This is a genomic window from Paractinoplanes globisporus DSM 43857, assembly GCF_000379645.1.
Classification (GTDB): domain Bacteria; phylum Actinomycetota; class Actinomycetes; order Mycobacteriales; family Micromonosporaceae; genus Actinoplanes; species Actinoplanes globisporus.
The window spans coordinates 112,754-168,382 of record NZ_KB903298.1 but is presented as its reverse complement, the minus strand read 5'-3'; the positions used below and the strand labels follow the sequence as shown (position 1 = coordinate 168,382).

55 protein-coding genes and 1 pseudogene (2 of these 56 only partly in view) are annotated in these 55,629 nt (G+C 72.1%); 40 read left to right on the top strand and 16 right to left on the bottom strand.

Annotation, left to right across the window (positions count from 1 at the left end):
- From A3CQ_RS0112780 to A3CQ_RS0112745, 8 genes are all read left to right on the top strand, one after another.
- Positions 1-259, top strand: the 3' portion of a protein-coding gene (locus tag A3CQ_RS0112780; RefSeq protein WP_020511329.1) for a winged helix-turn-helix transcriptional regulator. 95 nt of this gene lie to the left of the window's left edge; only the last 259 of its 354 coding nucleotides appear in the window; its start codon lies off the left edge, out of view; its stop codon occupies positions 257-259.
- A 146-nt stretch (positions 260-405) separates the two neighbouring features.
- Positions 406-1,635 (top strand): ergothioneine biosynthesis glutamate--cysteine ligase EgtA, encoded by a 1,230-nt coding sequence (egtA, locus tag A3CQ_RS0112775; protein WP_020511328.1) that lies wholly within the window; start codon positions 406-408, stop codon positions 1,633-1,635.
- Between the two features lie 46 nt (positions 1,636-1,681).
- Complete coding sequence (gene egtB / locus A3CQ_RS0112770) at positions 1,682-2,980, top strand: ergothioneine biosynthesis protein EgtB (RefSeq protein WP_020511327.1); 1,299 nt, start codon at positions 1,682-1,684, stop codon at positions 2,978-2,980.
- The gene (gene egtC, locus A3CQ_RS0112765) at positions 2,980-3,729 is read left to right on the top strand and encodes an ergothioneine biosynthesis protein EgtC (protein WP_020511326.1); all 750 of its coding nucleotides are present in this window, start codon (positions 2,980-2,982) and stop codon (positions 3,727-3,729) included. The genes egtB and egtC overlap by 1 nt, the downstream gene beginning before the upstream one ends.
- Positions 3,726-4,697: an L-histidine N(alpha)-methyltransferase gene (gene egtD, locus A3CQ_RS0112760; RefSeq protein ID WP_020511325.1), complete on the top strand. Its 972-nt coding sequence runs from the start codon at positions 3,726-3,728 to the stop codon at positions 4,695-4,697. The genes egtC and egtD overlap by 4 nt, the downstream gene beginning before the upstream one ends.
- 109 nt (positions 4,698-4,806) lie before the next feature.
- Positions 4,807-5,415, top strand: coding sequence for an ECF RNA polymerase sigma factor SigK (gene sigK, locus A3CQ_RS0112755; protein ID WP_020511324.1), 609 nt, complete (start codon positions 4,807-4,809; stop codon positions 5,413-5,415).
- Complete coding sequence (locus A3CQ_RS0112750) at positions 5,412-6,167, top strand: anti-sigma factor (protein WP_040432259.1); 756 nt, start codon at positions 5,412-5,414, stop codon at positions 6,165-6,167. Before sigK ends, A3CQ_RS0112750 begins: the two co-directional genes overlap by 4 nt.
- Positions 6,168-6,268: 101 nt before the next feature.
- Positions 6,269-6,520, top strand: coding sequence for a type B 50S ribosomal protein L31 (locus A3CQ_RS0112745; protein WP_020511322.1), 252 nt, complete (start codon positions 6,269-6,271; stop codon positions 6,518-6,520).
- A 46-nt stretch (positions 6,521-6,566) separates the two neighbouring features.
- Here A3CQ_RS0112745 and A3CQ_RS0112740 read toward each other — a convergent pair whose 3' ends face one another.
- Positions 6,567-7,517 carry a D-2-hydroxyacid dehydrogenase family protein gene (locus A3CQ_RS0112740; protein WP_020511321.1) on the bottom strand — a complete coding sequence of 317 codons (951 nt, stop codon included), beginning with the start codon at positions 7,515-7,517 and terminating at the stop codon, positions 6,567-6,569.
- 46 nt (positions 7,518-7,563) lie between these two features.
- Entirely contained in the window at positions 7,564-8,109 is a 546-nt protein-coding gene (locus A3CQ_RS0112735) for an MmpS family transport accessory protein (RefSeq protein ID WP_040432257.1), read from the bottom strand.
- Between the two features lie 71 nt (positions 8,110-8,180).
- Between A3CQ_RS0112735 and A3CQ_RS0112730 the strand changes: the two genes are divergently transcribed.
- Entirely contained in the window at positions 8,181-8,747 is a 567-nt protein-coding gene (locus tag A3CQ_RS0112730; protein WP_020511319.1) for an ArsR/SmtB family transcription factor, read from the top strand.
- The gene (locus A3CQ_RS52595) at positions 8,744-10,327 is read left to right on the top strand and encodes an MFS transporter (protein ID WP_020511318.1); all 1,584 of its coding nucleotides are present in this window, start codon (positions 8,744-8,746) and stop codon (positions 10,325-10,327) included. Before A3CQ_RS0112730 ends, A3CQ_RS52595 begins: the two co-directional genes overlap by 4 nt.
- Here the strand turns inward: A3CQ_RS52595 and A3CQ_RS0112720 are convergent.
- Both A3CQ_RS0112720 and A3CQ_RS0112715 read right to left on the bottom strand, forming a co-directional pair.
- Positions 10,302-10,979: a pentapeptide repeat-containing protein gene (locus tag A3CQ_RS0112720; RefSeq protein WP_020511317.1), complete on the bottom strand. Its 678-nt coding sequence runs from the start codon at positions 10,977-10,979 to the stop codon at positions 10,302-10,304. The two genes, A3CQ_RS52595 and A3CQ_RS0112720, sit on opposite strands and share 26 nt — an antisense overlap.
- Positions 10,980-10,988: 9 nt before the next feature.
- Complete coding sequence (locus tag A3CQ_RS0112715; protein ID WP_020511316.1) at positions 10,989-12,020, bottom strand: aldo/keto reductase; 1,032 nt, start codon at positions 12,018-12,020, stop codon at positions 10,989-10,991.
- 97 nt (positions 12,021-12,117) lie between these two features.
- Between A3CQ_RS0112715 and A3CQ_RS58950 the strand changes: the two genes are divergently transcribed.
- Positions 12,118-12,294 (top strand): YegP family protein, encoded by a 177-nt coding sequence (locus A3CQ_RS58950; RefSeq protein WP_020511315.1) that lies wholly within the window; start codon positions 12,118-12,120, stop codon positions 12,292-12,294.
- Positions 12,295-12,343: 49 nt separating this feature from the next.
- Here A3CQ_RS58950 and A3CQ_RS0112705 read toward each other — a convergent pair whose 3' ends face one another.
- On the bottom strand, positions 12,344-13,009 hold the full coding sequence (locus A3CQ_RS0112705) for an SDR family NAD(P)-dependent oxidoreductase (protein WP_026205630.1): 666 nt from the start codon (positions 13,007-13,009) through the stop codon (positions 12,344-12,346).
- Between the two features lie 140 nt (positions 13,010-13,149).
- Here A3CQ_RS0112705 and A3CQ_RS60715 point away from each other — a divergent pair, with 140 nt between their 5' ends.
- Positions 13,150-13,377: a hypothetical protein gene (locus A3CQ_RS60715; RefSeq protein ID WP_020511313.1), complete on the top strand. Its 228-nt coding sequence runs from the start codon at positions 13,150-13,152 to the stop codon at positions 13,375-13,377.
- Positions 13,374-13,643: a hypothetical protein gene (locus A3CQ_RS60710; protein WP_020511312.1), complete on the top strand. Its 270-nt coding sequence runs from the start codon at positions 13,374-13,376 to the stop codon at positions 13,641-13,643. Before A3CQ_RS60715 ends, A3CQ_RS60710 begins: the two co-directional genes overlap by 4 nt.
- On the opposite strand, the gene A3CQ_RS0112690 is transcribed toward A3CQ_RS60710, so the two are convergent.
- Positions 13,625-15,226, bottom strand: coding sequence for an ABC-F family ATP-binding cassette domain-containing protein (locus tag A3CQ_RS0112690; RefSeq protein WP_020511311.1), 1,602 nt, complete (start codon positions 15,224-15,226; stop codon positions 13,625-13,627). The genes A3CQ_RS60710 and A3CQ_RS0112690 overlap by 19 nt on opposite strands.
- 156 nt (positions 15,227-15,382) lie before the next feature.
- Complete coding sequence (locus tag A3CQ_RS0112685; protein WP_020511310.1) at positions 15,383-16,159, bottom strand: IclR family transcriptional regulator; 777 nt, start codon at positions 16,157-16,159, stop codon at positions 15,383-15,385.
- Positions 16,160-16,287: 128 nt separating this feature from the next.
- Between A3CQ_RS0112685 and A3CQ_RS0112680 the strand changes: the two genes are divergently transcribed.
- The 7 genes from A3CQ_RS0112680 (at position 16,288) to A3CQ_RS0112650 (ending at position 22,685) form a co-directional block, all read left to right on the top strand.
- Positions 16,288-17,046, top strand: a complete 759-nt coding sequence (locus A3CQ_RS0112680) for an SDR family NAD(P)-dependent oxidoreductase (RefSeq protein WP_020511309.1) — start codon at positions 16,288-16,290, stop codon at positions 17,044-17,046.
- Between the two features lie 29 nt (positions 17,047-17,075).
- A complete protein-coding gene (locus tag A3CQ_RS0112675; protein WP_020511308.1) occupies positions 17,076-17,855 on the top strand; it encodes an SDR family NAD(P)-dependent oxidoreductase in 780 nt (259 codons plus the stop codon).
- On the top strand, positions 17,855-18,823 hold the full coding sequence (locus A3CQ_RS57305) for a GlcG/HbpS family heme-binding protein (RefSeq protein ID WP_020511307.1): 969 nt from the start codon (positions 17,855-17,857) through the stop codon (positions 18,821-18,823). Before A3CQ_RS0112675 ends, A3CQ_RS57305 begins: the two co-directional genes overlap by 1 nt.
- Positions 18,820-19,740: a ketopantoate reductase family protein gene (locus A3CQ_RS0112665; protein ID WP_020511306.1), complete on the top strand. Its 921-nt coding sequence runs from the start codon at positions 18,820-18,822 to the stop codon at positions 19,738-19,740. Before A3CQ_RS57305 ends, A3CQ_RS0112665 begins: the two co-directional genes overlap by 4 nt.
- Before the next feature lie 125 nt (positions 19,741-19,865).
- On the top strand, positions 19,866-20,837 hold the full coding sequence (locus A3CQ_RS0112660) for a sugar ABC transporter substrate-binding protein (protein ID WP_020511305.1): 972 nt from the start codon (positions 19,866-19,868) through the stop codon (positions 20,835-20,837).
- A gap of 28 nt (positions 20,838-20,865) precedes the next feature.
- A complete protein-coding gene (locus A3CQ_RS52585; RefSeq protein ID WP_157295772.1) occupies positions 20,866-21,906 on the top strand; it encodes an ABC transporter permease in 1,041 nt (346 codons plus the stop codon).
- A 5-nt stretch (positions 21,907-21,911) separates the two neighbouring features.
- Complete coding sequence (locus A3CQ_RS0112650) at positions 21,912-22,685, top strand: ATP-binding cassette domain-containing protein (RefSeq protein WP_157295769.1); 774 nt, start codon at positions 21,912-21,914, stop codon at positions 22,683-22,685.
- Here the strand turns inward: A3CQ_RS0112650 and A3CQ_RS0112645 are convergent.
- A complete protein-coding gene (locus A3CQ_RS0112645; protein ID WP_020511302.1) occupies positions 22,657-23,295 on the bottom strand; it encodes an MBL fold metallo-hydrolase in 639 nt (212 codons plus the stop codon). The two genes, A3CQ_RS0112650 and A3CQ_RS0112645, sit on opposite strands and share 29 nt — an antisense overlap.
- A gap of 52 nt (positions 23,296-23,347) precedes the next feature.
- Here A3CQ_RS0112645 and A3CQ_RS52580 point away from each other — a divergent pair, with 52 nt between their 5' ends.
- Genes A3CQ_RS52580 through A3CQ_RS63625 form a run of 5 tightly spaced genes read left to right on the top strand, consistent with a single transcriptional unit; the run spans position 23,348 to position 29,014 of the window.
- Entirely contained in the window at positions 23,348-24,952 is a 1,605-nt protein-coding gene (locus tag A3CQ_RS52580) for an FAD-binding oxidoreductase (RefSeq protein WP_211216569.1), read from the top strand.
- Entirely contained in the window at positions 24,945-25,358 is a 414-nt protein-coding gene (locus A3CQ_RS0112635; RefSeq protein WP_040432255.1) for a VOC family protein, read from the top strand. The genes A3CQ_RS52580 and A3CQ_RS0112635 overlap by 8 nt, the downstream gene beginning before the upstream one ends.
- Positions 25,355-26,233, top strand: coding sequence for a flavodoxin family protein (locus A3CQ_RS52575; RefSeq protein WP_020511299.1), 879 nt, complete (start codon positions 25,355-25,357; stop codon positions 26,231-26,233). Before A3CQ_RS0112635 ends, A3CQ_RS52575 begins: the two co-directional genes overlap by 4 nt.
- Positions 26,230-28,824 carry a glycoside hydrolase family 78 protein gene (locus tag A3CQ_RS0112625; RefSeq protein WP_020511298.1) on the top strand — a complete coding sequence of 865 codons (2,595 nt, stop codon included), beginning with the start codon at positions 26,230-26,232 and terminating at the stop codon, positions 28,822-28,824. Before A3CQ_RS52575 ends, A3CQ_RS0112625 begins: the two co-directional genes overlap by 4 nt.
- A 58-nt stretch (positions 28,825-28,882) precedes the next feature.
- On the top strand, positions 28,883-29,014 hold the full coding sequence (locus A3CQ_RS63625) for a hypothetical protein (RefSeq protein ID WP_020511297.1): 132 nt from the start codon (positions 28,883-28,885) through the stop codon (positions 29,012-29,014).
- Positions 29,015-29,172: 158 nt separating this feature from the next.
- On the opposite strand, the pseudogene A3CQ_RS58940 reads toward A3CQ_RS63625, so the two are convergent.
- Positions 29,173-29,559 (bottom strand): annotated as a pseudogene (locus A3CQ_RS58940) (sigma factor); the annotation flags it as partial.
- 99 nt (positions 29,560-29,658) lie between these two features.
- On the opposite strand from A3CQ_RS58940, the gene A3CQ_RS0112610 reads away from it, so the two are divergent.
- Both A3CQ_RS0112610 and A3CQ_RS0112605 read left to right on the top strand, forming a co-directional pair.
- Positions 29,659-30,081 (top strand): DUF6220 domain-containing protein, encoded by a 423-nt coding sequence (locus A3CQ_RS0112610; protein WP_020511295.1) that lies wholly within the window; start codon positions 29,659-29,661, stop codon positions 30,079-30,081.
- Positions 30,074-32,038 (top strand): acyl-CoA dehydrogenase family protein, encoded by a 1,965-nt coding sequence (locus tag A3CQ_RS0112605; RefSeq protein ID WP_040432254.1) that lies wholly within the window; start codon positions 30,074-30,076, stop codon positions 32,036-32,038. Before A3CQ_RS0112610 ends, A3CQ_RS0112605 begins: the two co-directional genes overlap by 8 nt.
- On the opposite strand, the gene A3CQ_RS0112600 is transcribed toward A3CQ_RS0112605, so the two are convergent.
- Both A3CQ_RS0112600 and ctaD read right to left on the bottom strand, forming a co-directional pair.
- On the bottom strand, positions 32,035-33,108 hold the full coding sequence (locus A3CQ_RS0112600) for a M48 family metallopeptidase (protein ID WP_020511293.1): 1,074 nt from the start codon (positions 33,106-33,108) through the stop codon (positions 32,035-32,037). The two genes, A3CQ_RS0112605 and A3CQ_RS0112600, sit on opposite strands and share 4 nt — an antisense overlap.
- A 110-nt stretch (positions 33,109-33,218) precedes the next feature.
- Positions 33,219-34,970 (bottom strand): aa3-type cytochrome oxidase subunit I, encoded by a 1,752-nt coding sequence (ctaD, locus tag A3CQ_RS0112595; RefSeq protein ID WP_020511292.1) that lies wholly within the window; start codon positions 34,968-34,970, stop codon positions 33,219-33,221.
- Positions 34,971-35,107: 137 nt separating this feature from the next.
- On the opposite strand from ctaD, the gene A3CQ_RS0112590 reads away from it, so the two are divergent.
- Together A3CQ_RS0112590 and A3CQ_RS0112585 are read left to right on the top strand one after the other, a co-directional pair.
- Positions 35,108-36,595 (top strand): GGDEF domain-containing protein, encoded by a 1,488-nt coding sequence (locus A3CQ_RS0112590; RefSeq protein WP_020511291.1) that lies wholly within the window; start codon positions 35,108-35,110, stop codon positions 36,593-36,595.
- A 58-nt stretch (positions 36,596-36,653) separates the two neighbouring features.
- Positions 36,654-37,595 (top strand): NAD(P)/FAD-dependent oxidoreductase, encoded by a 942-nt coding sequence (locus A3CQ_RS0112585; RefSeq protein WP_020511290.1) that lies wholly within the window; start codon positions 36,654-36,656, stop codon positions 37,593-37,595.
- Here the strand turns inward: A3CQ_RS0112585 and A3CQ_RS0112580 are convergent.
- The gene (locus A3CQ_RS0112580) at positions 37,592-40,084 is read right to left on the bottom strand and encodes an HAD-IC family P-type ATPase (RefSeq protein ID WP_026205629.1); all 2,493 of its coding nucleotides are present in this window, start codon (positions 40,082-40,084) and stop codon (positions 37,592-37,594) included. The two genes, A3CQ_RS0112585 and A3CQ_RS0112580, sit on opposite strands and share 4 nt — an antisense overlap.
- A gap of 137 nt (positions 40,085-40,221) precedes the next feature.
- On the opposite strand from A3CQ_RS0112580, the gene A3CQ_RS52570 reads away from it, so the two are divergent.
- The 3 genes from A3CQ_RS52570 (at position 40,222) to A3CQ_RS0112565 (ending at position 42,976) form a co-directional block, all read left to right on the top strand.
- Positions 40,222-40,734 (top strand): DUF4232 domain-containing protein, encoded by a 513-nt coding sequence (locus A3CQ_RS52570; RefSeq protein WP_020511288.1) that lies wholly within the window; start codon positions 40,222-40,224, stop codon positions 40,732-40,734.
- Positions 40,735-41,054: 320 nt separating this feature from the next.
- Positions 41,055-41,354 (top strand): hypothetical protein, encoded by a 300-nt coding sequence (locus A3CQ_RS0112570; protein ID WP_026205628.1) that lies wholly within the window; start codon positions 41,055-41,057, stop codon positions 41,352-41,354.
- Entirely contained in the window at positions 41,351-42,976 is a 1,626-nt protein-coding gene (locus A3CQ_RS0112565; RefSeq protein WP_040432312.1) for an amidase, read from the top strand. Before A3CQ_RS0112570 ends, A3CQ_RS0112565 begins: the two co-directional genes overlap by 4 nt.
- 253 nt (positions 42,977-43,229) lie before the next feature.
- Here A3CQ_RS0112565 and A3CQ_RS0112560 read toward each other — a convergent pair whose 3' ends face one another.
- Positions 43,230-43,430, bottom strand: a complete 201-nt coding sequence (locus A3CQ_RS0112560) for a hypothetical protein (protein WP_020511285.1) — start codon at positions 43,428-43,430, stop codon at positions 43,230-43,232.
- A 238-nt stretch (positions 43,431-43,668) separates the two neighbouring features.
- Between A3CQ_RS0112560 and A3CQ_RS0112555 the strand changes: the two genes are divergently transcribed.
- Positions 43,669-44,253, top strand: coding sequence for a GNAT family N-acetyltransferase (locus tag A3CQ_RS0112555; RefSeq protein WP_157295765.1), 585 nt, complete (start codon positions 43,669-43,671; stop codon positions 44,251-44,253).
- A gap of 429 nt (positions 44,254-44,682) precedes the next feature.
- Here A3CQ_RS0112555 and A3CQ_RS57300 read toward each other — a convergent pair whose 3' ends face one another.
- Positions 44,683-45,456, bottom strand: a complete 774-nt coding sequence (locus tag A3CQ_RS57300; protein ID WP_020511283.1) for a class I SAM-dependent methyltransferase — start codon at positions 45,454-45,456, stop codon at positions 44,683-44,685.
- Positions 45,457-45,522: 66 nt separating this feature from the next.
- Here A3CQ_RS57300 and A3CQ_RS0112545 point away from each other — a divergent pair, with 66 nt between their 5' ends.
- Positions 45,523-46,017, top strand: coding sequence for a macro domain-containing protein (locus A3CQ_RS0112545; RefSeq protein WP_020511282.1), 495 nt, complete (start codon positions 45,523-45,525; stop codon positions 46,015-46,017).
- 2 nt (positions 46,018-46,019) lie between these two features.
- On the opposite strand, the gene A3CQ_RS0112540 is transcribed toward A3CQ_RS0112545, so the two are convergent.
- Positions 46,020-46,874 (bottom strand): helix-turn-helix transcriptional regulator, encoded by an 855-nt coding sequence (locus A3CQ_RS0112540; protein ID WP_020511281.1) that lies wholly within the window; start codon positions 46,872-46,874, stop codon positions 46,020-46,022.
- A gap of 101 nt (positions 46,875-46,975) precedes the next feature.
- Between A3CQ_RS0112540 and A3CQ_RS0112535 the strand changes: the two genes are divergently transcribed.
- From A3CQ_RS0112535 to pflA, 3 genes are all read left to right on the top strand, one after another.
- The gene (locus A3CQ_RS0112535; RefSeq protein WP_020511280.1) at positions 46,976-47,905 is read left to right on the top strand and encodes an SDR family NAD(P)-dependent oxidoreductase; all 930 of its coding nucleotides are present in this window, start codon (positions 46,976-46,978) and stop codon (positions 47,903-47,905) included.
- Between the two features lie 66 nt (positions 47,906-47,971).
- Positions 47,972-50,212: a formate C-acetyltransferase gene (gene pflB / locus A3CQ_RS62710; RefSeq protein WP_020511279.1), complete on the top strand. Its 2,241-nt coding sequence runs from the start codon at positions 47,972-47,974 to the stop codon at positions 50,210-50,212.
- A complete protein-coding gene (gene pflA / locus A3CQ_RS62705) occupies positions 50,209-50,949 on the top strand; it encodes a pyruvate formate-lyase-activating protein (RefSeq protein ID WP_020511278.1) in 741 nt (246 codons plus the stop codon). The genes pflB and pflA overlap by 4 nt, the downstream gene beginning before the upstream one ends.
- 7 nt (positions 50,950-50,956) lie before the next feature.
- On the opposite strand, the gene A3CQ_RS0112520 is transcribed toward pflA, so the two are convergent.
- A complete protein-coding gene (locus A3CQ_RS0112520; RefSeq protein ID WP_020511277.1) occupies positions 50,957-51,823 on the bottom strand; it encodes an arylamine N-acetyltransferase family protein in 867 nt (288 codons plus the stop codon).
- Positions 51,824-51,902: 79 nt separating this feature from the next.
- On the opposite strand from A3CQ_RS0112520, the gene A3CQ_RS0112515 reads away from it, so the two are divergent.
- From A3CQ_RS0112515 to A3CQ_RS0112505, 3 genes are all read left to right on the top strand, one after another.
- Positions 51,903-52,355 (top strand): GyrI-like domain-containing protein, encoded by a 453-nt coding sequence (locus A3CQ_RS0112515; protein ID WP_020511276.1) that lies wholly within the window; start codon positions 51,903-51,905, stop codon positions 52,353-52,355.
- 29 nt (positions 52,356-52,384) lie between these two features.
- The gene (locus A3CQ_RS0112510) at positions 52,385-53,050 is read left to right on the top strand and encodes an NADPH-dependent F420 reductase (RefSeq protein WP_026205626.1); all 666 of its coding nucleotides are present in this window, start codon (positions 52,385-52,387) and stop codon (positions 53,048-53,050) included.
- 85 nt (positions 53,051-53,135) lie between these two features.
- A protein-coding gene (locus tag A3CQ_RS0112505) for a P-loop domain-containing protein (protein ID WP_026205625.1) crosses the window boundary here: on the top strand, positions 53,136-55,629 show its 5' portion. It continues 1,718 nt past the right edge of the window; 2,494 of the gene's 4,212 nt are visible here — the first part of the coding sequence; its start codon is at positions 53,136-53,138; the stop codon falls past the right edge of the window.

Sequence of the window (55,629 nt, the reverse complement as noted above, 5' to 3'; positions counted from 1 at the left end):
CAACGACGGGCGGCTGCGCTTCGTCGAGCTGCACCGGCGGATCGGCGGCGTCACCGCCAAGGTGCTCACCGACCGGCTGCGCCGGCTCGAGCGCGACGGCCTGGTCACCCGGACCTATTTCGCCGAGGTCCCGCCGCGCGCGGAGTACGAGATCACCGAGCTGGGCCGCAGTCTGAGCCCGGTCTTCGCGTCGCTCGCCGCCTGGCAGTCCGAGCATCTGGGCGAGGTGGAGGCCGCGCGGGGCCGGTTCGAGGCGTGACGCAGGTCACTATCGGGACGAATCCGCAGGAAGAGGCGCATACGCGTCCCGATCGGACGATCCCGCGGCCAAAAGTTGTCGGACCCCGCCCGTATCGTCCGTCGAGGTAACGGAGCCTACCGTTCGTGACGACGGGAGCACGTTCGATGACGACGCTCGACCACGACGCCGCCGCGGCCACCAGCCGCCGGTTGCGCACTCAGGAGGAAGTGGAGGCGCGCATCCGCGCCATCTGCTTCAAGACGGGCCCACCGGCGCTCATCGGCGCCGAGCTCGAATGGACCCTGCACCACACCGCGGCGCCCCGCGCGCCACTCGACCGCGAAACCCTGCGGCAAGCCCTCGGCCGGCACACGCCCGCCACCCTGCTACCCGGGCATTCGCCCGACCCGCTGCCCGCCGGTGGCCAGATCACCATCGAGCCCGGCGGCCAGCTGGAGATCTCCTCGGCACCGGCCCGCTCGACCGCCGCGCTGCACGCGGCCGTCACCGCCGATCTCGCCCATCTCACCGATCTGCTCGACGACGCCGGCCTGCGCCTCGGCGAGCACGGCATCGACCCGCACCGGCCGCCCCGGCGGTTGCTCGACACCCCGCGCTACGCGGCGATGGAGCGGTTCTTCGACGCCCGCGGGCGGCACGGCCGCATCATGATGAGCAGCACCGCCGGCCTGCAGGTCTGCCTCGACGCCGGCACGCCCGCCCAGCTGCCCACCCGGTGGGCGGCCGCGCTCGCGCTCGGCCCGCCGCTGCTCGCCCTGTTCGCCAACTCACCCCGGCACGCCGGCCGCGACACCGGGCTGGCCTCGGCCCGCATGGCGGCCTGGTGGGCGATGGAGCCGCGGGTCACCCATCCGCCGGTCGGCCCGCCGGGCGATCCCGCGGCCGGCTGGGTGCGGTACGCGCTGGCCGCTCCCCTGGTCTGCGTCCGCCGCGGCGACACCTGCTGGGACCCGCCGCCCGGCGTGACCCTGGCCGACTGGATCGCGGGCGCCCTGCCCGACCCGCCGACCATCGCCGACGTCGACTACCACCTGTCCACGCTGTTCCCGCCGGTGCGCCCGCGGGGCTACCTCGAGGTGCGGTACCTGGACAGCCAGCCCGGCGACGAGTGGATCGCGCCCGTCGCGGTGCTCGCCGCCCTGTTCGCCGACCCGGCGACCACCTCGGCCGCCCTCGAGCTCGCCTCGCCGGTGGCCGGGTCCTGGCATGCGGCGTACCGGTCCGGTCTCACGGACCGCGCGCTGCACCGCGCCGCCACCGCCGTCGCCGAGCTGGCTCTGGGCCGGCTCGACGCCGAGCTCCCGACATCCGTCCGCACCTTTGTCACCGAGACCGTCCACCGGCGCCTGGGCGCCGCCGAGGAGCAGTCATGACCCACCAGATCTTCCGGCCGCGCGCCGCCGTCGCCGGGGAGCGCCGATGACCATCGAGACCGACCGCCTGCGTGACCTCGTCGCCGCCGAGCTCGGGCGGGCCCGCGACCGCACCACCCTGCTGACCGAGTCGGTCGACGAGGGCGACCTGATCCGCCAGCACTCCCCGCTCATGTCCCCCCTGGTGTGGGACCTCGCCCACGTCGGCAACCAGGAGGAGCTCTGGCTCGTCCGCGACGTCGGCGGCCGCGAGCCGGTCCGCCGCGACATCGACGAGCTGTACGACGCGTTCAAGCACCCGCGCCGCGACCGGCCGCAGTTGCCGCTGCTCGGCCCGGGCGAGGCCCGGCGGTACGTGGCTACCGTCCGGGACAAGGCTCTCGACGTGCTCTCCCGCAGCCGGCTGGACGGCACGCCGCTGGTCGACCAGGGGTTCGCGTTCGGCATGATCGTGCAGCACGAGCAGCAGCACGACGAGACCATGCTCGCCACCCACCAGCTGCGCACCGGGGCGCCGGTGCTCGAGGCGCCGCCGCCGCCCGCGCCGGCCGTGCCGGTGACCGGCGAGGCGCTTATCCCGGCCGGGCCGTTCACCATGGGCACCAGCACCGAGCCATGGGCCCTCGACAACGAGCGGCCGGCACACCAGGTGATCGTCCCGGCCTTCCACATCGATCGCGCCCTGGTCACCAACGGGCAGTACGCGGCCTTCATCGACGACGGCGGCTACGACGACCCGCGGTGGTGGAGCGAGGCCGGCTGGGCCCACCGGCAGTCGGCCGGGCTCGTCGCCCCGCAGCACTGGTCGCGGGACGGCGACGGATGGGCGTCCACGTCGTTCGGCCGCACCCAGCGGATCGTGGCCGACGAGCCGGTGGTGCACGTCTGCTTCCACGAGGCCGCCGCCTACGCGGCGTGGGCCGGCAAGCGGCTGCCCACCGAGGCCGAGTGGGAGAAAGCGGCCCGCCTCGACCCCGCGACCGGTCGGTCCCGGCGCTTCCCGTGGGGCGACGACCCACCGGCCGCCGAGCACGCAAACCTGGGACAACGTCATCTCCGGCCCGCGCCCGCCGGGGCGTACCCGATGGGTGTCTCGCCCTGGGGGGTGCACCAGCTGATCGGGGACGTCTGGGAATGGACGTCGACCGATTTCCACGGTTATCCCGGTTTTGCGCCGTTCCCCTACCGGGAGTACTCGGAGGTCTTCTTCGGCCCGGAGTACAAGGTGCTGCGCGGTGGCTCGTTCGGCACCGACCGGTCGGCCTGCCGGGGCACGTTCCGCAACTGGGACTACCCGATCCGGCGGCAGATCTTCAGCGGGTTCCGCTGCGCGCGGGACGCCTGATGTGCCGGCATCTGGCCTATCTCGGGCCGCCCACGCCCCTGGCCGGCCTGCTCTTCGATCCGCCGCACTCGCTCAATCACCAGTCGTGGGCGCCGCGCGAGATGCGCGGCGGCGGCACGATCAACGCGGACGGGTTCGGCGTCGGGTGGCACACGCCCGGTGGTGCTGTCATTTACCGGCGGCACACGCCGATCTGGAGCGACACGACGCTGCCGGGGTTGGCCGCGGCGGTCTCGTCCGGGGCGATACTCGCGGCCGTCCGGAGCGCGACCACCGGCATGCCGGTCACCGAGACCGCGGCCGCGCCGTTCGGGGAGGGACCGTGGCTGTTCAGCCACAACGGGGTCGTCGCCGGGTGGCCGACGTCGGTGGCCAAGCTGGCCGGAACACTGCCGGTCAACGATCTGTTGACGATGCCGGCGCCGACGGACGCGGCGCTGCTGTGGGTCCTGGTCCGCGATCGGCTGCGGGCCGGCGCCCCGCTCGCCGCGGCGGTCACCGGCGTGGTCGCCGAGGTGCTGCGGGGCGCCCCGGGCTCCCGGCTCAACCTGCTGCTCACCGACGGGGTGTCGCTGGCCGCCACGGCCGTCGGCCACTCCTTGTCGTACATATTTGATTTTTCGATCAATACGGTCGTCGTGGCCTCGGAGCCGCTGGACGACCGCCCCGCCTGGCGGCCGGTCCCGGACGGGACCCTGCTGACCGCCTCGCCGACCAACCTGACCCTCACTCCGCTGGGAGAAGCATGAACGCCCCCGCGCTCGAAGTTCATCTGGACGCCGACGATCTGGCCCGCACGCTGCGGGCCGATGTGATCGCCGGCCTCACCGCCGACCGGAAATGGCTGCCGCCCAAGTGGTTCTACGACGCCCGGGGCAGCGAGCTGTTCGAGAAGATCACCGAGCTCCGCGAGTACTACCCGACCCGCGCCGAGCGCCAGATCCTCGCCGACCACGCGCCTGAGATCGCCCGGCGCACCCGGGCCCGGGCGCTGCTCGAGCTGGGCGCCGGCTACTCGACCAAGACCCGGCTGCTGCTCGACGCGCTGACCGGGCAGGGCACGCTCGAGAAATTCGTCCCGATGGACGTGTCGCCCACGGCGCTGGAGGCGGCCGCCGTCCGGATCGCCGCCGACTACCCCGGCCTGCGCATCCACAACATCGTCGGCGACATGACCCGCCACCTGAAACACCTGCCGGACGGCGGTGACCGGCTGGTCGCGTTCCTCGGCGGGACGATCGGCAACCTGATCCCGGCCGAGCGGGCCGAGTTCCTCGCCGATATTCGCTCGGTGCTCGAGCCGGGCGAGCACCTGCTGCTCGGCACCGACCTGGTGAAGAGCCCGCGCGTGGTCGTCCCGGCCTACGACGACGAGGACGGGGTGACCGCCGAGTTCAACCGCAACGTGCTGCGGGTGCTCAACTCCAGCCTCGGCGCCGACTTCGACCTGGACGGTTTCGCCCACGTTGCCCTGTGGGACGCCGACCAGGAGTGGATCGAGATGCGGCTGCGCGCCCGCTGGCCGATGCGGGTGTCGATCCCGGGCGTCGGCCTGACCGTCGACTTCGCGGCCGGCGAGGAGGTCCGCACCGAGGTCTCCGCGAAGTTCCGCCGGGACGGGGTCGAGCGGGAACTGGCCGAGGCCGGTTTCGCCCTCGACCACTGGTGGACCGACCGCGACGGGCTCTTCGCGGTCTCCCTGGCCCGAGCGGTCTGACCTTCGGCGGGCGGCGCGACAACAATTTCCGTCGCGCCGCCCATCCGGCCGCACTCCTGCTCCGAATGCCGGGTGGTATGACGTAGGCCACGGCGAAAGGGCGGACCAGATGGCGGAGCGCGGCACGAGCCGCCGGCCCGAGCACCTGTCGGCGGTGCCGGACCCCGATCCGGACCCCGGCGATCTGCTGCGCGCGGTGGCCGGCGGCGACGAGAAGGCGTTCGCTCGCCTCTACGACCTGGTCGCGCCCCGCGTCTACGGGCTGATCCGGCGGGTGCTGCGCGATCCGGCCCAGTCCGAGGAGGTCGCCCAGGAGGTGCTGGTCGAGGTGTGGCGCTCGGCCGCCCGGTTCGACCCGGCCCGCGGCTCGGCCACGTCGTGGATCTGCACGATCGCCCACCGCCGGGCGGTCGACCGGGTCCGTTCCGAGCAGGCCGCCAGCGAACGCCTCACCTACGTCGGCCGCGCCCAGGTCGACGTCCCCTACGACGCCGTCGCCGACGAGGTCTCCGGCCGCCTCGAGCGCCAGCAGGTGCGCCGCTGCCTGCACGACCTGACCGACCTGCAGCGCGAGGCCGTGACCCTCGCGTACTACCAGGGACACACCTATCCCCAGGTGGCCGAGCTCCTCGGCGCCCCTCTCCCGACGGTGAAGACGAGAATGCGCGACGGACTGATCCGACTGCGGGACTGCCTCGGAGCGGGGGCAGTCGCATGAACACCGCTGACGTGCACACCCTGCTCGGGCCGTACGTGCTCGACGCGGTCGACGACATCGAGCGCGCCGCCTTCGACCGGCATCTGCGCGAGTGCGACGCCTGCCGTGCCGACGTGAGCGAGCTGCGCGAGGCCTCGGCCCGGCTCGCCGACGGCGCCTGGTCGGTGCCGCCGCCCGGGCTGCGCGACAACGTCCTCGCCGCGATCGGCTCGGTCCGCCAGATCGCCCCGATCTCCCCGGCCCCGGCTCCGGCGCCGGCCACCGCTCCGGCCCGCTCCTCGCGCCGCCTGCGCCTGGTGAGTGCCGCGGCCGCCGTCGTGGTCGCCGCCGCCGGCGCGGCAACGGCCGCCTACACCCTTCAAGATCATCGTGTACGCGTGGAGCAGGCGCGCGCCGAAGCGGCCCAGGCCGCCGAGTCGCGCGTACGGGCGCTGCTGGCCTCCCCCGATCTCGTGGTCAAGGAGGAGCCGGTGACCGGCGGTGGACGTGTCACGGTCGCGACCTCGAAACTGCACGACGCCGGGGTCATCATGCTCGCCGCCGACGCCGCCCCCTCGGACGGCCGCGTCTTCCAGCTGTGGACGATCCGCTCGGCGGTCCCGATCCCCGAGGGCACGCTCGCGCCCGGCCAGACCGCCGCCGTGCAGATCGTCGAGGGCATGGGACAGGCCTCTGACGTGGGCGTTTCCGTCGAGCCGCCCGGCGGGTCGAAGACACCGACCACTCCCCTGGCCGCCGACGTGAAGCTCTGACCGGGTGTCTCGCGGGACACACTCCGGACCGAAATATCGAGTCCCGCGGATCGGTTGTGGTGGTCGATCTCGCCGCAGGGATCGCACTGGAGGACAGAGCCATGAAGAGCGGAATCCACCCCGACTACCACGACGTCGTGTACCGCGACCGCAATGCGGACTACGCGTTCCTCACCCGCTCCACGGAGACGAGCACCAAGACCGTCGAGTGGACCGATGGGAAGACGTACCCGGTGGTCGACGTGCAGATCTCGGCGGCCAGCCACCCGTTCTGGACGGGCCGCACGCGGGTCCTCGACGCCGCGGGCCGCATCGAGAAGTTCCGGGCCAAGTACGCGAAGTTCGCGAAGTAACGGTCTTTTGAGAAAGCCGCCCCCGACTCCCCCGGGGGCGGCTTTTCTATGCCGTCAGCACTCTCAGCGGTGATCCGGCGCGCCAGGCCGCGATGTCCTCGACTATCTGGCCGTACATCGTGCGGTAGCCGCCCTCGGTGACGTAGCCCAGGTGCGGCAGCAGGACCGTGTTCGGCGCGCCGCGCAGCGGGTTCCCGGCCGGGAGCGGCTCGACGTCGTACACATCGAGGCCGGCGCCGGCGATCGTGCCGGCGGTCAGCGCGGTGACCAGCGCGCTCTCGTCCACAATCGGGCCGCGCGACGTGTTGACCAGGATCGCGGAGGGCTTCATCGCGGCGAGCTCGGCCGCCCCGATCAGGCCGATCGTGCGCTCGCTGAGCTTGAGGTGAACGGTCAGCACATCGCTGGCCGCGAACAGCTCCGCCCGGCTCACCGGTTCCGCCCCGACCTCGGCCGCCCGCTCGCCGGTGAGGTTCCGGCTCCACGCGATCACCCGCATGTCGAAGGCCCGTCCGATCCGCGCCACCTGACCGCCGAGCCGGCCCAGCCCGAGCACGCCGAGGGTGCTGCCGGCCAGCTCGGTGCCGACCGTGGTCTGCCAGCGGCCCTCGCGCAGCGCCCGGTCCTCGGCCACCACGTGCCGGCGGCAGGCCAGGATCAGCGCCCAGGTCAGCTCGGCCGTGTTCGAGCTTTTCGCGGAGCCCGACGCGGTGGTGCCGCAGACCGTGACGCCGTGCGCCGCGGCGGCGGCCAGGTCGATGGCCGCGTTCGCCATCCCGGTGGTCACCAGCAGCCTCAGGGCGGGCAGCTCGGCGAAGGTCTCGGCGCGGAAGGGCGTGCGCTCGCGCATCGCCACGACGACCTCGGCGCCGTGCAAGGCTTCCGTCGGGTCGTCGAGGTGCTCGTGCAGCACCTCGACCTCGGCGTCGGCCAGCGTGTCGAACGGGCCGAAGGAGCGGGCCACCCGCTGGTAGTCGTCCAGTACGACGATCTTCATGGCGCCACGGTACGCGGGACTCCACCCCGGGTGAGACGGCTCGTTCTCAGGCCGCGCACTCGGGGGCGGCGTACCGGCCCGTCTCGGTGGCGCTGCTGAGCACCTCGCCGCCGACCGTGATAGAGCAGGTCACCGGGCCGGTGCCGCCCTTCTTGCGCTGGGCGATCAGCACGAACGGGTGCTGATCGCCGGTGACGTGGAAGGTGACCCGCCACGGCAGCGGGACGCCGCCGCGGCTGATGATGTCGCCGTCCTGGTCGGTGTACTGGACGCTGCCGATGTCGCCGGAGCCGGCCGTCACGGCGTAGAGGACGGTCCGGGCCGCGGCCGGGCTCGCCGACGTCGCCTGCTTCGCGGGCGGTGGGGCGACGGGCGTCCGGGCCGGCTCGGGTGATCGCACGGGTCGCAGGGCCACGCCGAAGGCCACCGCGACCACGACCACCGCCACGAGGATCAACAACCACCAGCGGGTACGCGGCCGCGGCTGGGGGTCGTCGGGCACGGGCGGGGGCCAGACCGGGTCCGGCGGCGGGGCGGCCTCGTGCCAGGGATCGGACGGCGGGATCAGGCCGTCCTGATCGAGCTTCGTCACGGTCTTCACCCTAGGCCGTCACGGCAAGTGTCAGGGTTGAGAAGAAGTCTTTGCATAGATATCTTCTCACTGTGGTCGAGAATCAGCCCCGGCACCTGACCGACGTCGACGCGCTCAAGGCGCTGGCCCATCCGCTGCGGCAGCAGTTGCTCACCCGACTGCAGCGGCACGGGCCGGCGACCTCCGCCGATCTGGCCGTCGAGTTCCGGGCCGATCGCGGGGCGACCAGCTACCACCTGCGGCAGCTGGAGCGTTTCGGGTTCATCGAGGAGGACACGGCCCGGTCGTCGGGCCGGCGCCGCTACTGGCGGGCGATACCCCAGGACCTCCGGCTGCCGCGCCGATCCGACGACCCCGAGATCGCCGCGGCGGCCGATGCGGTGGGGCGGCAGTGGTTCGAGCGATCCGGGCACGAGCTGGTCGCGTACCTGGAGAATCGCGACTCCTACGGTGACTTCTCCGACGCCGCCCAGCACTCCTACGGCGGGACGACGCTGACGGCGGAGGAGCTGGCCCGGTTCGCGGAGGAGTACATCGCGCTGCTGTCGCGGTGGCATCGCGAGCCCGGGGAGTCGTCGCCCGGCGCCCGGCACATCTCCGTGGTCTTCCACGCCTTCCCCACACCGGACCAGCCGTGACCAGGCCTCCGCGGCACGACCGCGACGTCGCCGACGTTGGAGCGGCCGTGACCGCGCCGCTGCGGCGGAACCGCGACTTCACCGCGCTCTGGAGCGGTCAGGTCGTGTCGCAGCTCGGTGCGCAGATCAGCGGCACGGCGATGCCCCTGCTGGTACTGGCGACGACCGGCTCACCCGCCGACGCGGGCCTGGTCGCCGCCGCGGGCTCGCTGCCGTTCCTGGTCGCCGGGCTGCCGGCCGGGCCGCTCGTCGACCGGTGGAACCGCCGCACGATTCTGCTGGTCAGCGAGCTGGCGGCGGCGGTCGCCGCGGCCGGCGTGCCGGTCGCGCTGTGGTGCGGCGTCCTGACCGTCACGCAGCTGGCCGTGGTCGCGTTCGCGCAGGGCCTCTGCTCGGTCTTCTTCGGCGTGGCCGAGCGGGCCGCCCTGCCGCTGATCGTCCCGGCCGTGCAACTGCCCACCGCGGTGGCCCGGAACGAGGCACGCGCCCGCGGCGCCGGACTGGCCGGCCCTCCCCTGGGCGGCCTGCTGTTCGCCGCGGGCCGGGCGGTGCCGTTCCTGGTCGACGCGGTCTCCTATCTGGCGTCGGCCGCTTTCCTGCTGCTGGTGCGCAAGGATCTGCGCGGTACACCGTCGTCACCGGCCGAGCCGCTGTGGCGCTCGGCGGTCGAGGGCCTGCGATGGATCGGGCGGCACCCGTTCATCCGCGCGGCGATCGCCCTGCTGGCCGTGAGCAACCTGGTCTTCCAGGCCCTGGTGCTGATCCTCGTGGTGCTGGCCCACGAGCGCGGCGCCGCATCGGTCGGCTTGATGCTCGGCATCTACAGCGCCGGCGGCCTGGCCGGTGCGCTCGCGGCCGCGCGGCTGCACCGCCATCTCACGGCCCGGCGGGTCATCGTCGGCGTCAACTGGGTGTGGGCCGCGCTGCTACCGCTGTTCGCCGTGGCCGCGAACCCGCTGCAACTCGGCCTGATCGGCGCGGCCTGCGCCTTCGTCGGCCCGCTGTGGAATGTCGTGCTCATGACGTACGCGGGGGTGCTCGTCCCCAACGCGCTGATGGGCCGCGTGATGAGCGCCGCCATGACCGTCACCTGGGGCGTGATGCCGCTGGCCTCGCTGATCGCCGCCGGCCTCCTGACCGCCTTCACCGCCCGCGGCGCCGTCCTGGCCCTGGCCGCGCTGATGCTCGCCACCGCGATCGCCGCCACCGCCGCGCCCGCCGTCCGCAATGCCCCTCCGCTCCCCAGCGACCCGCCGCAGCCGGGCACCCCACCGCCGCCCAGCGCCTCGGCGCCCGCCGTTCCCGCGCCGCCGCCGGGCGTTCCGGCCTCGCCCGCCGTTCCGGCCCCGCCCGGCGATCCGCCCCGGCCCGCCGTTCAGGCGCCGCCCGGCGATCCGGCCCGGCCCGGCGATCCGGCCCGGCCCAGCGATCCGGCCCCGCCCGGCGATCCGGGCCGGCCCAGCGATCCGGCCCGGCCCGCCGTTCAGGCCCCGCCCGCCGTTCAGGCCCCGCCCGGCGTTCGCGCGCCCGGCGAGAGGACCGCCCGGCAGCCCCTCAGCGATCCGGTTCGGCGACCGTGATTCCCAGGGCGCCCGCGAGCGCGTACGAGAGGCCGAGCAGGTCGTCGGGGTGGACAATCGCGCCCGCCCAGCTGGTCAGGCCGCCGATGCCCTCGAGCTCGCAGGCGCGGAACCGGGTCCCGGTCATCGTCGCGTTGTGGAACTGCGCGCGAGTCAGGTCGCAGCGCGTGAAGCTCGCGCCGCGCAGGTCGGCGTCGGTGAAGTCGGCGCCGGCCAGGTTGCAGTCGGTGAACGTCACGACGTCGAAGCGGGCGAACCGGAAGTTCGTCAGGTCGACCTTGCAGTCCGCGAAGGTGGCGTCGGCGAGCAGCCCGTCGTTCCAGGCCAGCCCAGTCATCCGCGATCCGGTCACCGCGACCCGCTCCAGCACCCCCTTTTCGCCCCGCATATTCGACATGTCCGAAATTTCGATGTAACAGTCGATGAAGCGTACTTTGGCCAGATGGGACCCGGCCAGCGAGGCCTTCCGGAAGCGGCACTGCCCGAACTCGACCGCCCCGGCCTCGCTGCCCGACAGATCCACATCGTCGTACGCCGCGGACTCCACCGCCTGCTCGTACTCGAGCTCGAGCTGGACCCCGACCGCCGCCGGAAGCGAATCGGGCAGCGAAGGCGGGCGCGGCGGTCCCTGGCGAATGCGGCGGCTCGGCACCCCGCCACCCTACGGAACGCGGCGGCGGGCGCTCTTGTCGGCCAGCGACGGCGGCAGGTACCCGGCGTCGACCGGGTTCAGGTTCGTGCCGGGCGGGACGATCTCGTCGATCCGGTCGAGCACGTCCTCGGTGAGCGTCACGTCGGCCGCGCCCAGTTGCGACTCGAGATGGTCCATCGTCCGCGGCCCGATGATCGCCGAGGTGACCGCCGGGTGCGCGAGCACGAACGCCAGCGCCAGATGGATCAGCGAGAGCCCCGACTCCGCCGCGAGCTTCGTCAGCGCGTCGACCGCGGCCAGCTTCGACGCGTTCACGGGCAGCGTCGCGTCGTACCTCTCGGGGAAGCGCGACACGCGCGCGGAGACCGGCGACGTCAGGCCCGAGTGATAGCGCCCGGAGAGATAGCCGCCCGCGAGCGGGCTCCACGGCAGAACAGCGAGGCCGTAGCGGGAGGCCACCGGGAGCATTTCGCGCTCAATTCCCCGGACCAAGATGGAGTACGGGGGTTGCTCGCTGACCACGCGTTCGCGGCCACGCCGCTCGGCGATCCACTGCCCCTCCACGATGGCCGACGGCTCGAACGTCGACGTGCCGACGTACCGCACCTTGCCCTGGCGGACCAGGTCGCTCAGCGCACCCAGCGTCTCATCGAAATCCGTCTCCGGCTCGGGCCGGTGCACCTGATAAAGGTCAATCCAATCCGTTCGCAACCGACGCAGACTGTTCTCCACTTCGGCGACGATCCATCGCCGCGAGTTGCCCCGCGTGTTGAGCCCGTCCCCGATCTGCCCGTGGAACTTCGTCGCGAGGAACACGTCCTCCCGGCGCCCCTTGAGCGCCTTCCCGACGACCTCCTCGCTCTCCCCCTGCGAGTAGACGTCCGCGGTGTCGATCGCGTTGATCCCCGCGTCCAGGGCCCGATGGATGATGCGCACCCCGTCCCCGTGATCGGGGTTCCCCGTCGCGCCGAAGTTCATGGCGCCGAGCGTGAGGTTGCTGATCTGGACTCCGGTGCGTCCGAAGGGGCGGTACTCGACCATGACGACCCAGCCTTCCCAAGAGCGACTTCCCACCATCTTGCCCCGGGAGAGTTTGCGCATGCCCACACGCGGGGAAGTCCGGCATGGAGGTGACGTGATGAAATTCGTGGTCAAGAAGACCAGCAACGGCGAGTTCCGGTTCAACATGGTGGCCACCAACGGTCAAGTGGTGGCGACCAGCGAGTCGTACAAGCAGAAGGCTTCGGCTCTGAGCACGATCTCGTCGATCCAGAAGAACGCCGGCGGCGCGACCGTCGACGACGAGACCGCCTGACTCCCGCCGACTCCGGCCCTGGGCCTCGGGGGGCGTCCAGGGCCGGGCATCAGCCCTGGCTCGCGGTGCCGCCGTAGAGGAACTCCGGCTGCCACTCGTCCCGCGGCTGGGTGTGCAGTCGCCAGTAGTGCCCGGCGATGTCGTCCGGATCGAAGGCGCTCCCCGGCGCCACGGTCCCGGCCACCGTCACCGTCGCGACGTGCACCCCCGCCGGCCCGTACTCCTCGTGGAGAAGCGCGGCCAGCGCCCGGACCCCGGCCTTGCCCAGCGAGAGCGACACGTACCGGGGCTTCGCCTCGGGCATGCCGCCGGTGATCAGAAACGTGCCACGTCCCCGAGCGGCCATCCCCGGCAGCACATGCGCCGCCGCAGTGACCGCACCGACCACATTGACCGCCCAGTTCTCCTGATGAGCCCGCACCGAGAGCTCGCCGATCCGGTCGGACCGGATGACGGCGGCGTTGTACACCACGACCTCCGGCGGCCCGAACGCCTCCGCCGCGGCATCGAGCGCCCCGCGCAGCGCCGCCTCGTCAGCGCTGTCCGCCGTCAGAGCCAGCGTCCGCTGCCCCGTCCGCCCGATCTCCTCCGCGACCGCGCGCACCGACGCCTCCGTCCGCGTCACGAGCGCGACCGGCAGGCCCTCCCGCGCGAACCGCAGTCCGACCGACCGCCCGATCCCGGGCCCCGCACCGATGACGACCACTCCCGCCACAACCCACCCCCGTGATCAACGCTAGCCCAGTGGCCACCCCCGGTCGCGCGGATACCCCTTGCGTGGCGAAAGGTTGCGACGGCCCGGCGCCGGCCTTGTAATTCCCCATAGGTGCGTCGCCCACGCGAGGGGAGCCGACCGTGAATCCGCCGCTGGCAACCGTCATCGCGGCGGCGATCGCGGCCCTGACGGCGGTCGGTGGATACCTCTCGACGCAACTGTGGAAACGACGCGACGAGAAGATCCGGCTCTACGCCGACGCGCTGCAGGCGGTGCGCCGCTACGAGGAGCTCCCGTTCCGGATAGCGCGGCGTGCGGACTCGTTGCCGGCGACGCGGACGGCCCGGCCGGTTACCCGTTCCCGGTGAACAATCTCGACTCGGGCGGGCGTTCGCTGCCGGCGCCGCTGGGGCCGGTCGCCGGCATCGCCGTGGCCGCCGCCAAGGCGGTCGACGGGTTCCTGGTCGGCGTCGACCTGGTCCCCGACGACCGCGACGGCTACGCGGTGCTCGAAGTCAACTCCACCCCCGGCCTGCGGGGCGCCGACCAGCACGCCCGCGCCGACGTCTACACGGTGGCGGCGCGGGCGATGGCCCGCCTTCTAACGGCCGGCGATCACTCCGCGATCAGGTGACCGCCGTCGAGGCGTAGGCGGCGGTCGATGCCGATCTCGTGGAGGAAGCGCTCGTCGTGGCTGACCACGATGAAGGCGCCGCGGTAGGACGCCAGGGCGCCCTCCAGCTGCGCGACGCTGACCAGGTCGAGGTTGTTCGTCGGCTCGTCCAGCAGGAGCAGCTGCGGGGCCGGCTCGGCGCAGAGCACGCAGGCGAGCGTCGCGCGCAGCCGTTCGCCGCCGGAGAGCACGCGCACCGGCAGGTGGGCCCGCGCCCCGCGGAAGAGAAAGCGTGCCAGCCGGTTCATCCGCTCGGCGTCGGGCAGGGTGGGCGCGAACGCCGCCATGTTCTCGGCGACCGTGCGGTCCGGGTCGAGCAGGTCCAGCCGCTGGGAGAGGTAGGCGACCCGGCCCTCGGCGTGGCGCGCCCGGCCCGCGTCCGGGGTCAGATCGCCGGCGACCAGACGCAGCAGCGTGGACTTGCCGGAGCCGTTCGGACCGATCAGGGCGATCCGTTCCGGTCCGCGAACGCTCAGGTCCAATCCGGCGAACAGCGAACGCACTCGCAGATCGGTGCCGGTGAACAGCGTGCGGCCCGCGGGAACCGCCGTGCCGGGCAGGTCGATCACGATGCGGTCGTCGTCGCGCAGCTGCCGCTCGGCCTCGTCGAGGCGGGCCCGGGCGTCCGCCACCCGGGCGGCGTGCGTCTCCCCGGCCTTGCCCGCGGCCACCTCGGCGCCGCGTTTCATGTTGCCGGCGAAGATCTTCGGGAGGCCGGCGCTCTTGAGGTTGCGGCTGGCCGTCGACGCGCGCCGGGCCGCTCGCTCCCGGGCCTGCTGCTGCTCGCGCTTCTCCCGCTTCACCTCCTGCTCGGCGCTGCGGACCTTCTGCTCGGCCGCCTCCCGCGAGGCCGAGGCCGCTTCCTCGTACGCGGAGAACATGCCCCCGAAGGTGATCAGCTCACCTCGGTCGAGCGTCGCGATCCGGTCCATCCGGTCGAGCAGCTCGCGGTCGTGACTGACCACGAGCAGGCACCCGCCGAAGTCGCCGAGCACGTCGTACAGCCGGGATCGGGCGTACCCGTCGAGATTGTTTGTCGGCTCGTCCAGCAGCAGCACGTCCGGGCGCTTCAGCAGCTGCGCGGCCAGCCCGAGCGACACGACCTGACCGCCGCTGAGCGTCGCGAGCAACCGGTCGAGACCGACGTCGGCCAGTCCCAGCCGGTCGAGAACGGCCCGGCTGCGCTCCTCGACGTCCCAGTCGGTCCCGATGACCGCGAAGTGCTCCTCGTCGGTCTCGCCGGCCTCGATCGCGTGCAACGCCCGGATCTGCGTGTCGACCCCGAGCACCTCGGCGACCGAGAGCGACGCGGACAGCGGCAGGTCCTGCGGCAGAAACCCGAGCGTCCCGGTCACGGTGATCGACCCGGACGACGGCGTCAGCGAGCCCGCGATCAGCCGCAGCAGCGTGCTCTTCCCGCTGCCGTTGGCGGCGACCAGCCCGGTATGCCCGGCCGGCACGCTGAAGGAGAGGTCCTGGAAGACCGGGGTGTCGTCCGGCCAGGAAAAGGACAGGTGGGAACCAACGACGTAAATGTCGGACATGAAGGCAGACCTCAGGGTAAAAGGGATCGGACGATGCGAGGACACAGCCGGGTCTCACCCGGAGATGTCGTCGTCCCCCTGCAGCACCTGAAGCCACCCTTCGAAAAGCCAAACTCGGCAACGTCAACCATACACTCTCGTACGGTGAAGTCCGTTTTATGACTCTGCCACCAGCTGCGAGATCTCCGCGCACGTCGAGAGCACGACCGGCTTCAGCTCCCGCACGATCCGCTGCGCCGACCAGTCCCGGGCCTGCACGGCCAGGTTCACGCCGGCCACGACGCGACCGTCCGGCCCGGTGATCGGCCCGGCCACCGACCGCAGCCCGTACGCGAGTTCCTCGTCCTGCACGGCCCAGCCCTGCTCGCGGATCCGGGCCAGCTCCTCCCCCAGCTCCTCGAGCGACACCTTGGCGTTCGGCCCGTGCTGCGCCGGGAAGGACGCGGCGGTCACCCGCTCCCGCAAAGCGGCGGCATCGAGGTGCGCGAGCAGCAGCTTGCCGATCGACGTGTGCACGGCCGGCAGCGTCGACCCGACCTGGATGTTGGCCGTGACCAGGTCGGAGTTCCGCAGCCGCACCAGGTAGAGCACCCGGTCGCCGGTCAGCACCGCGAGGTTGACCGTCTCCCCGGTCCGGCTCGCCAGCTGCTGCAGCCGCGGCGTCGCCAGCTCGACCAGGTCGAGGCTGCGCAGCGCCGCCGACCCCAGAGTCAGCACCCGTACGCCCGGCCGGTAGTCCCCGCTCGGCAGGTGATCGAGGTAGCCCTCGGAGGTCAGGGTCTGCACCACCCGGTAGGCCGTCGGCATCGGCAGCCCGGCGGCCTCGGCCAGGTCGGTGACCCGCCACGTCGGCCGCTGTTCGGTGAAGAGGCTGAGCAGTCGCAGCCCCTTGGCCAGGGCCTCGACCCGGTACTCCGGTTTCGCGTCCGCCATGGTGCTCCCCGCGCGAGAAGTTGAGAACAAGAGCGTAAAGCCCACCGCAAGCGCAGCCTGGACAGCCCCGGACCCACCGTCTACGGTATCGGATAGTCGCTTTCATAATGCGAGAACAGGGGTATCCGATGGCGGACTGGCTAGCGCTCAAAGGGCGGCCGGCCCTCGTGGTCGGCGCGGGTGGTCTCGGCGGCGCGAGCGCGGTGAGCCTCGCCGCCCAGGGGGCCCGGGTGGCGCTGGCCGACGTCGACGAGCACAACCTCGAGGCGGTGGCGCGCGCGGCCAAGGAGGCCGGTGGCGCCATCGAGACCATCCCCGCCGACCTGCGCGATCCCGAGCGCTGCCGGCAGGTGGTCGACGAGGCGGCCGCGCGCATCGGCGTACCCCAGGTGTTCCTGCACGCCGTCGGGCGCAACGTCCGCCGGCCGGTCCTGGACCTCACCGACGCCGACTGGCAGCAGATCGTGGAGCTCAACCTGTCCACGGCCTACTGGCTCGGCCAGCACGCGGGCCGCCTGATGGTCGGCGCCGGCTACGGCCGGATGATCTTCGTGTCCTCGGTGTCGGGCCTGCTCGCGCACGCCGACCACGCGCCTTACGCCGCGACCAAGGGCGGTCTCAATCAGCTCGTACGCGTGATGGCCCGGGAATGGGCGGCGCGCGGCGTGACGGTCAACGCGGTCGCGCCCGGCTACATCGAGACCGACCTCACCAAGGACCACCTCGACAAGAACGGCAACCGCGCCGCCCTGGAACGGCTCGTCCCCGCCCAGCGCCTCGGCGTGCCCGAGGAGGTCGCCGACGCGGTCACCTTCCTCGCCTCCGACCGGGCGGGCTTCATCACCGGCCAAGTTCTCTACGTCGACGGCGGGCGCGTGCTCGTCTAATACCGTTATTTACGGACAAGGGAGACCGCATGAACATCCCCCGCCGCTTCGAGGGCCGCTCGGTCGTGGTGACCGGCGCCGGCACCGGCTTCGGCGCCGAGATCGCCGTCCGGGCCGCCCAGGAGGGCGCCCGCGCCGTGGGCGTGCACTACCGCTCCTCCCAGGCCGGCGCCGAGCAGACCGCCGACCGGGTCCGGGACGCGGGCGCCGAGCCGGTGCTGCTGCAGGCCGACATCGCCGACTGGTCGCAGGTCACGGCGCTGGCCGACGAGGCTTTCAAACAGCTCGGCGGCGTCGACGCGGTGATCAACAACGTCGGCGACGTGGCCCGCGAGCAGATGTCGTGGCGGGACATCACCGAGGAGTCGGTCGACCACGTGCTCGCCGTCGACATCAAGGGCACGATGGCCTGCGTCCACGAGTTCGGCGCCCGCATGCTCGACCAGGGCCACGGCGCGATCGTCAACATCGGATCGACCGTGATCGTCCGGGGCAGCGCCCGCGCCCCGCAGTACGCGGCGGCCAAGTACGGTCTTCTCGGTCTCACCAAGTCGTACGCGCACGCGTTCGCCCCGGTCGTGCGGGTCAACGTCTTCGCCCCCGGCTTCATCGAGACCGAGGCGACGCTCGGCCGCAAGGACTGGCGCGAGGGCCGCGGCGACCAGCTGCGCAAGATGACCCCGATGGGCCGCATCCCGGGCCCGGCCGAGCTGGCCGGCACCGCGCTGTTCCTGGCCACCGACGACGCGTTCCACATGACCGGCGGGTACATGGTCGCCGACGGCGGATACAACATGGTCGGGGCCTGATGACCGCGGTCCATCCCGTCGACGTCTCGCTGGCGGAGGCGCGGGCGCTCGTGCGCCGGGCGGTGGACAAGGCCGAGCAACTCGGCCTGCGCGGCGCGATTGCCGTGGTCGGCGCGAGCGGCGCGCTGGTCACGGCCTCGCGGCTCGATCACGGCGGACCGGGCGGCATGGCCCGGGCCCGCTCCAAGGCCTGGATCTCGGCGACCCAGCAGATCCCCAGCGCCGAGCACCTGCACCGGATGACCACCCTGCCCCCGCCGATCAGCCAGGGCTTCGTGACCGCCTCCCCCGAGGCGCTCTTCCCCGGCGCCGGCGGCCTGCCGATCCGCGACGGCGACGTCGTGACCGGCGGCATCTCGGCCTCCGGCGCGACGGTCAGCCCCTTCCTCCCCACCGGCGTCGCCCCCGAGGTGGTCAGCGCCGAGGGCGAACCGGCAAACCCCGAAGACCTTCTCATCGCGTACGCCCTGGCCACGACGTACACGGGACAGCACGGCGACGACCGCGCCCGCTGGCAGGCGAGGTTCGGCGATCTGACCGTCTCGCCGGCGGACAGTCTCGGCATGAAACCGGCCCCGCCGGCATCTCGTCAGCGGGAGCTCGACTGGGCCGTGGCGCTCGTCGATCGGGTGCTGGCCGCGGCCGAACGGGAAGGGTTGGGCGTGAGTGTGGCCGTGGTCGATCGCGGTGGCGATCCGATCCAGCAGGACCGGATGGACCACGCGGTGGCCGGCGGCGTCGACGTCGCCCTGGCCACGGCGAGCGCGGCCGCCCGCTTCGGCGTGCCCAGCGACCAGGTCGCCGCCTGGTATCCGGCCGCCCGGCTCGCCGCAATGCATCCGGCGCCGCTGCTGGCCGCACCGGGCGGCGTGCCGATAGTGGCCGGCGGGCGTGTGGTGGGCGGCCTCGGCATCGGCGGGGCCGACCCCGAAATATGCGGGGCCCTGGCGAAGGCCGCCGTCCCATGACCCGGATTGCCGTGCTCGGCTGCGGCGCGATCGGCAGCCTCTACGCCGCCCACCTCACCCGGGCCCCCGGCGTCGAGGTCTGGGCGGTCGACCCCTGGGCCGAGCACATCGAAGCCATCCGCGACCACGGCCTCCGAGTCACCGGCCTGGCCGAGTTCACCGCCGCCGTCCACGCCCTCACCGACGCCGCCGGCCTCCCGCCCTGCGACCTCGGCATCGTGGCGACCAAGGCCCAGCACACGAGCGCGGCGGTCGAAGCGGCCAGAGACGCTCTGAAAGACGCGGCCGTGGTCAGCGTCCAGAACGGGATCGGCAACGAGGAGGCGATCGCCGAGCTGCTCCCCCGGGTCATCCGCGGCACCATCGTCACCGCCGGAGCGGTCACCGCGCCCGGCACCGTCCGCTACGACGCCCCCGGCGACACCTGGATCGGCCCGTTCGAGCCCAGCCCCGCCCGTCCCGACGAGATAGCCCTGCTCGCCGACCTGCTCAACCGGGGCGGCCTCACCACACACGCCCTCCCCGACGTCCGCGGTCCCCAGTGGACAAAGGTCGTCTTCAACGCCGCCACCAGCCCGCTCTCCGCGCTCACCGGCCTCACCGTCGGCGAGGTCTGCACCGACCACGGCCTCCGTGCGCAGGTCCTCCGGCTGATCGAGGAGGCGGAGTCGGTCTGCGAGCGGTCCGGCATCACCCTCGCCCGCGATCCTCGCGACGCGGTCGAGGAAGCGGTGCTCGAGGCGTACGGCCACAAACCCTCGATGCTGCAGGACGTGCTCGCCCGCCGGACCACCGAGATAGCCGTGCTCAACGGCGGCATAGCCGCCGAGGGACGCCGGAACGGCGTGCCGACGCCCGCCCACGACGCCATGGTCGCGCTGGTCCGCGGCCTGGAGAGGTCCTGGGAACGCCCCTAGGCGTCACAGGTTGGAAATCGTCCGGTCAAGCCATGGACATCGTGCACCAGCTCACTTATGTTTCTCACATCTAAAAAGAAATCCGCTTTCACGATGTGAAAGTAGCCCCGATAAGGAGTTCGACCATGACCGTGCTCCGCCCCCTACTTGCCGCCGCACTGGCCGCTCCCCTCCTGCTCACCGCGGCGTGCGGCGACTCGTCGAGCGGTGGCTCGTCGGGTACGAACACCGCGAGCAAGCTCCCCAAGACCCTGGTCTTCTCCCCCCTCTCGCTCGCCCCGCCGGCCCTCAAGGGCCTTTCCGAGGGCGTGAAGGCGTACGCGCCGTCGCAGGGGTGGGAGGTCATCGTCCAGGACCCCAACTTCGACGCCACCAAGCAGACACAGCAGCTGAACGAGGTGATCAGCTCGGGCCGGGCCGGCGCCGCGTGGGTCCTCGCGGTCGCGCCCAAGTCGATGGGGCAGATCCTCAAGGCCGCCCAGTCCAAGGGCGTGCCGATCCTGGTCAACGGCAAGCCCGACGAATACGGCTTCACCGGCCCGCAGCCCGGCATCACGTTCGACTACATCGACTACGACGCCGGCGGCAAAGAGCTCGGCTCCCAGCTCGGCAAGTGCATCACCGAGAAGCTGGGCGGCACCGCCAAGGTGCTCTACACCTCCAGCCAGGAGGGCACGGCCGGCAAGGAGGCCTTCGACAAGGCCGCCCTCGACGCGCTGAAGACGGCCGCCCCCGGCGCCACCGTCGTGCAGACCCTGCCGGTCACCGACCGGGCCAAGGCCCAGACCGACGTCGGCAACGTGCTGCAGGGCAACCCCGACCTGGCCGCGGTCATGTCCGCCAACGACGAGGGCGCGCTCGGGGCGATCGGCGCGGCCGGCGCCGCCGGCAAGAAGCTCACCTGCGTCACCGACTTCGGCGGCAACGACGAGGTTCTGCAGAGCGTGAAGGACGGAAAGATCTACGCTTCGGTGGCCCTGCAGTTCCAGGCGGACATGACGCAGTCCTTCGACACGCTGGTCAAGATGCAGGCCGACCCCAAGGCCAACGGCCCGATCCTGATCGTGCCGCAGAAGACCACGACGGCCGGAAGCTGAGAGACTGAGGAGCTGAAGGGACATGGCCGTGACCATCGCACCCGCCGCCCGGGCCGCCGGCGCCGAGAAGGACAAGGATCCGGCGGTCATCCGCTCGCTGATCTTCGTCCGGGACCGGGGCATCTTCGTCCTCTGGGCGTTGCTGCTGATCGCGTTCAGCATCTGGGCCAGCCCGTACTTCGCCAGCGTCGACAACGCGATCCTCATCGCCAACGCCGCGGCGATCACGGCGATCTTCGCGGCCGGGGTGGCGGTCGGCATCATCGGCGGCGCCCTGGACCTGTCGATCCCGGGCACCGCCGCGCTGGCCGGCTGCGTCTGCGGCTGGCTGATCACGCACGGCACGCCGACCTGGCTGTCGATCGTGGCGGCGCTGGCGCTGGGTGCGGTGGTCGGGGTCATCAATGGTCTGATCACGCTGCGGGGCTTCAACCCGATCATCGTCACGATCGGCACGCTGTCGGCGATGTCCGGGCTGGCCGCGGTCATCGTCGGCGGCTACACGATCCCCGGGCTCGACTCGCTGACCTTCATGGGCACCCAGCGCTACCTCGGCGTCCCGGCGCCGGTCTGGATCGTCGCCGCGCTGTTCGCGGCGGGCACGGTCTTCCTGACCCGCACCCGCGACGGGATCCGGATGATGGCGGTCGGCGGCAACCCCGAGGCGGTGCGCCGCTCCGGCATCCACTCCAACCGGTACAAGGTGCTGGGCTTCGTCATCAGCGGGTTCTGCGCGGCGCTGGGCGGCCTGGTGACCACGGCGCTGGTCACCGAGGCCAACCCGGCCGCCAGCCCGGGCATCATCTTCAACGCGCTGACCGCGGTCGCGCTGGCCGGCGTCTCGCTGGCCGGCGGGCGCGGGTCACTGCCCCGCGTGCTGGTCGGGGCGCTCATCCTCGGCACCATCTCGAACGCGCTGACCCTCAAGGGGATCCAGCCGTACTGGGCGACGGCGGTGACCGGCGTGCTGCTGCTCGGCTCGCTCGCCCTCGAGAAGTGGGTCTCCACGACCGTCTCGCGCCGGCTCGTCCTGTCCGCTCACGCCTCCACGCACACCGGAACGAGGTGACCGTCGTGGACTCCCCCGCTCTCGAACTCCGCGGCATCGACATGCATTACGGGTACGTCCGGGCGCTCGACACGATCGACATCGAGGTGCGGCAGGGCGAGGTGCTCGGCCTGCTCGGCGACAACGGAGCCGGCAAGTCGACGCTGCTCAAGGTGATGTCGGGCGTGCACCAGCCGACCGCCGGCGAGATCCGGGTGCACGGCACGCCCGCCACCTTCGCCTCCCCGGCCGACTCCACGCACGCCGGCATCCAGATGGTCTACCAGGACCTCGCGCTGGTCGACGCGCAGGACATCTCCACCAACCTCAACCTCGGCCGGGAGATCCTGCGCAAGGGGCCGCTCGGCTGGCTCGGGTTCGTCGACCACAAGGCGCAGCGCCGTCGCTCGGCGGCCGAGCTCGAGAAGCTGGGCGTACGCACAGCAGCGGTGACCCGGCCGGTGGAGATGCTCTCAGGCGGCCAGCGGCAGGTCGTGGCGCTGGCCCGCGGCGCGACCCGGGTCGCGGGCGCCGAGCGCAACGGTGTCCTGCTGCTCGACGAACCGACCGCCGCGCTCGGCTACGAGCAGACCCAGCAGGTGCAGGCGCTGATCCGCCGCCTCGCCGATCAGGGCGTCGCCTGCATCCTGGTCACCCACAACCTGCCCCTGGCGATGGCGGTCTGCGACCGGATCGCGGTGCTCAACCGCGGGCGCAAGGTCGCCGATGTGCCGGTCGCCGAGACCGACAACGATCAGCTCGTCGGCTGGATCACCGGGGCTCGTCCGTCGATGTTCTGAGGGGGCTTCGGACGACCCCGTCCGGCAGGAACGCGGCGAGCATCCCGAAGTACTTGGCCGGGTCGGTCGTCTCGCCCTCGTGCATCGGCACCGCGACGCGCGGGTCGACCGCCCGCACGTAGTCGATCGCCTCGGCCAGCTTGAGCCACGGACCGTCCACCGCCACCGCGAGCACGTCCACCTCGGACGGCGGCACGAGGAAGGAGTCGCCCGGGTGGAAGAACGCACCCTCGTCGATCAGGTAGGCCGCGTTGGTGCAGCCCGGGACGTCGCCGTAGACCGCGGCGTGCAGCCCGCCCAGGACGTCGACGGTCGCGTTGTCGTTCTCGCCGCCGAAGCGCAGCCGATCGCCCGGCTCGACGACCACGTGCGCGGGCAGTCCCTCGACGGTCGACGCGGTGTCGGCGTCGACGACCAGGCTCGCGTTCCGGTTGGCCGCCAGCAGCGCGGCCACCCGGGCGACGTCGAGGTGGTCGGGGTGCTGGTGGGTGACGAGCACGGCGTCGAGGTCGCGCACCCCGTCGAAGTCGGACATCGTGCCGGGGTCGATGAGCAGGCGGGCGCCGCCCTCCACGAGGAAGCAGGCGTGGCCGAGATGGGTCAGCTTCACGGGGTCGCAGCATACTCTCACATCGAGAAATCAGGTTCCGTACAGCAAGAAAGTGAGGCTCGGGATGGACGGTCTCTTCCTGCGCGGCCAGGAAGGCTATGAGGAGGCCCGCGCCGATCGGGTCTTCAACCGGCGGCGCCCGGACCGCTTTCCCGACGCGGTGCTCGTGGCCGCCGATGCCGCCGGGGTCGCCGCCGGCGTGAAGCTCGCCCGCTCCCGCGGATGGCAGGTCGCGGTTCGCGCCGGCGGGCATTCCTGGGCGGCGTGGAGCCTGCGCGACGGCGGTCTGCTGATAGACCTTCAAAATCTCACCACGATGGCGTACGAGGAGGAGAGCGGTATCGCCGTCGCGGGTCCGGCCGTGCGTGGGGGTGCCGAGCTCGCGCCGTTCCTGGCGTCGCGCGGGCGCTCGTTCCCGGGCGGGCACTGCCCGACGGTCGGGATCGGTGGATTCCTGCTCCAGGGCGGTCAGGGCTGGAACAGCCGCTCGGTCGGGTGGGCCTGCGAGAGCGTCGCGGCGGTCGACGTGGTCACCGCCAACGGTTCTCTGATCACCGCCGATCCGCATCAGAACAGCGACCTCTACTGGGCCGCCCGCGGCGCCGGTCCCGGATTCCCCGGCATCGTCACCGCCTTCCATCTGCGGACGTACGCGGCCTATCCCTTCCTTTGGCATGACACCTGGACCTTCCGACTCGACGACGGCGAGACGCTGCTGGACTGGATGCATGACCTTCTGCCCACGCTCGACCGCCGCGTCGAGCCGGTGATCGCCGCGACCCGGGTGCCCTACGTCCCGCTCGATCCGGGAGTCGAGCACCCCGGTGGGACGGTCCTCCTCCTGCACACGACGGTCATGACCTCGTCGGCGGACGAGGCCGCCGCGCTGCTGAGCGTCTTCGACGACGGGCCGCTGGCCGGGCGGCGGCTCGGTCACGTGCGCGGCGAGACCAGCCTCGCCGAGGAGGGCGTCGCCCAGGAGGGCCAGAACCCCACCGGTCACCGGTACGCCGTGGACTGCGCCTGGACCGACGCGCCGGCCGCCGCGCTGGCCCCACCCCTGCTGCGGCTGTGGCGTGAGCTGGACACCACGCACTCGTTCTCGATCTGGTACGGCTGGGCCCCGAGCCGGCCACTGCCCGACATGGCGTTCTCGGTCGAGGGCAACGTCTACATAGCCACGTACGCCATCTACGAGGACCCGGCCGACGACGAGCACTACCGCGACTGGGTGCACTCCCGCACCGCCGCCCTGCCCGGCGCCGGCGTCTACCTCGGCGACACCGACTTCACCCGCCGCCAGGACCGCTTCCTCTCCGACGCCAACGTCGACCGGCTCGCTCGGATCCGCGCCAAATGGGACCCGGACGGCCTCTTCGCCTCCTACCTGACCGCCGACGTCGCCGCCCTGAACCGCCCGGCCCGCGCGCCGGGCGCGACCGCCGCCGCCGACGTCGCGGGCGACGCGAATCGCCCAGGCCGCACGCCGGGCCCCGCCGACGTCGCGGAGGGCTCGACCCGCCCAGGCCGCACGCCGGGCGCGGCCGCCGGCGTCGGCCGCGACGTCGACGTCGACGTCGCGGAAGGCTCGACCCGCCCAGCTCGCGCGCAGGGTGCGGCCGCCGGCGTCGCGGAGGAGCCGAACCGTCTTGGCTGAGGCGCGACTCGACCATGTGGGGCTCGCGGTGCACGACCTCGACGCGGCCGCCGAGTGGTACTGCGCGGCGTTCGGCTACCGGCGTGAGCTGCGGCTGCGGGTCGACCCGATCGACCTGGACATCGTGATGCTCATCCACGACGTGCACGGCGACCGCCTCGAGCTGCTGCACCGCCCGGGCTCGTCGGCCGGCCTGCGCCCTGCCGATCCGGCCGAGGCGGCGCTGTCCGAGGCGTTCGGACACATCGCGTTCGACGTGCGCGGCCTCGACGCCGCGTTCGAGCGGGCGGTCGGGCTGGGTGCCCGGCCGGTGATGACCCCGCGGCCGTCGCCCGAGCCGGGCGTGCGGATGGCCTACGTGGCCGACCCGGAAGGAAACCTCGTCGAGCTGCTGGAGCGACCATGAACACCGTTCTGGGACTGAGCGCCGGCGCGGCCGGCGGAAGCGCCGAGATCCTGCTGTGCACCGCGCTCGCCGCGGTCCCCGGCGCGTCCGCCGACCCGGAGCTGATCCGGCTGGCCGGCCTCGACCTCACCGAGCCGGCCGATCTCGACTGGTTCTGGGAGAAGCTCGTCGAATGTGACGGCCTCATCGTGAGCACGCCCATCATGAGCCGCACCATGGCCGCCGGCCTCAAGCTGCTCGTCGACCGGCTGCTCGGCCCCAACGCCGACGCCGCCATCATCGAGCAGCTCGTGGCACTGCGCCGGGCGGGCACCGAGCCGGCCGTGCCGTTCCGCGTCGACGAGCGGGTGCTGCGCCCGCGGGTGGCCGGCTTCCTCGCGGTCGGCGGCTCGCTCACCCCGCAGTGGAAGACGCTCGCCCTCCCGCTGATGCACTCGCTCACGTTCTCCATGCACATCGCGGTCGCCGACCAGGTGGTCTTCGGCGGCGCCGGCACGCCCCGGTCGATCCTGCTCGACGAGGACGCCCTGCGCCGCGCGGCAACCCTGGGCGCGAATGTGGCGAGCCAGCTCGGCAAGGCCTTCGACGACGTCCGCTATTTCGGCGACCCCGGCCTCTGTCCGATGTGCCATCTCAGCGTGATCGAGCTGACCGGCACCGATGTGGCCTGCGCGACCTGCGGCAGCCGGGGCACGCTCGGCAATGGTGGAACGGTCGAATGGACCGACACCACGACCTCGGTCCTGTCGATGGCCGAGAAGCGGGCACACGCCGCCGAGATCCAGGAGACCGCCGCCCGCCACCGCGAACTCCAGGACGACCTGGCGAAACGCGCCGCCGCCGTGCCCGCGTTCACCCCGGTCAGGCCCCGATGATCGGGATCGCGCATGGCCTGCGGGTCGAACACCTATACCAACCGCTTGGTCTGCTCGATCCGGCGCCTCGCCTCTCCTGGCGGCTGCCGGCCGGTACCACCCGGCAACTCGGCTTTCGGATCCGCACCGACAACGGCTGGGACACCGGGGACGTTGCCGGCGACCGGTCGCTCTTCCACGCGTACGCGGGGAATGCTCTTGGGTCCTCGCAAAGAGTGACCTGGCAGGTGAGGGTCGTGACCGACCGGGGCGACCACGACTGGTCCGAGCCCTCGTGGTTCGAGACCGGCCTGATGTCCACATCGGACTGGCGGGCCGAGTGGATCTCCGCGCGCGAGGGCGATTCCCTTCTCCGCGGCGCCTTCTCGTGCGACCAGCCCGTGACCCGCGCCCGGCTGTACATCACCGCGCACGGCCTCTACGAGGCGTTCCTCAACGGCACGCGGGTCGGGGACGCCGAGCTGACCCCCGGCTACACGCAGTACCGCCGCCGCTTGCAGGTGCAGGCCTACGACGTCACGGATCTCGTGCGCGAGGGCGGCAACGCGCTCGCCGTCATCCTGGCCGACGGCTGGTACCGCGGCCAGACCGGCGCCCTGCACTCGCCCGCGCAGTGGGGCGACCGGACCGCACTGCTCGCGCAGCTGCACCTGTGGACGGCCGACGGCTCGGTCGTCGTCACCGGCACATCGTCCTCGTGGCGCTCCTCGCCCGGGCACATCGTCGCCGCCGACCTCATCGCCGGCGAGTCCGTCGATCTGAGCCGGGAGCCTGCGGGCTGGTCGCGGCCGACCTTCGACGACTCCTCCTGGTCGGAGGTCGCGCTCTCGGGCGGAACGGCGGCGGGCCTGACCGACTCGCCCGCCCCGCCCGTGCGCCGGATCGAGGAGATCAGGCCGGTCTCGGTCACCTCGCTGGGCGATCGGCAGATCATCGACCTCGGGCAGAACATCAACGGCTGGGTGCGCCTCACCCGCCTCGGCCCCGCGGGCGCGCCGATCACCCTCACCCACGGCGAGATCCTCGACGCCGGCGGCGACGTCACCACCGACCACCTGCGGCCTGACTTCCCGTTCCTGCCCGCGCCGCTGCCGGCCGGCATGGTCGACGTGGTCGTCCCGGCCGGCGGGCCCGGTGAGGTCTTCGAGCCGCGCCGCACCACGCACGGCTTCCGCTACGTGCGCGTCGAGGGCCTCGCGAAAGGACTGACCCCCGACGACGTACGCGGGATTGTTGTTCATACCGACATGCCGCGCACGGGCTGGTTCGAGTGCAGCGACCCCCGCGTGAACGCCCTGCACGAGGCCGCGGTCTGGAGCCTGCGCGACAACGCCTGCGACATCCCCACCGACTGCCCCCAGCGGGAACGGGCGGGCTGGACCGGCGACTGGCAGATCTTCGCGGGCACGGCCGCCTTCCTCTACGACATCGCGGGCTTCACCACGAAGTGGCTGCGCGACGTGGCAGCCGACCAGTGGCCCGACGGCACCGTCGCCAACATGAGCCCCTGCCCGCCGGCCGAGGGACTCGGCTCCCCGACGGCCCACCTGAACGGCTCGGCCGGCTGGGGCGACGCCGTCGTGATCGTCCCGTGGCGGCTCTACGAGGCCTACGGCGACGAGCGCATCCTCGCCGAGATGTGGCCCGCGATGGAGGCGTGGATGACCCGCGGCTTCACGATGGCCCGCGAGAACCGTCACCCCGATCGCGTGGCCCGCCGTCCCGTGCCGGCGCCCCACGAGGCGTACCTCTGGGACTCGGGCTTCCATTGGGGCGAGTGGCTGGCGCCCGGCGAGGAACCGGGCGACTTCCCGTCGTTCGTCGCCGCCGACAAGAGCGACGTGGCCACGGCCTACCTGGCCCATTCCGCCGCCCTGATGGCCCGCATCGCCCGCGTGATCGGCCGCGACCCGGCCCACTGGGAGACGCTGGCCGCCGCCGCCCGCGACGCCTGGCAGCGCGAGTTCATCACACCCGACGGCCGCCTGATCCCGGACACGCAGGCCAACCACGTGCGGGCGCTGGCGTTCGACCTGGTCCCGGCCGCGCTGCGACCGGCCGTGGCCACCCAGCTGGCCACTCTGGTCGAGGCGGCCGGCAACCACCTGACCACCGGTTTCCTGGCCACCCCCGACCTGCTGCCGGTCCTGGCCGACGCCGGCCGCCCCGAGGTCGCCTACGCCCTCCTGATGCAGGACACCGAGCCCTCGTGGCTGACCATGATCGACCGTGGCGCGACGACCATCTGGGAGCGCTGGGACGGCGTCACGCCGGACGGCGTGGCCCACGAGTCCCTGAACCACTACTCCAAGGGCGCCGTGGTCTCGTTCCTTCACCGCTACGTGGCCGGCCTGACCCCCACCGCCCCCGGCTACCGCGCCTTCGAGGTACGCCCCCGCCCCGGCGGCGGCCTGACCTGGGCCCACGCGGCGCACGAGTCCCCGTACGGCCGCATCGAGGTTCGGTGGTCCGTGACCGGCGGCGGCATCGACCTGTCCGTCTCGGTCCCACCGGGCACCACCGCCACGGCCGTCCTCCCCGACGGCACCACCCGCGAACTGACTCCCGGCGAGCACCACCTCACCGGGTGATCGAGCGGGGTCCACCCCCCGATCACCCGCCCAGAAAACGGGCGTAACGTCCCCCGTCGTGACAACGATCGAGGGTGCGCTGGTTTTCGCCGGAATCCCGCTGGCCGTGGTGGGCATCGTCTTCGGCGCGGTCTTCAGCACCACCCCCAAGCCGCCCCGGGACGAGTCGAAGCGGCCCAAGAAGCCCTGATCGAGCAGCCCGACGATGGCCCCGACGTCAGCCGCCTCCCAGGCCCGCCGGAACGCGCGCACCACCGAGGCGTCGGGCACGGCGGACGGCCGAGCCCCGCGGATCCGCCGCCGCCCCGACGAGGCGAGCTGCCGGCAGGCCACCTCGGACCGCCCGACGACCTGGCCCACCTCGGCGAACGAGTACCGGAACACGTCGTGCAGGACGAACGCCACCCGCTCGGCCGGCGTCATCGTCTCCAGAACGACCAGAAACGCCATGGAGACGGACTCATCGAGCGTGACCCGGTCGGCGGGATCGCCCTCGCCGAGCGGCTCGGGCGGCCACGGCCCGGCGGAGTGCCGCACCCGCGCCGACCCGAGCACGTCGAGGCAGATCCGCCCGGTCACCTTTCTCAGCCAGGCGCCCGGCGACGCCACGGCCGCGCGCTCGCCGGGTGATAGCGCGTACCACCGCGCGTACGCCTCTTGAACCGCGTCCTCCGCCTCGACCGGCGATCCGAGAAGCCGGTTCGCGACGTTCAGAAGCTGCCGGCGCTCATCCATGCGACCAGGACGAGCCACCGCGCCGGAACGTGACACCTCACGTTTCGCGCGCCGCGTCGTCTGATCAGTGACGACCCGGTCCGATCAGAGAGGCTCCCGATGCGCAAAACCTTCGCCGCCCTGGCATTCCTGTTCCTGCTGGTCGTGCTGGCCCAGTTCTTCCTGGCCGCGACCGGCGCGTTCAGCGCGAAGCCCGACGACGAGTCGTTCGCGCCGCATCGCGCCCTCGGTTACGTCACGTTCGTGCTCCCGGTGGTGATGGCGATCGTCGCCGCGGCGGCCCGCCTTCCGGGGCGGCTGGCCGCCCTGTCCGCGCTGATCGCCGGCCTGGTCACCGTGCAGGTGGTGATCGCGAAGATCGCCGAGGCCCTGGGCGACGACGGCACGGCGGGCCCGCTGGTCTTCGGCCTGCACGCGCTGGCCGGCCTGGTCGTCGCGGCCCTGGCCGGAGAGATCGTCCGCCGGGCGCGGGTTCTGTGGCGGACCGGCCGACCGGCCGCCTACAATATTACTCATGGGTAACTTGGGGCTTCAGGAAGCGCTCGACGGTCGCTGGGCGCACGTGCGGCGGGCCGCGCGCGAGCAGCTCGCGGGAACGCACTTCGTGGCGGTGCCGGGCGAGACGCTGGAGCAGAGCCGGGAACGGATCTCCCGGCTCGTCCGGGAGCTGCCGGTCGACCCGGGCATCGCCGCCGGCTTCCCGATCGCGTACGGGGGCGGTGGCGACCCGGGCGGCTCGGCGGTCGCGGCCGAGATGCTCGCGCAGCTCGACCTGTCGCTGATGGTCAAGGCCGGCGTGCAGTGGGGCCTGTTCGGCGGCGCGGTCGTCGCGCTCGGCACGGCCAAGCACCACGACGCCTACCTGCGCGACATCATCTCGGCCGACCTTATGGGCTGCTTCGCGATGACCGAGACCGGGCACGGCTCCGACGTCCAGCAGCTGCGCACCACCTGCACGTACGATCCCGGCACCCAGACCTTCGACCTGCACACGCCGCACGAGGCGGCCCGCAAGGACTACATCGGCAACGCCGCCCGCGACGGGCGCATGGCCGTGGTGTTCGCCCAGCTCATCACCGGCGGCCGGCGGTACGGCGTGCATGCCTGGCTGGTGCCGGTCCGCGACGACCAGGGCCGCCCGATGCCCGGCGTGACGATCGGCGACGACGGACCCAAGGCCGGGCTGCTGGGCGTCGACAACGGCCGGCTCTCGTTCGACCACGTGACCGTGCCGCGCGAGATGCTCCTCGACCGGTACGGGCAGGTCGCGCCCGACGGCACGTACTCCAGTCCGATCGAGAACGACACCCGGCGCTTCTTCACGATGCTGGGCACGCTCGTGCGGGGCCGGGTCGTGGTCGGCGGGTCGGCCTCGGCCGCGACCAGGAGCGCGCTGACCATCGCCGTGCGCTACGGCGAGGTGCGGCGGCAGTTCGCGGCGCCCGGTGAGCACCGCGAGATCGCCCTGAACGACTACCTCGCCCATCAGCGCACTCTTCTGATCGCGCTGGCCACCACGTACGGGCTGAGTTTTGCTCAAGAAGAGCTGGTCAGCGCCCTGCACGAGGTCCAGACCGCGGACGGCCCGGTCGACGAGCACCGGCAGCGGGAGCTGGAGTCGCGGGCGGCGGGGCTCAAGGCCGTGCAGACGTGGCACGCCACCCGCACCATCCAGGCCTGCCGTGAGGCGCTCGGGGGCGCCGGCTATCTCGCGGAGAACCGCCTGCCCGGCCTGAAGGCCGACACCGACGTGTTCACGACGTTCGAGGGCGACAACACGGTCCTGCTGCAGCTGGTCGCGAAGGGTTTGCTCACCGGCTACCGGGACGCCTTCGGATCGCTGGACGGCTGGGGACGGGCGACGTTCGTGGCCGAGCAGGTCCGCGAGATGGTGCTCGAGCGGACGGCGGCGCGCTCGCTGATCCAGCGTCTGGTCGACGCCGTGCCCGGCCGCGACGACGAGGTGGCGCTCACCGACCGCGGCTGGCACCTGCGCATGTTCGAGGACCGCGAGAAGCACCTGCTCGACGGCGCGATCCGCCGCCTGCGCAAGGGCGCCGCCCGCAAGCGGCCCTTCGACATCTTCAACGACGTGCAGGACCACGTCCTCGAGGTCGCCCTCGCCCACGTCGACCGCATCGTGCTGGAGGCCTTCGTCGCCGGCATCGAGCGCACCGCCGACCCCGCCGCGAAGGAACTGCTCGCCAAGGTCGCCGACCTGTACGCGCTGAGCACGATCGAGGCGCACAAGGGCTGGTACCTGGAGCACCAGCGCCTGACCCCGCCGCGGTCGAAGGCGATCACCGCGAAGGTGAACGATCTGCTCAAGCAGCTCCGGCCGCACATGGCCGAGCTGGTCGACGCGTTCGCCATCCCGGACGAATGGCTCGCCTGCGCGGCGCTGCGCGAGGAGCCCGCCCGCCAGGCCACCATGACGGCCCACGACGACGAGCTCCTCGCCACCCCCGTTTCGGCCTAGTTGTCGCGGCCGTCCTGGTTGTTGCCACCGTTGTCGCCGCCGCGGCCGGTGGCCCAGCCGCGGGCGCCGCGGGCCGCCGAGCCCGCCAGGTCGCCCATTCCGCCGGCGGCCCGGCGGGCCAGCGACGTGAGCGGGTCGGTCGAGGTGCGGAACGTCTCGCGGTAACTGTTCGCCGCCGCCTTCACGTCGTCGGACACCGACGCGTCCCCGTCGTCGTCGCGGCGCGGGTAGTCGCCGCCGACGATCCGGGCGTACTCCCCGGAGTCCACCCAGCGGCGCAGCTCGGCCGCCCGGGCCACCGGGAACGGCTCGGTGCTGAACGCGGTCATGCCCAGCTTGTGCAGGCTGTCCCGCAGGTCGCCGCCGCCCTCGTACTCGGCCGCCTGCTCGAGGAAGGCCGCCGTGTCGATCTGCGACAGGTCGCCGCCGCCGGCCATCTTCATGAACAGCCGGATCGAGGCGGACTGGTCCTGCGCCGCGAGCAGTCCGGCCCGGTCGGCGGAGAGCTCGGCCTTGCGCCACCACTCGTACATCGCCACGATGACCGCCCGCAGCGCCAGCGCGCCGACCGGCAGCCAGCTCACATTCGACACCCAGCGGGTCAGGATCGTGAGGATCGTCTGGTAGACCGCGTGCCCGCTGCGCACATGACCGATCTCGCGCCCCAGCAGCGTCCGCAGCTCGTCGTCGTCGAGCTTCTCGACCGCGGCCGTGCTGATCACCACGAACGGCCGGTCCAGCCCGATCGCCAGCCCGTGGATCATCGGCGACTGGTGCACGTACAACTCGGGCGGTTCCGGCACGTCGAGCGTCCGCGCCGCCTCCGTGAACCGCTGGTAGACCCGCGGATACTGCCGGTGGTCGACCCGGATCGCCCCGGCCAGGTACGACAGGCGGAACCCGCGCTCGTTCCACATGCCGAAGAACGCCTTCACCACGTCGTCGAACCCGCGCAGCTCGCGCAGAGCCGTCAGCGCACCCCGATCGGCCGGGTGCTCCCACGCCCGCGAACTGATCCCGGTCAGCGTCACCCGCTGCCGCTCCGGCCGATTCTCCCCGTCGTTGGTCATCGCACCCTCCGTCTCGTAGGGGTACGAGCCTTCCGGAACGGCCGATCCCACACATCGGCCCGAGGCAGGGATTCGCCCCGATCCCCTACGACTTTCGGCCGATGCCGGCCTCAGCGGTCGGTGCTGAGGTCCTCCTTGTAGGTGGCGCCGCCGTCGGATTCGGCGGACAGCGGGCGCGCCCCGCCCTCCGGCGGGCCCGCGAGGGACTGCTCACCGGCGGCCAGCTCGGGATACTTCACGTCGAAGGCGGGCCGTTCCGACCGGATCCGGGGCATGCGGTCGAAGTTGCGCAGCGGCGGCGGCGTGGAGGTGGCCCACTCCAGCGAGTTGCCGTGGCCCCACGGGTCGTTCGCGGTCACGACCTGACCGACCTTGTACGAATGCCACACGTTGTAGATGAACGGCAGCGTGGCCAGGCCGAGCACGAACGAGCTGATCGTCGAGATCGTGTTGAGCGTAGTGAAGCCGTCCGACGGGAGGTAGTCCGCGTACCGCCGCGGCATGCCCTCGGTGCCCAGCCAGTGCTGGACGAGGAACGTGCCGTGGAAGCCGAGGAACGTGAGCCAGAAGTGAATCTTCCCGAGGCGGTCGTCGAGCATCCGGCCGAACATCTTCGGGAACCAGAAGTAGATACCGGCGAACACCGCGAACACGATCGTGCCGAACAGCACGTAGTGGAAATGCGCGATCACGAAATACGAGTCGGACACGTGGAAGTCGATCGGCGGCGACGCCAGCAGCACACCCGAGAGGCCGCCGAACAGGAAGGTCACGAGGAAGCCGATCGCGAACATCATCGGTGTCTCGAAACTGATCTGACCGCGCCACATCGTGCCGATCCACACGAAGAACTTCATGCCGGTCGGCACGGCGATCAGGAACGACAGGAAGCTGAAGAACGGCAGTAGCACCTGGCCGGTCACGAACATGTGGTGCGCCCACACCGACATCGACAGCGCCGCGATCAGCAGCGTCGCCGCGACCAGGCCCTTGTAGCCGAAGACCGGCTTGCGGCTGAAGACCGGGATGACCTCGGTGATGATCCCGAAGAACGGCAGCGCGACCACGTACACCTCGGGGTGCCCGAAGAACCAGAACAGGTGCTGCCAGAGCATCGGGCCGCCGGTGTCCACGTCGAAGACATGCGCGCCGAGCACCCGGTCGGCGGCGAGGGCGAACAGCGCGGCGGCCAGGAACGGGAAGACCAGGATCACCAGCAGGCTGGTGACCAGGATGTTCCACGTCATGATCGGCATGCGGAACATGGTCATGCCGGGCGCCCGCAGCGTCAGGATCGTGGTGATCATGTTGACGCCGCCGAGGATGGTGCCCAGACCCGAGATGGCCAGGCCGACCACCCACATGTTCCCGCCGATCCCCGGCGAGTGCAGCGAGTCGCTCAGCGGCGCGTACGCGAACCAGCCGAAGTCGGCCGCACCGCCCGGCGTGAGAAAGCCGCACATGACCAGCGCGGTTCCGAACACATACAGCCAGTACGCGAGCGCGTTCAAGCGCGGAAATGACACATCCGGCGCGCCGATCTGGATCGGGACCACGAAGTTGGCGAAGGCGAACACGATCGGCGTCGCGAAGAACAGCAGCATGATCGTGCCGTGCATGGTGAACAGCTGGTTGAACTGCTCGGGCGACAGGATCTGCATGCCGGGCCGGGCCAGTTCGGAGCGCATCAGCAGCGCCAGGAACCCGCCGATCACGTAGTACCCGAGCGACGTGAACAGGTACATGATCCCGATCTGTTTCGCGTCGGTCGTGCGGAGGAGCCGGGTCAGAGCCGAACCCTTGACCTGCCGCCGGACCGGGTACGGCCGGGTGGCTACCGGGCGCGGGGCGACTGTGGTCATGCGAGCTCCTCGGATGTCGCGTGGCGGAAACCACCTTTCGTTATATGCGTGCGACCGGCCGAACCGCTGGATTTCCCGGCAAACCGGGCGGAACACAAATCGTCAACCGGCCTCGGGTCTGACCGATAGGACCGGCCATGCGCACCTGGATGCATCGTGTCCCCGTCGCGCACCTCGCGCTCGGCGCCCTCTACGCCGTCATGCTGGTGCTCGCGGCGGCTTCGTCGCGCACCGGCGGCCTGCGCACGGTCGACGTGGCCGAGATCGCCCGCGCGCTGTTCGGCCTGATCGGCCTGGCCGCGGCGGTCTGGGCGGCCGGCAGCCGAGATCTCGCTCCCCGCGCCCACCGCGCCTGGCTGGCGGTGGCCGTGAGCTTCGCGGTGCTGGTGGTGTCGCCCGCGCTGCGGGTCGGCCTGAAGGCGGTCGGCATCGTCGGCGCCGACGACGTGACGCATGTGACCTTCGTGCTCAGCCTGCTCGTCGCGCTGCAGATGTTCCCCGTCGGGCGCACGAACCGCCGGGAACGGTGGAAAACCGCCATCGACGCTCTGACCGTGCTGGTCGGCGGCACGATGGTGCTCTGGTACACCTCGTTCGGCGCGTACGCCGAGCGCGACGTCCTGATCTCAGCCGGCCTTCTCCCGCTGGCCGACCTGGCGCTGCTGTTCAGCGTGGCCCGGGTGCTGCTGCGCGGCGCCGACGACTCGGCCCAGCGCCCGCTGCGCTGGCTGGCGGCCGGCGCGATGGTGCTGTTCGCGGGCGACGCCGTGCACGGTTACCTCGACGGGCACGACGGGCTTCAGCCGCACGCGCCGTGGCAGTTCCTCTGCTGGATCAGCGCCGACGTGCTGCTGGCGGCCGGCGCCGTGCAGCAGTGCCTGCGCACCGCACGCCAAGCCCCCGGGTGGCGGCGGGGCGTTCCGGTCGCGCGCTTTCTCCCGTACGCGGCGGTGGCCGTGGCCCACGCACTGATGCTCGTCGCCGCCCTCGAGGAGGGCACGTTCTTCCCGTGGGGCGGCCTGGCCCTCGGCGGCGCCGCCCTGAGCGTGCTCGTGCTGTCCCGGCAGACCCTGGTGCAGCGGGAGAGCGACGAGCAGGCGGTCACCGACCACCTGACCGGCCTGGCCAACCGCAGCCGGTTCCGGGCCACCGACTCCCGCTCGCTGGCCCGGGCCGCCCGCACCGGCCGGCACAGCGCGGTCCTGGTGATCGACATGAACGGCTTCAAGGAGGTCAACGACACGCTCGGCCACAAGTCGGGCGACCTCGTGCTGGTCGAGTTCGCCGAGGTGCTGCGCCGCTGCGTGCCCTCGCCCGGGCTGCCGTGCCGGCTGGGTGGCGACGAGTTCGCGGTGGTCCTGCCCGACCTCGACCACCCCTCGCAGGCGTACGAGGTGGCCGGAAGGATCGCCGCCGAGATGGGCCCGGTCGTCGTCGACGGCAAGCTGATCGCGATGGCGGCGAGCATCGGCGTGGCCGTCTCGGCGCCGGGCGAGCTCACCCACGACGAGATCGTCCACCGCGCCGACCTGGCCATGTACCGCGCGAAGAAGTTCGCTCCGCAGACCCGATGGGCGACCTGGCAGGAGTCGTTCGAGCCGGTCGTCGAGCTGCACGCGGCCTGACTTTGCCGTTCCGGCAACGATGCTTGCCGTCCTGCGGGTGCGCGCGCATGGTCGTCGCATGACCAATGACGCGTACGAAGTGATCGTGATCGGTGGCGGAGCGGCCGGACTGAGCGGGGCGCTCATGCTCGCTCGCTCCCGCCGGTCGGTATTGGTGATCGACGCCGGGCAGCCGCGCAACGCTCCCGCCGACGGCGTGCACGGCCTGCTGGGCCGCGAGGGCATGTCCCCGCTCGAGCTGGTCGACCGCGGCCGCGAGGAGGTCCGCGGCTACGGCGGCGAGGTCGTGCGGGGCGAGGTCGTCCGGGCGAGCCGGGACGGCGACGAGTTCGCGGTCGAGCTGGCCGGCGGCGGTTACCTCCGGGCGAAGCGGCTGCTGGTCACCGCCGGCCTGGTCGACGAGCTGCCCGACGTGCCCGGCCTGCGCGAGCGCTGGGGGCGCGACGTCGTGCACTGCCCCTACTGCCACGGCTGGGAGGTCCGCGACCAGCCCATCGGCGTGCTCGGGAGCGGCCCGATGTCGGTGCACCAGGCACTGCTGTTCCGGCAGCTCAGCGACGATGTGATGTTCTTCGCCCACCGGCACCCCGAGCTCTCCGACGAGCAGGCCGAGCAGCTTGCGGCCCGCGGCATCACCGTCGTGACCGGCGAGGTCGAGCGGCTGGAGATCGCCGATGACCGTATCGCGGGCGTACGGCTCAAGGACGGTCCGGTGATCCCGCGCCGGGCGATCGCGGTCGCGACCCGCATGGTCGCCCGGGCCGGATTCCTGGCCGGGCTCGGCCTCAAGCCGGTCGAGCACCCCACCGGCACCGGCGAGCACATCCCGGCCGACCCGACCGGCCGCACCGAGGTCCCCGGGGTCTGGGTGGCCGGCAACGTCACCGACCTGTCCGCCCAGGTCGGCGCCGCGGCCGCGCAGGGCGCCATGGCCGGCGCCCAGATCAACCTCGACCTCGTGACCGAGGAGACCCGGCGGGCGGTCGAGGACCGCCACTAAGCGCGCAGGCCGTCCAGGCCCAGCACCCGGTTCAGCAGCCGCAGCCGGTAGACGAGGCTCAGCGCGGCGAACCACAGCGCGAGCATCACCCCGACGATGACGAAGAGCGGGCGCGAGGGACCGGCCAGCCCGAAGTACGTGTACAGGGCCGGGACGAACAGCACGGTCCCGAACGCGACGATCAGCCCGCCGACCAGGTAGGTGGGCCGACGATCCCCGACCGGCTCGGTCCACGCCGCGAAGAACCGGTTAGGCGGTGCGAGGAACAGGATGAGCAGGAACGACGCCAGGCAGAAGAACGTGGAGAGCCCGGTCTGCGCCCCGATCGTCGCCGCCGCCGCGGTGAAGTCGGTGTCGCTCCCGTACGTCAGGCCGGTGTAACGCTCGAATTCGCTGATCACCTCGGCCGGCGTCCGCCCGGAGCCGAACCCGATCGTGACCGCCTCGTAGAGGCCGGCGTAGATGGCCGTGCCGAACCCCGCCGTGAGCACCGCGGCCGGGATGACGAAGCCGCCGAGCCCGCCGAGCAGATTTCGATCGGGCGGGAGCGGTTTCGCCCACATGGTCAGAAAGAACGTGGGCACGCCGACGGTGAACAGCGTCAGTCCCACCTGCGTCGGCGAGTAGGGAAAGCCGAGCCCGAGCATCGTGACCGCCACGATGACCAGGCCCTGGGTGGCGACCCGGGCCAGGAAGACGTAGAGCGACATCCCGATCCCGTTGATGATCCGCCGGCCCTCCCGCTGGGCCGGCGGCAGCGCGGCGAACGAGTCCTCCACCAGCACGATGTCGGCGACGTCCCGGGTGACCGCGCTCCCGCTGCGCATCGCCACGCCGACTTGGGCGCCCTTGAGCGCGCGGGCGTCGTTCACCCCGTCGCCGATCATCGCGACGTAGTGGCTCTGCCGGCGCAGCGACCGGACGATCCGCTCCTTGTGCTCGGGCGCGACCCGGCCGAACACGGTGGTCCGGTGCACCACCCGGTCGAGCGCCGCGTCGTCGAGCCCGTCCAGCGACGCCCCGGCGACCGGTTCGCCGGCGTCGAGCCCGGCGCGGGCCGCGATGGCCGCCACCGTGCGCGGATCGTCCCCGGAGAGCACCTTCAGCGCCACGCCGTCGCCGCGCAGCCGGCCGATCGTCTCGTTCACTTCCGGTCGCAACTCGTCGGCAAGCGCCACGAGACCCACCGGTTCCAGCGCCGGCAGGGTGGGGCGTCCGGCGCCGTCGCGCAGTCGCGCTCCGTCCTCCATCGGCTTGGCCAGCAGCAGTACGCGGAGACCGCGCTCGGCATGCTTGGCGACCGTGTCGGCCGGGGCGGCCGGGGTGAGGTGCGCGGCGAGGGCGTCGGGCGCGCCCAGCACCCACGTGCCCTCCTCGGCGACCACGCCCGACCAGCGCAGCGAGGACATGAACGGCACCTCGTCGCGTACCCGGAAGGCCCGGCCCGGCAGCTCGAGCGCCAGTGCCTGCGACGTCAGGTTGGGGGTGGCCGCGCTGCGGGCCAGCGAGCCGAGCGCGTGCTCAAGCTCCGAGCGGTTGTGCGCGCCGATCGGATGGACCTCGTCGACCGTGAGGCGGCCGGTGGTGAGCGTTCCCGTCTTGTCCGTGCAGACCACGTCCACGTTGCTGACGGACTCGACCGCGTTGACCTGTTGCACCAGCGCGCCGGACCGGGCGATCGCGGCGGCGCCCGCGGTGTAGGCGACCGCGATCAGGAAGAACAGCCCGTACGGCACGAGACCGGACAGCACGGCCGTCATCTGCACGACCCGCAACAGGCTGAAGCCCTCGATCGCGGCCTGACCGAGGATGGCGCCGCTCATCAACGCGGTCAGCGCCATCACCAGGCGTACCAGGAACTCCACGCGCCTCTGCAGCGGTGTCTTGTCGGTGGTCACCCGCCGCGCCTCCGCCGTGAGGCGGCCGGCGTAGCTGCCGGCCCCGACGTCCCGCGCGACCATCAGCCCCTCACCGGCCACACACAGGCTGCCCGACCGCAGGTCGTCCCCAGCGCCCTTGGCGACCGGGTCGGACTCGCCGGTCAGCAGCGACTCGTCGGCCTCGACGCGACCGCCGTCGAGCAGCGGTCCGTCCACCACGATCTGATCGCCGGCGCGCACCCGCAGCACGTCGCCGCGCACCACCGCGTCGGGCGCGATCTCGGTCTCCCGGCCGTCGCGGAGAACCGTCACCGGGTGCCGTTCCAGCAGCTGGAGGCGGTCGAGCTTGCGCTTGGCCCGAATCTCCTGCGCGGCGCTGATCACCGCGTTGATCAGGCCGAGCCCGACGCTGATCAGCGCGTCGCTGTACCGGCTCATCGCCAGCAGCACGGCGCCGATCACGAACAGGATGATGTTGAAGAACGAGAAGACGTTGGTGCGCAGGATGTCGGTGTAGCCGCGGCACCCGCCCTTGACCGGCGCGTTCGTCTCCCCACGGCGGCGGCGCTCGGCAACCTCGGCGGTGGTAAGCCCCGGCGCCCCCAACACGCCCTCACGTTAACTCCCCGTTGAGCGGCTTTTCGGGTATTTCCGCCGACCGCGGCCGGGGCACCTCCTGGTCGGGGTGGGTCGGCACCGGACGCGGAGCGGGTTGCGGAGGTCGGGCAAGATCAACGGACGTGCGAATGATCCGGATCCTGCCGTTGGCGGCCGTCCTCGTGATGGCGGCCTGCACCTCGGCACCCTCGCCCGACCCCGCCCCGACCACCGCGCCGCCGTCCGCCTCCGCGGCGCCCGCGACCTGCCCGGCCTCCGGTGTGCTGATCACCGCCGATCGGGGCGACGCCGCGGCCGGCTACCGCGAGATGACCCTGAAGCTGACCAACTGCGGGAGCACCGCCTTCGAGCTGCAGGGACGTCCCGACATCGTCGTCCTTGACGAGAACCGGCAGCCGCAGAAGATCACCGTCGGGGCGAGCATCCACTACACCGCCGACCCGCGCCGCATGACGGTCAAGCCGGGCACGGGCGCGATGGCCGTGCTGTCCTGGCACAACACCGTCACCACCGGCACCACGGTGACCGGTGCTTTCCTTTCCGTCGCCGCGGTCAAGGGCGCGCCCCGCCAGATCGTGACCCTGCCCGCCCCGATGGACCTCGGCACCACCGGCCGCCTCGACACCAGCGCCTGGCTCTGACCACCGCCCCCGCCCCGGGTCAGACGCGACGGGCCAGGACCCAGGCCCAGGATCATGATGAAGTCGAGCACCCCGCCATGCGCCTCGATCGCCGCGACCGTGGTTGCTCACCTCGGCCACCCGCCGGCCCGCCCCGGCACGAACGAACGTCACCTCTCCGGCGGCGAGAACATCCCTCGACAGGCCGGCGCGACCGAAACCCGGCGCGGTTTGCGACTTCGACGGAGGTCAGCAGTTCGTCCGTGCCTGAGTCCGGCCGGAAACGATTGCGTGATCTTTCAGACACGGCCCCGATACGGTCGGCCCCAAGAGTGGTGATCATGGCTGCGACACCCCCTACAGACGCCGAGCTCAACACCATGATCCGTGCTCGTCTCGCGTCCCTCGGCATTGATCTCGATCAGCTGCCGGCCGGGACCACGGCCGACCCCGTGACCGGGTCACCCGGGCGGGACTCGGTCCTTGCGTCGCTGCGCTCGTTCGTGCGCGGCAGCGTCGCCACCCTCGCCTCCTTCCAGATGCCCGCCCCCGCCGGCAGCGACCCGGCGCACGCCGCCGCTCTCTCCCAGCAGCCGGCACCGATGCTCTACCCCTCGATCAGCACCGCGTGGCGCCGATGAGCCGGCCCGCCGAGGTCTCGGCCGCCGAGCCGGACCGCGCCACCTCCGCGTTCAACCGGCGGCTCTTCCTGGCCCGGACCGCGACGATAACCGCCGCGGTGGCGGCCGGGGCGGCGGCCGCGCCCGTCGCCGCCTCCGCCTGGTCCGGCCGGACGCCGAAGTTCAACGATGCCGCCTACGCCAAGCCGCGCCCCGAGGCGCTTGCCGACCCGACCGAGCTGACCGTCGCCGAGGCCGCCTGGATGATCCGGTACGGCAAGCTCAAACCGGCCGATCTGGTCGAGGCACACCTGTCCCGGATCAGCGCCTACGACGCGGTCTACCAGGCGTTCAACACGGTGCTGGCGGACCAGGCCCGGGCCGCCGCGAAAGCCGCCGGCAGGCGGACGCCGAGCACCCCGCTGCACGGCATCCCGCTCGCCATCAAGGACAACTACTGGACGCAGGGGGTGCGGACGACCGCCAACTCGTACCTGTTCCAGGACTTCGTCCCGCCCTACGACGCCACCGCGGTCGCCCGTCTCAAGAAAGCCGGCGCGATCGTGCTCGGCAAGACCCAGATGGGCCCGCTCGCCACCACCCGGGCGACCACTCCGGACGGCCGGATCACGACGGTCAACGCGTGGACGCCCGGCAACCCGGCCACTGACCCGGGTGGATCGTCCACCGGCACGGCCACCTCGGTCGCCGGCCGGATGGCGACCTCCGGAACCGGCACCCAGACCGGCGGTTCGATCACGGCGCCGTCGAACGCCCAGAACCTGACCGGGCTGAAGCCGACGATGGGCCGGGTGTCGCTCGCCGGGATCATCCCGCTCAGCTACACCCGTGACCATCCCGGCACGCTGGCCCGGGACGCCCGGGACGCGGCGATCATGATGACCGCGATGGCGGGCGAGGACCCGGCGGACCCGCGGACGCAGGGACTGCCCGAGGTGCCCGACCTGATCGGCGCGGCCACGCCGGTCGTGTCCCGGGGCCGGTGCCGGGTCCGCACCAAGGTCCGGGTCGGGGTCCTCCCGGGCTACGCCGCCGACCCGGCACGCCAGGCGTTCCTCGACGCCCTGGACAAGATCGACGGCATCTCGCTCGCCGACGTGCCGTTCCCGGACCAGTGGGACCTGCTGACCGGGACCGAGTTCAACAACGTGCGACTGCCGGAGCGCAGCGAGCCGTTCATGCCGTATCTGCGATCGGACCTGCGCGGCTTCGGCGTCTCGGTGACCGGCTGGCTGCAGGGCGCGCTGCTCGGCGCCGGCGAGTTCATCACCGGTCAGCGGGCCAAGCTGCTGCTGCTGGAGCGGGTGCTCGAGCAGGTCTTCGCCAAGTGCGACGTGGTGGTGCAGACCAGCCCGGTGCCGTTCGACATCCTCGGGCTGCCGGAAATCGGCTTTCCGATCGGCTTTACGGCGGCCGGGGTACCGATCGGGACGATCCTCGGCGGCCCGCCGTACGAGGAGGACCGGCTGCTGTCCGTGGTCGGCGCCTACCAGGCGGTCACCGACTGGCATCACCGGCGGCCGGCCGATCCGGTCGCGCCGGCGGCGTCGGCCCGATCGCTCACGGCGGCGGGCGACCGTGGCCGGTTGACCGCCGAGGACGTGGCCGACCAGATGCAGTAATCCCGCGCCCTACGCCGGCGGCTCGATGTCGTCGTAGACCCGCACCGCCGCCAACAGGCCGGTCTCGTCACGCTCGTGGACGATGAGACCGGCCTGCTGGCGTTTCCCGGCGCCCCAGCGGAACAGAGTTTGCGGCGCGGCACTACGCGAGCGGGATGAACACCAACCGGAACGCGGACACGGTGCCTGACGAGGAGCCGACAATCGACTCACGACCGCGCAGCGCTGCAGCGCCACGCCAGCGCCGGTTGGCCTAGGCCTTGGAGTCGGGCGACTTACGCAGCCACAGATAGGCGCCGGCCAGAGCGCACACCACTCCGAGGAGGACGATGGCTGTCTCGATGACGCCAGGGATGTCGTCCAGGAACGGGAAGGCGCGGGAAGCGGCCAGCGCGAGGAAGGCGGCCAGAATCAGGACTACGGCAACCAAACGCTGCGGATTCACAAATACCATTGGATCATGCCGAGTCGAGCAGCCCCTCGGCCAAGCACTGCCTGACGTACCAACCAGGACAGTGGCCGGGCCACCAAAAGGCCGGATGCGGTCTTCGCGCCGGCTCCGGGCAGCGATCCAGGGTCTGAGCACAAGGACCGACCATCGGATGTGACGCCCCGGCCACTCGTCGACGCACACGATCTGCGGCGAATGAATGCGCGCGGCCAGCGGTCACTTGCAGTGGGCCGGAACACCGATGAAACGGCTGGTGTGCAAGTCTGCATCGGTGCCCTGGAAAGCCACAACCCCAGCGCGTCCTCTGTCGCGACCAGTCACCCTCGTTGCCGTCGACCGATCGCATCGCGCGGTGCTCAGCAATCTCGGACAGCTGTACCGTCATGACCTTTCGGAAGCCTACGGCCACCTGCCCAACGACGACGGTACCTTCAACGACCGGCAGATGGACCGGTTCCTCGCCGGCGTCGACCCGCAGCACCACACCTGGCTCATCACCGTGGCCGGGAAGACCGCCGGCTTCGTGATGACGCTCCCCGCCAAGGACGGCGGTAACTCCATCTCAGGATTCTTCGTTGTTCGCGCGTTGCGTCGTACCGGGGTCGGCCGCGAGGCCGCACTGCAGGCCATCGCGATGTTCCCAGGCCGATGGAGCATCGCCTTCCAGCGGTACAACCCGGGCGTCGAGAGCTTTTGGTCCCGCGTGGCGACCGACGTTGTCGGCGACCGGTGGAACATGCACGACGGCCCTGTACCGGAGAACCGGCCGCCGGACACCTGGATCACATTCACCACGGCGCCCGACGGGTCGTTCTCGAAACGCTGACCCAGGCATGACGTGCCCGGTCGGCGGCAGATCCGGGCGTTTCTTGTGGCCGCGATTCACGCGTGGTCATGCACGGGCGACGATCGCGCACAGAGACGACGAACACCTGCTGCTGGCCGGTCAGCACGGCATACCCAGAACGTCGCGGACCAGGTACAGGCCGGCGCGACCGCACCAGCGGCAAGCGGACGTCGAGGAGGCTGCCCCTGGAGTTGACTCTCGTCGTCCTGACCAGCTTCCACGCCGGGCTGCCACGGGGCGATTCATACGCTGCGGCGTGGCGATCGGTGCCCGGCACCATCCACTCGCACACACGAGTATCGCCATGCGTAGGAAGACTGCCCTGTCATCGGCTACTTGCACCGGATCACGGCTTGACCGACCGGGTCGGCCAGTGGCCGGCCCACGTTCAATGGCGCCCGCCTCGGGTCAGGCTCGGCGGGCCAGGACCAGGTCGGTGACCATGATGAAGTCGAGCACCCCGCCGTGCGCCTCGATCGCCGCGACCGTGTCGGCGACCACCGCGCCGGCCGTCCCCGGATCGAGCATCCGGTAGAGCGAGAACGACAGCAGGAACGCCGGATAGTCGGCCGCCGACACCGATCGCGCCGAGTGGTACCGCAGCACCGTGACCTCGGGAAAACGCTCCTCGTCGAGCCCCAGCTCCGCCCGGTCCTCGGCGGCGTCGCGGTCCGGAAGGCCGGTGGCCAGCGGTCGATGCGGAGTGTGGTCGTCCAGCCCGTGCCGGCGGTCCACCTCGCGGAGGGCGGCATGCAGCACCGGGTCGGCCACGGTGCTCATGTTCCAGAACGGCGCGAGCACCCCGCCCGAGGCGAGCGCCGCCCAGGCCAGGTCGGTGCGCCGGTCGTTGTCCACCCAATGCCAGGCCTGCCCGCTGAACAGCAGCCCGTAACCCCGTTCCGGCGCCCACGTCTCGAACTTCGAGGCGACGATCCGGGCGCCGGGCAGCTTGCGCCGCAGCACACCGGCCATCCGCGGGTCGGGCTCGACGCAGGTCAGGTCGGCCACCCGCGGCGCGAACGCCATAGTCGCCTTGCCCGTGCCCGCGCCGACCTCGAGCACCGGCCCCGGCCCCGCAGCCGCCAGCACGTCCTCGACCAGTTGCGGCGGGTATCCCGGCCGCAGCCGGTCGTAGTCGTCCGCCACCTCGCCGAACACCAGACGCCGTTCTCGCATCACCATCCCGACAACCTAGACGTAGGGCGGGTTTTGTCAGACGGCTCGGCTACCCTGCCGTGTCATGAGTTCGTGGTGTCCGAGCCGGCCATGACGCCGCTGCGCTTCGTCCGGGGTGACGCGACCAGTCCGCAGGCCAAGGGGCCCAAGGTGATCGCCCACGTCTGCAACGACCTGGGCGGGTGGGGCAAGGGGTTCGTGCTGGCCATCTCCCGGCGGTGGCCCGAGCCCGAGCAGGCGTACCGGGAATGGCACCGCCACCGCGCGGCCAACGACTTCGGGCTCGGCGCCACCCAGCTGGTGCAGGTGCGGCCCGACATCTGGGTGGCCAACATGGTCGGTCAGCACGGCATGCGCCGGGGCAGCGCCGGCCCCCCGATCCGGTACGACGCGGTCGCCCGTTGCCTGGCCACGCTCGCCGACGACGCCGCACACCTCGGCGCCTCCGTCCACATGCCACGGATCGGGTGTGGGCTGGCCGGCGGCCGCTGGGAAAGCATCGAGCCGTTGCTCCTCGCGACGCTCTGCACCAGCGACATCCCCACGACGGTCTACGACTTCGACTGAGATCAGGGGGTGTGGTCGACGAGCGTCTGGGTGCCGAGGACGATCGCGAGGGCGAGCCGTTCGGCGTCCTCGGTGCCGGGCTCCGCGCTGTAGACGGTGATGCGCAGGTCGTCGAAGGCGACGATCAGCGTGTCGCAGTCGAGCGTCATCCGGCCGACGACGGGGTGGTCGACGACCTTCCGCTTCGACGGGTCGGGCAGCGGCGGCGGATCCTCGGAATCCCACAGCTCGGCGAAGCGGGGGCTGGCGTCGGCAAGGTCCTTGACGAGCCGCCGGAGCCCGCGGTCGGCCGGGTACCGGGACGCGGTCAGCCGCAGGTCGGCGACCAGCCGCGCCTCGTGCTCGGCCTGCTCCCGCGGGGTGTGCACGACGCGGCCGCCGGGCCACAGCAGGTTGCGCCAGACGGCGTTGCGCTCGAGCCCGCGCCACGTCGTCGTGTCGCCCATGAGCGCGTCGTACGGGGCGTTGGCGAGCACCAGCGTCCACGTCGCGTCGTACACCACGACCGGATTGTTGGACAGGCGGTCGAGCAGGCGCTGCACGCTCGGCGTGACCCGGGACGGGACGACGTCGAGGCCGGGCGCGGCGTGGCCGGCCAGCCGGTAGAGCAGGTCGCGCTCGCTGTCGGACAGCCGCAGGGCCCGCGCGAGCGCCTCCACCACCTGCGCCGAAGGCGTGGTCGCCCGGCCCTGCTCCAGCCGGGTGAGGTAGTCGGCCGAGATGCCGGCGAGCCCGGCCAGCTCCTCCCGGCGCAGCCCGCTCGCCCGGCGGCGCCTGCCGACCGGCACGCCGACGCTCTCGGGCGCGACGCGATCGCGCCAGCGGCGCACCACCCGGCCGAACTCCCACGACTCCACGCGTCCAGTCTGCGCGGCGGCCGCCGCGTTGTCCTGGCCCTGGCAGTCCTACGAAAACGGCACGACTGCCTGTCGTCCCGGCGCAGGCCCACGCTCGGAGCATGACAACCACCGCACCCGGAACCGTCCTGATCACCGGCCCGACCCGCGGCCTGGGCCGCGCCGCCACCCTCGCGATGGCCCGCCGCCCGAAGAACGAGCGGCCCGACCTGTTGCTGGTGGGCCGGGCCGGGCCGGCGCTCACCGACGTCGCCGGCGAGGCCCGTGCGCTGGGCGCCACCGTCCACGAGATCGGCTGCGACCTGGCCCGGCTCGCCGACGTGCGGGCCGCCGCGGCCACCGTGCGGGAACTGCTCGGCGCGGGCGCCGTGCGTCCCCTGCGCGCGCTGGTGGCGAACGCCGGCGCCATGTCGGCCGACACCCGGCTCGCGTCCGCCGACGGCTACGAGATGACGTTCGCCGTGAACTACCTGGCGCACGCCCAGCTGATCGGCGACCTGCTCGGCTCGCTCGCCACGCCGGCCCGCATCGTGCTGCTCGGCTCGAACACCTACCACGCCAACTTCTGGCGGCGGCTGCTCGGCGTGCCCGGGGCCGACTGGCGCGACCCGATCGACATCGCCCGGCCCGCGACCGGCGAGCGGAGCCCGGGCATGAAGGCCTCCGGCCTCGCCTACTCCAACGCCAAGCTCGCGATCCTCTACTACGCGCACGAGCTGCAGCGGCACGCCGGGCCTGACATCGCCGTCACGGTGTTCGAACCCGGTTGGATGCCCGGCACCACCCTCAGCCGGGACGCGCCCGCGGCGATGCAGGCGTTCGGTCGCGGCCTGTCCCGCCTGCCCGGGATCTCGACGGCGGAACGCTCCGGCCCGTTGCTGGCCTCGGTCGCGCTCGACGACAAATGGTCAGGCCTGCGCGATGGCGCATTCGTTCTGAAGGACAAACCGATCGACGTACGACCGATCGCGCTCGATCGTGATCGGGAGCGCCGCCTCTGGGCGGCGACCGCCGAGCTTCTCGCCCCATGATCGGGACCTCTGGCCCTGCCCGTCGCCCCCGCCACCGGCCAGGCTGGAGGTGAAGGAGGCGGCAGCATGGGCACAACGCGGCAAGAGGCCTGGCGCGGATTCCGGGGCACGGCCTGGCGGGACACGATCGATGTCGGCGGCTTCATCCGGGACAACGTCGAGCCCTACACGGGAGGGCCGGAGTTCCTCGCCGGCCCGACATCCCGCACCGAGCGGATCTGGGCGCATCTCTCGCGGATGTTCGTGGCCGAGCGGCAGCGCGGGATCTACGACGTCGACGCGCACACGCCCTCGACGATCACCTCGCACGCGCCGGGCTGGATCGACCGCGACCACGAGCTGATCGTCGGCCTGCAGACCAGCGCGCCACTCCGGCGGGCGATCATGCCGGCGGGCGGGTTGCGGATGGTGCAGGCGGGCCTGGCCGCGTACGGGTACAGCCTCGACTCGATGGTCCGGACGATCTTCAGCCAGTACCGCAAGACGCACAACGACGGCGTGTTCGACGCCTACCCCGAGCCGGTGCTGGCCGCGCGCCGGTCGCACCTCATCACCGGGCTGCCGGACGCGTACGGCCGGGGCCGGATCATCGGCGACTACCGGCGGGTGGCCCTCTACGGAGTGGACCGTCTCCTCGAGGAGCGCAAGGAGCACAAGACCGCTCTCGACCGGAACCGGTCGGACGAGAACACGGTGCGCGATCGGGAGGAGCTGGCCGAGCAGATCCGGGCGCTCGAGGACCTGCGGTTCATGGCCGATCGGTACGGCTACGACATCTCCGGGCCGGCCACGACCGGTCGCGAGGCGATCCAATGGCTGTACTTCGCCTACCTCGGGGCGACCAAGGAGCAGAACGGCGCCGCCATGTCGCTGGGGCGTACCTCCTCGTTCGTCGATGTCTTTCTCCGACGCGACATCGAGGAGGGGACGCTCACCGAGGAGCAGGCCCAGGAGCTGATCGACGACTTCGTCATCAAACTTCGGATCATCCGCTTCCTGCGGACGCCGGAGTACGACGAGCTGTTCTCCGGCGACCCGACGTGGGTGACCGAGTCGCTGGGCGGGCTCGGCGACGACGGGCGGCCGCTGGTCACCCGGACGAGCTTCCGCTACCTGCAGACGCTGTACAACCTGGGGCCGGCGCCGGAGCCGAACCTGACCGTGCTGTGGTCGCCACGGCTGCCGGACGGTTTCAAGCGCTTCTGCGCCCAGGTCAGCCTCGACACCAGCGCCATTCAGTACGAGAACGACGACCTGATCCGGCCGGCGCTGAGCGACGACAGCGCGATCGCGTGCTGCGTCTCGGCCATGCGGGTCGGCAAGGACATGCAGTTCTTCGGGGCGCGGGCAAACCTCGCCAAGGCGCTGCTGTACGCGATCAACGGCGGCCGGGACGAGGTCTCGGGCGCTCAGGTCACCCCGCCTTTCCCGGAGATCCCGGACGACGTGCTCGACTACGACAGCGTTCTGAGCGCGTACGACCGCATGCTCGACTGGCTGGCCGAGACGTACCTCGACGCGCTCAACGTCATTCACTACATGCACGACAAGTACGCGTACGAGCGGCTCGAGATGGCCCTGCACGACCACCCCGTGCACCGCTTCATGGCCACCGGCGTGGCCGGCCTCTCGGTCGCGGTCGACAGCCTTTCGGCGATCAGGTACGCGCAGGTCAAGGCACTCCGCGACAAGACCGGTCTGGTGGTGGACTACCAGGTCGACGGCGATTTCCCGACCTTCGGCAACAACGACGACCGGGCCGATGCGATCGCGGTCGACCTGATCGAGCGGTTCATGGCCAAGGTCCGCCGGCAGCGTACGTACCGCGGCGCGGAGCCGACCCTGTCGGTGCTGACGATCACGTCGAACGTCGTCTACGGCAAGCACACCGGCAACACCCCCGACGGGCGGCGGGCCGGCGAGCCGTTCGCCCCCGGTGCCAACCCGATGAACGGCCGGGACCGGCACGGCCTGGTCGCGGCGGCCCTGTCGGTGGCGAAGCTGCCGTACCGCTGCGCCCGCGACGGCATCTCGCTCACCGCCACCGTCACGCCGGCCGGGCTCGGGCACACCCGCGGGGAGCGGATCGCCAACCTGGCCGGGGTGCTCGACGGCTACACCGACGCCGGCGGCTTCCACCTCAACGTCAACGTTCTCGACCGGGCCACCCTCGAGGACGCGATGGCGCACCCCGAGCGCTACCCGCAGCTCACGATCCGGGTCTCCGGGTACGCCGTGAACTTCGTGAAGCTCACGGCCGAGCAGCAGCGCGACGTCATCTCCCGCACGTTCCACCAAGCGCTGTGAACGCGATCGGAAGTGTCCACTCCTGGGATGTCTCGACCGGGGTGGACGGGCCGGGGACGCGGTTCGTCGCGTTCCTGGCCGGGTGCCCGCTGCGCTGCCAGTACTGCCACTCCCCCGACACCTGGTTCCGGCGCAACGGGCGGCCGACCTCAGCCGACGATCTCGTGACCGAGATCCGGCGCTACGAGCGCTTCCTCAAGGTGGCCGGCGGCGGCGTCACGCTCAGTGGTGGGGAGCCGTTACTACAACCCCATTTCGCGCGTACGGTGCTGGAGCGCTGCCACGAGATGAGGTTGCACACCGCGCTGGACACGAGCGGGTTCCTCGGCGACCGCGCGGACGACGCCCTCCTCGACGCCGTCGATCTGGTGCTCCTGGATGTCAAGTCCGGCGACCCGCGGACGTACCGCAAAGTCACCCGCACCGGAACGCTCAGCCCGACCATCCGCTTCGCGCATCGGCTCGCGGAGCGAGGCATGCCGATCTGGATCCGCTTCGTCCTGGTCCCCGGCCTGACCGACGCCGAACCGAACGTGGCAGCGGTCGCGTCGATAGCCGCCGAGTTGCCGACTGTCGAGCGGGTCGAGGTGCTGCCGTTCCACCGCCTGGGCGTCCCGAAGTACGACGCACTGGGCCTGCCGTTCCCGCTCGCCGCGACACCGCCACCCGGCCCGGCGCTGGTGGAACGCGTCCGCCGCCAGTTCCGCGAGCGCGGACTCACGGTCACGACCGCCTGAGCCAGGGTCAGGTCGCCTGAGCCGGCCAGCGCTCGTGGGCCTCGGTGAGCCGGCGCCAGAGGTCGCGGCGCTCGGCCGGGGTCACGTCGTCGAGGGTCAGGCCGAAGACGTCGGCCAGGGCGGCGAACCAGTCGGGCTCGCGGTCCAGGACCGTCGTGGTTCCGGTGTCGCCGAGGCGGGTCAGCGTCAGGCCGCGCAGGATGTCGCAGCCGGTGGCGTCCCGGCGGATCACGGCCAGGGCGCGGACGAAGCCCGACTCGGGGTCGTTCGAGAGGAAGGCGTGCATCCCCTCGAAGGCCGACATCCCGGTTTCCTCGCCGCGGAAGTCCATGCCCAGGAACGAGCCGCGCGGGTCGTGGTCGAAGCGCCAGCCGTCCGGCTCGGCCTCGGACGGGCGCAACGCGTACGAGAAAGGGCCCTGCCGGAATTCGCCCGGCCGGAGTGGCAACGGCTCGTGCAGGCCGTCGCCCATGCCGAGGTCGACCAGCCACTCCCCCTCGGGAGCGCCGTCGCCGGGCAGACCCGAGACGGTGAGGACCAGATGGTTCCCGGTCGCCCCGGCCGGCCGCGCCGCGTTGTTCTGCACGCCGCCGAAGTGCCGCGTGACCCGGTAGCCGAGCGCCGTCAGCAGCGCCGAGAACGCGCCGTTCAGATGGAAGCAGTAACCGCCCCGACCGCTCAGGATCCGCCGCGTCGATTCGGCCGGCTCGACGGTCGTCGGCCGGCCGAGCCAGATCTCCAGGCACTCGTACGGGACCAGCTCGGCGTGCGCACGATGCAGGGCGCGCAGCCCCGCCACGCTCGGCCGCTCCCCCGCGAGATGCGGCAGCCGCAGCCGCCGGAGGTACCCGGTCGTGTCGAGCGAGTCGGTCATCGAACCATCATGCTCGCGAGTGATCAGACCGTATGCAGGACTAACCTGAGGACGCCGATCGAACGGGCGGTGACGAACGATGAGCGACGTGCTGGTGACGGCCGTGGCGCCGCGCCCCACGGCCGTCGTGCCGGCGGTGACCACGTGGGCGGCGTTCCCCCGCGTCTGGAAGGGCCTGCTCGACCAGGTCTGGGACGAGCTGCGCGCGGCCGGGATCACCCGCGGCTGCCCCAACGTCATGCTCTACCTCGACGACGTCCCGCACGTCGAGGTCGGCGTGCTCTTCTCGCAGCCCGTCCCGCTCGCCGAACCGGTCGTGCTGTCCGAGCTGCCCGGCGGCCGGGTGGCCATGACCGTGCACCGCGGCCCCTACGCGACACTGGGCGAGGCGCACGACGCCGTCCAGAGCTGGTGCGTCGCCCACGGGCTGCCCCTCGCCGGGCCGCGCTGGGAGATCTACGGCTCGCACCGCGACGATCCGGCCGAGCTCGAGACGACGGTGTATTACCTGCTGACCGGCCCGAGAGAATAGTTGCGCGGTCAAGCGTGTTGTGACCGGTCATGACAACTGTGGGATTCATCGGTAGCGGTTCGATCGGCAGCACGGTGGCCCGGCTCGCGGTCGCCGCCGGCTACGACGTGGTGCTGAGCAACTCGCGCGGCCCGGAGACGCTGGCCGGACTCGCCGGGGAGCTCGGGCCGCACGCCCGGGCCGCGACGCCGGCCGAGGCCGCGGAGGCCGACCTCGTGGTGGTGAGCGTGCCCTTCCACGCGCACACCCAGCTGCCCGTGGCGAAGCTGGCCGGCAAGGTCGTGCTCGACACGAACAACTACTACGCCGCGCGCGACGGCCACTTCCCCGAGCTCGACGAGGGCCTGCTCACCAGCGCGGAGCTGGAGCAGCGGCACCTCGGCACCGCGCGGGTGGTCAAGGTCTTCAACAACATCTACTTCCGGCACCTGAGCTCGCTCGCCCGCCCGCACGGTGCCGACGACCGCACCGCGCTCACCATCGCCGGCGACGACGCCGAGGCCAAGCGCACCGCGACCGAGTTCCTCGACGCGATCGGCTACGACACGGTCGACGTCGGCCCGCTCGCCGAGGGCTGGCGGTTCGAGCCCGGCCAGCCCGCCTACGGCCCGCCCTACGGCACCTACGAGGACCCGGCCGGCACCCCGGCGAGCGCCGGCAAGGTGCGAGCCGCGGTGGCCGACGCCAGGCGCTGAGGCAGCGGACGCGCGTCCACCAAATCGACCGCGAGGTCAGATCCGCATACGGTGAACGGAACACCGAAAGCGGAGGCCGGATCGGATGAACTCGCGGCGGGGTGAGCCGACCAACCGCCAGGCATGGCCGGAGCGCGGCCCGCTGCGCGACTGGCTGTCGTACTGCGACCGCATCCGCGAGGACAACGGCCTGCCCGGCCTCGGGGACCTCGCCCAGCGGATGGGCCTCCCCTCGGCCACCCGGGTGAGCGACCTGCTGCGCGGCCTTTCGACGCCTTCCGACGTACGGCAGGCTCGTGAATTGCTCGAAGCGCTGGGGGCGGTCGGCGGTGAGGTCGACCGGGGTCTGGGCCTGTTCGAGCGGGCGATCGCCGAACCCGGGCGGGCCGCGAGCCGTCCGGGCTGGTGGCTCCGGTCCGGCTACGTCGAGCAGGTCGCCGACATCGCCCCGCCGCAGCTGCTGGACCGCGACGCCGAGCTGGACGAGCTGGCCGCCTGGTGCGCGGGCGGCGACGACGCGTACGTCTGGTGGCAGGCCGGCCCCCGCGCGGGCAAGTCCGCGCTGATGGCCTGGCTGGTCCTGCACCCGCCACCGGAGACGTGGGTGATCTCGTTCTTCGTCACCGCGCGGCTGGCGGGCCAGGCCGACAGCGCCGCGTTCACCGACGCCCTGCTCGACCAGCTGGCGGCGATCACCGGTCAGCAGGTCCCGCCGCTCACCTCGGTCGCGGCCCGGGACCGGCTCCGCCGCCAGCTTCTCGACGAGGCCGTGGCGCGGGCCGGGGCGGAGGGCAAGCGGCTGGTGCTGGTCGTCGACGGCCTGGACGAGGACACCGGCTCGGGCTCGGCCAGCATCGCCGCGAGCCTGCCCGGGCGGGCCTCGGACGGGTTACGGGTGATCGTGTGCGGCCGGCCCGGCCCGCAGCTGCCCGCCGACGTGGACCCCGACCACCCGATCGCCAGCTGCGTGATCCGCCGGCTGGACGTCTCGCCGCACGCGACCCGGCGCACCGCGGACGCCCAGCGCGAGCTCGACGAGGTCCTGACCACCGACAAGCACCGGCAGCTGGGCCTCGGCTACCAGGTTCTCGGGCTGGTCGCCGCCTGCGGCGGTGGCCTCGACCGCCGCGACCTGCACCAGCTCACCGGCCGTCCCGCCGAGGAGATCGACCACCTGTTGAGCGGCGTCTTCGGGCGCACGATCGCCGGTCGCGCCGATCCGCAGGCGCCCGACCGCGTGTTCCTGTTCACCCACGAGACGCTGCGCCTGGAGACCATCGAGAAGCTCGGCCCGGCGACCCTGGCCGGCTTCGCCGAGCGTCTGCACGGCTGGGCCGCCAGCTACCAGAGTCGCGGGTGGCCCGCCGACACCCCGGCCTACCTGCTGCGCGGCTATCCCCGCATGCTCGCCGAGGCCGGCGACCTCGACCGGCTGGTGACGCTCGCGACCGACCCCGCCCGTCACCACCGCATGCTGAACACCACCGGTGGTGACGCCGCCGCCCTGGCCGACATCGCCACCGCGCAGTCGATGATCGGCGGCCGGCGGTCGCCGGATCTGCTCGCCGCGCTCCGCCTGGCCTGGTACCGCGACCGGCTCGCGGACCGCAACACCCACCTGCCCACCCGGCTGCCCGCGGTCTGGGTCGCCCTCGGCCAGCCCGTCCGGGCCGAGCAGGTCGCCCGCTCCATCACCGACCCGGAGAGGCAGACCGAGGCGCTGGCCGGACTGGCCGGCGCCCTCGCCACGGCCGTCCGGTACGAGCAGGCCGAACAGGTCGCCCGCTCGATCACCGACCCGGACCGGCGGGAAGACGCGCTGGCCGGCGTGGCCGGGTCTCTGTCGGAGGCGGGCCGTTACACGGAGGCCGAGCAGGTGGCCCGGCTCATCACCTACCCGGACCGGAACGCGGAGGTGCTGGCCGGGCTGGCCCGGGCGCTGGCCGCGGCCGGTCAGCTCGAGCAGGCCGAGCAGGTCGCGGTCGCCGCCGAGCAGGCCACCCGCCTCATCGGCGACCAGGACCGCCAGGCGAAGGTGTCGGTCGGAGTCGCGGGGGCGCTGGCCGCGGCCGGTCGGGCCGACCGGGGCGAGCAGCTCGCGCGCTCGATCTCGCTGTCGCAGCAGCAGGCGGCGGCGCTGGCCGGCGTGGCCGAGGCACTGACCGCTGCCGGCCGTTACGAGGAGGCCGAGCGGGTCGCCCACACGATCGCCAACGCCGACCGGCGGGCGGAGGTGCTCACCGAGCTGGTCGAGGCGCTGGCCGCGGCCGACCGCAACGACGACGCCGAGCGCGTCGCCGGCTCGATCAAAGACCCCGAGTCCCGCGTACGCGCGCTGGCAGCGGCCGGCCGGCCCGACCTGGCCGAGCGGGTGGCCCGTTCCATCCGCGACCCGAACCGGCAGTCCGAGGCGCTGGCCAGGGTGGCGGTGGCGCTGGCCGCGGCCCGCCGCTTCGCCGACGCCGAGCGGGTCGCCGGCTCGATCACCGGGGCGGACGCGCGGGCGCGGGCACTGGCCGCCGCGGGCCGGCGCGACCGGAGCATGCCGGCCTCGGGCTTCGCGACGAACCCGTACTCGT

Bases quoted from the DNA above. Each gene is read 5' to 3' on its own strand.
- A3CQ_RS0112680 (WP_020511309.1), top strand. From the start codon at position 16,288: ATGGCGGACTGGCTAGCGCTCAAAGGGCGGCCGGCCCTCGTGGTCGGC.
- A3CQ_RS0112535 (WP_020511280.1), top strand. From the start codon at position 46,976: ATGACAACCACCGCACCCGGAACCGTCCTGATCACCGGCCCGACCCGC.
- sigK (WP_020511324.1), top strand. From the start codon at position 4,807: ATGGCGGAGCGCGGCACGAGCCGCCGGCCCGAGCACCTGTCGGCGGTG.
- A3CQ_RS57305 (WP_020511307.1), top strand. From the start codon at position 17,855: ATGACCGCGGTCCATCCCGTCGACGTCTCGCTGGCGGAGGCGCGGGCG.
- A3CQ_RS0112605 (WP_040432254.1), top strand. From the start codon at position 30,074: ATGGGTAACTTGGGGCTTCAGGAAGCGCTCGACGGTCGCTGGGCGCAC.
- A3CQ_RS52575 (WP_020511299.1), top strand. From the start codon at position 25,355: ATGAACACCGTTCTGGGACTGAGCGCCGGCGCGGCCGGCGGAAGCGCC.
- A3CQ_RS0112625 (WP_020511298.1), top strand. From the start codon at position 26,230: ATGATCGGGATCGCGCATGGCCTGCGGGTCGAACACCTATACCAACCG.
- A3CQ_RS0112510 (WP_026205626.1), top strand. From the start codon at position 52,385: ATGACAACTGTGGGATTCATCGGTAGCGGTTCGATCGGCAGCACGGTG.
- A3CQ_RS0112685 (WP_020511310.1), bottom strand. From the start codon at position 16,159: ATGGCGGACGCGAAACCGGAGTACCGGGTCGAGGCCCTGGCCAAGGGG.
- A3CQ_RS58950 (WP_020511315.1), top strand. From the start codon at position 12,118: ATGAAATTCGTGGTCAAGAAGACCAGCAACGGCGAGTTCCGGTTCAAC.
- A3CQ_RS0112675 (WP_020511308.1), top strand. From the start codon at position 17,076: ATGAACATCCCCCGCCGCTTCGAGGGCCGCTCGGTCGTGGTGACCGGC.
- A3CQ_RS0112600 (WP_020511293.1), bottom strand. From the start codon at position 33,108: ATGACCAACGACGGGGAGAATCGGCCGGAGCGGCAGCGGGTGACGCTG.
- A3CQ_RS0112660 (WP_020511305.1), top strand. From the start codon at position 19,866: ATGACCGTGCTCCGCCCCCTACTTGCCGCCGCACTGGCCGCTCCCCTC.
- pflB (WP_020511279.1), top strand. From the start codon at position 47,972: ATGGGCACAACGCGGCAAGAGGCCTGGCGCGGATTCCGGGGCACGGCC.
- egtB (WP_020511327.1), top strand. From the start codon at position 1,682: ATGACCATCGAGACCGACCGCCTGCGTGACCTCGTCGCCGCCGAGCTC.
- A3CQ_RS0112590 (WP_020511291.1), top strand. From the start codon at position 35,108: ATGCGCACCTGGATGCATCGTGTCCCCGTCGCGCACCTCGCGCTCGGC.
- egtA (WP_020511328.1), top strand. From the start codon at position 406: ATGACGACGCTCGACCACGACGCCGCCGCGGCCACCAGCCGCCGGTTG.
- A3CQ_RS0112555 (WP_157295765.1), top strand. From the start codon at position 43,669: ATGAAACGGCTGGTGTGCAAGTCTGCATCGGTGCCCTGGAAAGCCACA.
- A3CQ_RS0112570 (WP_026205628.1), top strand. From the start codon at position 41,055: ATGGCTGCGACACCCCCTACAGACGCCGAGCTCAACACCATGATCCGT.
- ctaD (WP_020511292.1), bottom strand. From the start codon at position 34,970: ATGACCACAGTCGCCCCGCGCCCGGTAGCCACCCGGCCGTACCCGGTC.
- A3CQ_RS0112715 (WP_020511316.1), bottom strand. From the start codon at position 12,020: ATGGTCGAGTACCGCCCCTTCGGACGCACCGGAGTCCAGATCAGCAAC.
- egtC (WP_020511326.1), top strand. From the start codon at position 2,980: ATGTGCCGGCATCTGGCCTATCTCGGGCCGCCCACGCCCCTGGCCGGC.
- A3CQ_RS0112745 (WP_020511322.1), top strand. From the start codon at position 6,269: ATGAAGAGCGGAATCCACCCCGACTACCACGACGTCGTGTACCGCGAC.
- egtD (WP_020511325.1), top strand. From the start codon at position 3,726: ATGAACGCCCCCGCGCTCGAAGTTCATCTGGACGCCGACGATCTGGCC.
- A3CQ_RS0112565 (WP_040432312.1), top strand. From the start codon at position 41,351: ATGAGCCGGCCCGCCGAGGTCTCGGCCGCCGAGCCGGACCGCGCCACC.
- A3CQ_RS57300 (WP_020511283.1), bottom strand. From the start codon at position 45,456: ATGGTGATGCGAGAACGGCGTCTGGTGTTCGGCGAGGTGGCGGACGAC.
- A3CQ_RS0112750 (WP_040432259.1), top strand. From the start codon at position 5,412: ATGAACACCGCTGACGTGCACACCCTGCTCGGGCCGTACGTGCTCGAC.
- A3CQ_RS0112690 (WP_020511311.1), bottom strand. From the start codon at position 15,226: ATGTCCGACATTTACGTCGTTGGTTCCCACCTGTCCTTTTCCTGGCCG.
- A3CQ_RS0112665 (WP_020511306.1), top strand. From the start codon at position 18,820: ATGACCCGGATTGCCGTGCTCGGCTGCGGCGCGATCGGCAGCCTCTAC.
- A3CQ_RS0112585 (WP_020511290.1), top strand. From the start codon at position 36,654: ATGACCAATGACGCGTACGAAGTGATCGTGATCGGTGGCGGAGCGGCC.
- A3CQ_RS52570 (WP_020511288.1), top strand. From the start codon at position 40,222: ATGATCCGGATCCTGCCGTTGGCGGCCGTCCTCGTGATGGCGGCCTGC.
- A3CQ_RS0112560 (WP_020511285.1), bottom strand. From the start codon at position 43,430: ATGGTATTTGTGAATCCGCAGCGTTTGGTTGCCGTAGTCCTGATTCTG.
- A3CQ_RS0112520 (WP_020511277.1), bottom strand. From the start codon at position 51,823: ATGACCGACTCGCTCGACACGACCGGGTACCTCCGGCGGCTGCGGCTG.
- A3CQ_RS0112610 (WP_020511295.1), top strand. From the start codon at position 29,659: ATGCGCAAAACCTTCGCCGCCCTGGCATTCCTGTTCCTGCTGGTCGTG.
- A3CQ_RS0112740 (WP_020511321.1), bottom strand. From the start codon at position 7,517: ATGAAGATCGTCGTACTGGACGACTACCAGCGGGTGGCCCGCTCCTTC.
- A3CQ_RS0112515 (WP_020511276.1), top strand. From the start codon at position 51,903: ATGAGCGACGTGCTGGTGACGGCCGTGGCGCCGCGCCCCACGGCCGTC.